Annotated in this window: 59 protein-coding genes (2 of these 59 cut by a window edge); 27 read left to right on the top strand and 32 right to left on the bottom strand. The window is 56.3% G+C overall.

Features of this window, described 5'->3' with window-relative positions:
- The 5 genes from FHR99_RS15120 to FHR99_RS15100 form a co-directional block, all read left to right on the top strand.
- Window positions 1–101, top strand: the 3' end of a protein-coding gene (locus FHR99_RS15120) for a hypothetical protein (RefSeq protein WP_246386965.1). It extends 1,570 nt beyond the left edge of the window; only the last 101 of its 1,671 coding nucleotides appear in the window; its start codon lies beyond the left edge, outside the window; its stop codon occupies window positions 99–101.
- A 156-nt stretch (window positions 102–257) separates the two neighbouring features.
- Window positions 258–1,193 carry a hydroxymethylbilane synthase gene (gene hemC / locus FHR99_RS15115; RefSeq protein ID WP_246386963.1) on the top strand — a complete coding sequence of 312 codons (936 nt, stop codon included), beginning with the start codon at window positions 258–260 and terminating at the stop codon, window positions 1,191–1,193.
- Complete coding sequence (locus FHR99_RS15110; RefSeq protein ID WP_183411540.1) at window positions 1,174–1,974, top strand: uroporphyrinogen-III synthase; 801 nt, start codon at window positions 1,174–1,176, stop codon at window positions 1,972–1,974. The genes hemC and FHR99_RS15110 overlap by 20 nt, the downstream gene beginning before the upstream one ends.
- 26 nt (window positions 1,975–2,000) lie before the next feature.
- A complete protein-coding gene (locus tag FHR99_RS15105; protein ID WP_183411539.1) occupies window positions 2,001–3,236 on the top strand; it encodes a uroporphyrinogen-III C-methyltransferase in 1,236 nt (411 codons plus the stop codon).
- Window positions 3,233–4,456, top strand: coding sequence for a heme biosynthesis HemY N-terminal domain-containing protein (locus tag FHR99_RS15100; RefSeq protein WP_183411538.1), 1,224 nt, complete (start codon window positions 3,233–3,235; stop codon window positions 4,454–4,456). Before FHR99_RS15105 ends, FHR99_RS15100 begins: the two co-directional genes overlap by 4 nt.
- A gap of 221 nt (window positions 4,457–4,677) precedes the next feature.
- On the opposite strand, the gene FHR99_RS15095 is transcribed toward FHR99_RS15100, so the two are convergent.
- From FHR99_RS15095 to coaBC, 13 genes are all read right to left on the bottom strand, one after another.
- Window positions 4,678–6,375 (bottom strand): TIGR03545 family protein, encoded by a 1,698-nt coding sequence (locus FHR99_RS15095; protein ID WP_183411537.1) that lies wholly within the window; start codon window positions 6,373–6,375, stop codon window positions 4,678–4,680.
- 27 nt (window positions 6,376–6,402) lie between these two features.
- Window positions 6,403–6,906 carry a TIGR03546 family protein gene (locus tag FHR99_RS15090; RefSeq protein WP_183411536.1) on the bottom strand — a complete coding sequence of 168 codons (504 nt, stop codon included), beginning with the start codon at window positions 6,904–6,906 and terminating at the stop codon, window positions 6,403–6,405.
- A 40-nt stretch (window positions 6,907–6,946) separates the two neighbouring features.
- On the bottom strand, window positions 6,947–7,519 hold the full coding sequence (locus FHR99_RS15085; RefSeq protein ID WP_183411535.1) for a 2Fe-2S iron-sulfur cluster-binding protein: 573 nt from the start codon (window positions 7,517–7,519) through the stop codon (window positions 6,947–6,949).
- A complete protein-coding gene (gene rdgB / locus FHR99_RS15080) occupies window positions 7,489–8,091 on the bottom strand; it encodes an RdgB/HAM1 family non-canonical purine NTP pyrophosphatase (RefSeq protein ID WP_183411534.1) in 603 nt (200 codons plus the stop codon). The genes FHR99_RS15085 and rdgB overlap by 31 nt, the downstream gene beginning before the upstream one ends.
- A complete protein-coding gene (locus FHR99_RS15075; RefSeq protein WP_221200508.1) occupies window positions 8,091–8,525 on the bottom strand; it encodes a DUF4426 domain-containing protein in 435 nt (144 codons plus the stop codon). The genes rdgB and FHR99_RS15075 overlap by 1 nt, the downstream gene beginning before the upstream one ends.
- Before the next feature lie 14 nt (window positions 8,526–8,539).
- On the bottom strand, window positions 8,540–9,130 hold the full coding sequence (metW, locus tag FHR99_RS15070) for a methionine biosynthesis protein MetW (protein WP_183411533.1): 591 nt from the start codon (window positions 9,128–9,130) through the stop codon (window positions 8,540–8,542).
- The gene (metX, locus tag FHR99_RS15065) at window positions 9,120–10,304 is read right to left on the bottom strand and encodes a homoserine O-succinyltransferase MetX (RefSeq protein ID WP_343067629.1); all 1,185 of its coding nucleotides are present in this window, start codon (window positions 10,302–10,304) and stop codon (window positions 9,120–9,122) included. Before metX ends, metW begins: the two co-directional genes overlap by 11 nt.
- Window positions 10,301–10,888, bottom strand: a complete 588-nt coding sequence (locus FHR99_RS15060; protein WP_183411532.1) for a YggT family protein — start codon at window positions 10,886–10,888, stop codon at window positions 10,301–10,303. Before FHR99_RS15060 ends, metX begins: the two co-directional genes overlap by 4 nt.
- An 11-nt stretch (window positions 10,889–10,899) precedes the next feature.
- On the bottom strand, window positions 10,900–11,721 hold the full coding sequence (proC, locus tag FHR99_RS15055; protein ID WP_183411531.1) for a pyrroline-5-carboxylate reductase: 822 nt from the start codon (window positions 11,719–11,721) through the stop codon (window positions 10,900–10,902).
- Between the two features lie 76 nt (window positions 11,722–11,797).
- Window positions 11,798–12,418 carry a nucleoid occlusion factor SlmA gene (slmA, locus tag FHR99_RS15050; protein WP_183411530.1) on the bottom strand — a complete coding sequence of 207 codons (621 nt, stop codon included), beginning with the start codon at window positions 12,416–12,418 and terminating at the stop codon, window positions 11,798–11,800.
- Between the two features lie 12 nt (window positions 12,419–12,430).
- On the bottom strand, window positions 12,431–13,330 hold the full coding sequence (gene argB / locus FHR99_RS15045; protein ID WP_183411529.1) for an acetylglutamate kinase: 900 nt from the start codon (window positions 13,328–13,330) through the stop codon (window positions 12,431–12,433).
- Between the two features lie 53 nt (window positions 13,331–13,383).
- Window positions 13,384–15,852, bottom strand: a complete 2,469-nt coding sequence (locus tag FHR99_RS15040) for a phosphomannomutase/phosphoglucomutase (RefSeq protein WP_183411528.1) — start codon at window positions 15,850–15,852, stop codon at window positions 13,384–13,386.
- Window positions 15,853–15,910: 58 nt separating this feature from the next.
- Window positions 15,911–17,119, bottom strand: a complete 1,209-nt coding sequence (coaBC, locus tag FHR99_RS15035) for a bifunctional phosphopantothenoylcysteine decarboxylase/phosphopantothenate--cysteine ligase CoaBC (RefSeq protein WP_183411527.1) — start codon at window positions 17,117–17,119, stop codon at window positions 15,911–15,913.
- A gap of 102 nt (window positions 17,120–17,221) precedes the next feature.
- On the opposite strand from coaBC, the gene radC reads away from it, so the two are divergent.
- The 3 genes from radC (at window position 17,222) to rpmG (ending at window position 18,529) form a co-directional block, all read left to right on the top strand.
- Entirely contained in the window at window positions 17,222–17,896 is a 675-nt protein-coding gene (radC, locus tag FHR99_RS15030; protein WP_183411526.1) for a RadC family protein, read from the top strand.
- Between the two features lie 221 nt (window positions 17,897–18,117).
- A complete protein-coding gene (gene rpmB, locus FHR99_RS15025) occupies window positions 18,118–18,354 on the top strand; it encodes a 50S ribosomal protein L28 (RefSeq protein ID WP_183411525.1) in 237 nt (78 codons plus the stop codon).
- A gap of 4 nt (window positions 18,355–18,358) precedes the next feature.
- Window positions 18,359–18,529: a 50S ribosomal protein L33 gene (rpmG, locus tag FHR99_RS15020; protein WP_183411524.1), complete on the top strand. Its 171-nt coding sequence runs from the start codon at window positions 18,359–18,361 to the stop codon at window positions 18,527–18,529.
- Window positions 18,530–18,585: 56 nt separating this feature from the next.
- On the opposite strand, the gene FHR99_RS15015 is transcribed toward rpmG, so the two are convergent.
- Window positions 18,586–19,038, bottom strand: coding sequence for an SRPBCC domain-containing protein (locus tag FHR99_RS15015; RefSeq protein WP_183411523.1), 453 nt, complete (start codon window positions 19,036–19,038; stop codon window positions 18,586–18,588).
- Between the two features lie 88 nt (window positions 19,039–19,126).
- Between FHR99_RS15015 and FHR99_RS15010 the strand changes: the two genes are divergently transcribed.
- The 3 genes from FHR99_RS15010 to FHR99_RS15000 are packed head-to-tail and all read left to right on the top strand — an operon-like array spanning window position 19,127 to window position 21,666.
- Window positions 19,127–20,026 (top strand): alpha/beta fold hydrolase, encoded by a 900-nt coding sequence (locus FHR99_RS15010; RefSeq protein WP_183411522.1) that lies wholly within the window; start codon window positions 19,127–19,129, stop codon window positions 20,024–20,026.
- Window positions 20,027–20,077: 51 nt separating this feature from the next.
- Window positions 20,078–21,229: an iron-containing alcohol dehydrogenase gene (locus FHR99_RS15005; RefSeq protein WP_183411521.1), complete on the top strand. Its 1,152-nt coding sequence runs from the start codon at window positions 20,078–20,080 to the stop codon at window positions 21,227–21,229.
- A gap of 8 nt (window positions 21,230–21,237) precedes the next feature.
- Window positions 21,238–21,666, top strand: coding sequence for an acyl-CoA thioesterase (locus tag FHR99_RS15000; protein WP_183411520.1), 429 nt, complete (start codon window positions 21,238–21,240; stop codon window positions 21,664–21,666).
- Here FHR99_RS15000 and FHR99_RS14995 read toward each other — a convergent pair.
- From FHR99_RS14995 to truC, 3 genes are all read right to left on the bottom strand, one after another.
- On the bottom strand, window positions 21,663–22,535 hold the full coding sequence (locus FHR99_RS14995; RefSeq protein ID WP_183411519.1) for an alpha/beta hydrolase fold domain-containing protein: 873 nt from the start codon (window positions 22,533–22,535) through the stop codon (window positions 21,663–21,665). The genes FHR99_RS15000 and FHR99_RS14995 overlap by 4 nt on opposite strands.
- A 43-nt stretch (window positions 22,536–22,578) precedes the next feature.
- On the bottom strand, window positions 22,579–23,418 hold the full coding sequence (locus FHR99_RS14990; RefSeq protein ID WP_183411518.1) for an acyl-CoA thioesterase domain-containing protein: 840 nt from the start codon (window positions 23,416–23,418) through the stop codon (window positions 22,579–22,581).
- Window positions 23,419–23,515: 97 nt separating this feature from the next.
- A complete protein-coding gene (gene truC / locus FHR99_RS14985; RefSeq protein WP_183411517.1) occupies window positions 23,516–24,232 on the bottom strand; it encodes a tRNA pseudouridine(65) synthase TruC in 717 nt (238 codons plus the stop codon).
- 121 nt (window positions 24,233–24,353) lie between these two features.
- On the opposite strand from truC, the gene FHR99_RS14980 reads away from it, so the two are divergent.
- Both FHR99_RS14980 and FHR99_RS14975 read left to right on the top strand, forming a co-directional pair.
- On the top strand, window positions 24,354–25,016 hold the full coding sequence (locus tag FHR99_RS14980; protein WP_183411516.1) for a glutathione S-transferase family protein: 663 nt from the start codon (window positions 24,354–24,356) through the stop codon (window positions 25,014–25,016).
- A 99-nt stretch (window positions 25,017–25,115) separates the two neighbouring features.
- Window positions 25,116–26,882 (top strand): bifunctional diguanylate cyclase/phosphodiesterase, encoded by a 1,767-nt coding sequence (locus tag FHR99_RS14975; protein WP_183411515.1) that lies wholly within the window; start codon window positions 25,116–25,118, stop codon window positions 26,880–26,882.
- A gap of 37 nt (window positions 26,883–26,919) precedes the next feature.
- Here FHR99_RS14975 and FHR99_RS14970 read toward each other — a convergent pair whose 3' ends face one another.
- The 3 genes from FHR99_RS14970 to FHR99_RS14960 form a co-directional block, all read right to left on the bottom strand.
- Entirely contained in the window at window positions 26,920–28,677 is a 1,758-nt protein-coding gene (locus FHR99_RS14970) for an EAL domain-containing protein (protein ID WP_183411514.1), read from the bottom strand.
- Between the two features lie 306 nt (window positions 28,678–28,983).
- Entirely contained in the window at window positions 28,984–30,915 is a 1,932-nt protein-coding gene (locus FHR99_RS14965) for a flavin-containing monooxygenase (RefSeq protein WP_183411513.1), read from the bottom strand.
- A gap of 75 nt (window positions 30,916–30,990) precedes the next feature.
- Complete coding sequence (locus FHR99_RS14960; protein ID WP_183411512.1) at window positions 30,991–31,179, bottom strand: hypothetical protein; 189 nt, start codon at window positions 31,177–31,179, stop codon at window positions 30,991–30,993.
- Window positions 31,180–31,319: 140 nt separating this feature from the next.
- On the opposite strand from FHR99_RS14960, the gene FHR99_RS14955 reads away from it, so the two are divergent.
- Both FHR99_RS14955 and FHR99_RS14950 read left to right on the top strand, forming a co-directional pair.
- Window positions 31,320–32,576, top strand: coding sequence for a dicarboxylate/amino acid:cation symporter (locus tag FHR99_RS14955; protein ID WP_183411511.1), 1,257 nt, complete (start codon window positions 31,320–31,322; stop codon window positions 32,574–32,576).
- A complete protein-coding gene (locus FHR99_RS14950; RefSeq protein WP_183411510.1) occupies window positions 32,573–33,145 on the top strand; it encodes an NUDIX domain-containing protein in 573 nt (190 codons plus the stop codon). The genes FHR99_RS14955 and FHR99_RS14950 overlap by 4 nt, the downstream gene beginning before the upstream one ends.
- Window position 33,146: 1 nt before the next feature.
- On the opposite strand, the gene FHR99_RS14945 is transcribed toward FHR99_RS14950, so the two are convergent.
- Window positions 33,147–33,707, bottom strand: a complete 561-nt coding sequence (locus FHR99_RS14945; RefSeq protein WP_183411509.1) for an NnrU family protein — start codon at window positions 33,705–33,707, stop codon at window positions 33,147–33,149.
- Window positions 33,708–33,846: 139 nt separating this feature from the next.
- Between FHR99_RS14945 and FHR99_RS14940 the strand changes: the two genes are divergently transcribed.
- On the top strand, window positions 33,847–34,929 hold the full coding sequence (locus FHR99_RS14940) for a phosphotransferase (RefSeq protein WP_183411508.1): 1,083 nt from the start codon (window positions 33,847–33,849) through the stop codon (window positions 34,927–34,929).
- 18 nt (window positions 34,930–34,947) lie between these two features.
- Here FHR99_RS14940 and FHR99_RS14935 read toward each other — a convergent pair whose 3' ends face one another.
- Window positions 34,948–35,757, bottom strand: coding sequence for a DUF547 domain-containing protein (locus tag FHR99_RS14935; RefSeq protein ID WP_183411507.1), 810 nt, complete (start codon window positions 35,755–35,757; stop codon window positions 34,948–34,950).
- A 47-nt stretch (window positions 35,758–35,804) separates the two neighbouring features.
- Window positions 35,805–38,093, bottom strand: coding sequence for a TonB-dependent receptor (locus FHR99_RS14930; protein ID WP_183411506.1), 2,289 nt, complete (start codon window positions 38,091–38,093; stop codon window positions 35,805–35,807).
- A 248-nt stretch (window positions 38,094–38,341) separates the two neighbouring features.
- Between FHR99_RS14930 and FHR99_RS14925 the strand changes: the two genes are divergently transcribed.
- On the top strand, window positions 38,342–38,632 hold the full coding sequence (locus FHR99_RS14925; RefSeq protein WP_183411505.1) for a hypothetical protein: 291 nt from the start codon (window positions 38,342–38,344) through the stop codon (window positions 38,630–38,632).
- A gap of 12 nt (window positions 38,633–38,644) precedes the next feature.
- Here FHR99_RS14925 and FHR99_RS14920 read toward each other — a convergent pair whose 3' ends face one another.
- The 6 genes from FHR99_RS14920 to FHR99_RS14895 form a co-directional block, all read right to left on the bottom strand.
- Window positions 38,645–39,544, bottom strand: coding sequence for a hydrogen peroxide-inducible genes activator (locus FHR99_RS14920; protein ID WP_183411504.1), 900 nt, complete (start codon window positions 39,542–39,544; stop codon window positions 38,645–38,647).
- A 66-nt stretch (window positions 39,545–39,610) separates the two neighbouring features.
- Window positions 39,611–40,024 carry a YeeE/YedE family protein gene (locus FHR99_RS14915; protein ID WP_183411503.1) on the bottom strand — a complete coding sequence of 138 codons (414 nt, stop codon included), beginning with the start codon at window positions 40,022–40,024 and terminating at the stop codon, window positions 39,611–39,613.
- Between the two features lie 3 nt (window positions 40,025–40,027).
- Window positions 40,028–40,456 carry a YeeE/YedE family protein gene (locus FHR99_RS14910; protein WP_183411502.1) on the bottom strand — a complete coding sequence of 143 codons (429 nt, stop codon included), beginning with the start codon at window positions 40,454–40,456 and terminating at the stop codon, window positions 40,028–40,030.
- Window positions 40,457–41,164, bottom strand: coding sequence for an MBL fold metallo-hydrolase (locus FHR99_RS14905; protein ID WP_183411501.1), 708 nt, complete (start codon window positions 41,162–41,164; stop codon window positions 40,457–40,459).
- Complete coding sequence (locus tag FHR99_RS14900; protein WP_183411500.1) at window positions 41,161–41,991, bottom strand: sulfite exporter TauE/SafE family protein; 831 nt, start codon at window positions 41,989–41,991, stop codon at window positions 41,161–41,163. The genes FHR99_RS14905 and FHR99_RS14900 overlap by 4 nt, the downstream gene beginning before the upstream one ends.
- Window positions 41,992–41,993: 2 nt before the next feature.
- Window positions 41,994–42,254, bottom strand: a complete 261-nt coding sequence (locus tag FHR99_RS14895; protein ID WP_183411499.1) for a metal-sensitive transcriptional regulator — start codon at window positions 42,252–42,254, stop codon at window positions 41,994–41,996.
- Between the two features lie 111 nt (window positions 42,255–42,365).
- Between FHR99_RS14895 and FHR99_RS14890 the strand changes: the two genes are divergently transcribed.
- From FHR99_RS14890 to FHR99_RS14870, 5 genes are all read left to right on the top strand, one after another.
- Window positions 42,366–42,743 (top strand): hotdog fold thioesterase, encoded by a 378-nt coding sequence (locus tag FHR99_RS14890; RefSeq protein WP_183411498.1) that lies wholly within the window; start codon window positions 42,366–42,368, stop codon window positions 42,741–42,743.
- Window positions 42,744–42,800: 57 nt separating this feature from the next.
- A complete protein-coding gene (locus tag FHR99_RS14885; RefSeq protein WP_183411497.1) occupies window positions 42,801–44,006 on the top strand; it encodes a CaiB/BaiF CoA transferase family protein in 1,206 nt (401 codons plus the stop codon).
- A 234-nt stretch (window positions 44,007–44,240) separates the two neighbouring features.
- A complete protein-coding gene (locus tag FHR99_RS14880) occupies window positions 44,241–46,823 on the top strand; it encodes a TonB-dependent receptor (RefSeq protein ID WP_183411496.1) in 2,583 nt (860 codons plus the stop codon).
- A 306-nt stretch (window positions 46,824–47,129) separates the two neighbouring features.
- Complete coding sequence (locus FHR99_RS14875) at window positions 47,130–48,005, top strand: D-hexose-6-phosphate mutarotase (RefSeq protein ID WP_183411495.1); 876 nt, start codon at window positions 47,130–47,132, stop codon at window positions 48,003–48,005.
- Window positions 48,006–48,061: 56 nt separating this feature from the next.
- Window positions 48,062–48,697, top strand: a complete 636-nt coding sequence (locus tag FHR99_RS14870; protein WP_183411494.1) for a DUF2959 domain-containing protein — start codon at window positions 48,062–48,064, stop codon at window positions 48,695–48,697.
- Window positions 48,698–48,972: 275 nt separating this feature from the next.
- Here FHR99_RS14870 and FHR99_RS14865 read toward each other — a convergent pair whose 3' ends face one another.
- Window positions 48,973–49,467: a nitroreductase/quinone reductase family protein gene (locus FHR99_RS14865; RefSeq protein WP_343067627.1), complete on the bottom strand. Its 495-nt coding sequence runs from the start codon at window positions 49,465–49,467 to the stop codon at window positions 48,973–48,975.
- Between the two features lie 101 nt (window positions 49,468–49,568).
- Here FHR99_RS14865 and FHR99_RS14860 point away from each other — a divergent pair, with 101 nt between their 5' ends.
- The gene (locus FHR99_RS14860) at window positions 49,569–50,783 is read left to right on the top strand and encodes an MFS transporter (protein ID WP_183411493.1); all 1,215 of its coding nucleotides are present in this window, start codon (window positions 49,569–49,571) and stop codon (window positions 50,781–50,783) included.
- A 9-nt stretch (window positions 50,784–50,792) separates the two neighbouring features.
- Here FHR99_RS14860 and FHR99_RS14855 read toward each other — a convergent pair whose 3' ends face one another.
- On the bottom strand, window positions 50,793–51,254 hold the full coding sequence (locus FHR99_RS14855; RefSeq protein ID WP_183411492.1) for a YcxB family protein: 462 nt from the start codon (window positions 51,252–51,254) through the stop codon (window positions 50,793–50,795).
- Window positions 51,255–51,420: 166 nt separating this feature from the next.
- Here FHR99_RS14855 and FHR99_RS14850 point away from each other — a divergent pair, with 166 nt between their 5' ends.
- From FHR99_RS14850 to FHR99_RS14835, 4 genes are all read left to right on the top strand, one after another.
- Entirely contained in the window at window positions 51,421–52,986 is a 1,566-nt protein-coding gene (locus tag FHR99_RS14850) for a SulP family inorganic anion transporter (RefSeq protein WP_183411491.1), read from the top strand.
- A gap of 189 nt (window positions 52,987–53,175) precedes the next feature.
- Window positions 53,176–53,769, top strand: coding sequence for a hypothetical protein (locus FHR99_RS14845; protein ID WP_183411490.1), 594 nt, complete (start codon window positions 53,176–53,178; stop codon window positions 53,767–53,769).
- A 630-nt stretch (window positions 53,770–54,399) separates the two neighbouring features.
- Window positions 54,400–55,248, top strand: coding sequence for a hypothetical protein (locus FHR99_RS14840; protein WP_183411489.1), 849 nt, complete (start codon window positions 54,400–54,402; stop codon window positions 55,246–55,248).
- A 42-nt stretch (window positions 55,249–55,290) separates the two neighbouring features.
- The gene (locus FHR99_RS14835) at window positions 55,291–55,914 is read left to right on the top strand and encodes an MSMEG_1061 family FMN-dependent PPOX-type flavoprotein (RefSeq protein WP_183411488.1); all 624 of its coding nucleotides are present in this window, start codon (window positions 55,291–55,293) and stop codon (window positions 55,912–55,914) included.
- 21 nt (window positions 55,915–55,935) lie between these two features.
- Here FHR99_RS14835 and FHR99_RS14830 read toward each other — a convergent pair whose 3' ends face one another.
- Window positions 55,936–56,658, bottom strand: partial view of an LLM class flavin-dependent oxidoreductase gene (locus FHR99_RS14830; RefSeq protein WP_183411487.1) — the 3' portion only. The gene runs 252 nt beyond the window's last position; the window shows 723 of its 975 coding nt (coding positions 253–975); its start codon lies beyond the right edge, outside the window; it ends in the stop codon at window positions 55,936–55,938.

Genomic DNA, 56,658 nt, shown 5'->3' with positions numbered 1-56,658 from the left:
AAGGCGAATTCTGGGATGAGGCCGCCAACTACCACGGCGCCATGCGTCCGGGCAGCAAGCAGGCTTGGACCCATGGCTGGACCGCCTTCCCCGACGCCTGAGCGCCTTACCTCAGGTCTGCCTGCTGGCGGCAGACCTGATTCCCCTCAATCCTGACCTTGTGAGCCATTCTGGCGCCGCAATCACTTGCGATGGCGCAGGGTACCCGTATCATAGTGGCCCCGCAGTCACACTCACGAATCAACACGAGGCCCGCCTTGACCCGCACTGTTCGCATCGCCACCCGAGAAAGTCTGCTCGCCCTCTGGCAGGCCGAATTCATCAAGGCTGAGCTGGAGAAACACCACGCCGGTATACAGGTGGAACTGGTCGGCATGACCACCCGCGGCGACCAGCTGCTGGATTCGCCCCTCTCCAAAATCGGTGGCAAGGCCCTGTTTGTGAAAGAACTGGAACAGGCCATGCTCGACGGCCGCGCCGATATGGCCGTGCACTCGATGAAAGATGTGCCCATGCATTTCCCCGAGGGATTGGAGCTGGCGGTCATCTGCGAGCGCGAAGACCCGCGCGATGCCTTTGTCAGCAACCGCTTCGCCAATGTCGACGAACTGCCTCAGGGCGCGGTGGTGGGCACCTCCAGCCTGCGCCGGGAATGCCAGATCCGCGCCCAGCGCCCGGACCTCATCGTGCGCAGCCTGCGCGGCAATGTACAAACCCGTCTGCGCAAGCTCGACGAGGGCGAATTTGATGCCATTGTTCTGGCTGCCGCCGGTTTGCTGCGATTGGAGTTGAACGAACGAATCGCCAGTTTTCTGGAACCGGAACAATCCCTGCCCGCCGTCGGTCAGGGCGCGGTCGGCGTGGAAGTGCGCAGCGACGACAGCGAACTGAAACAACTGTTGGCGCCCTTAAGCCATCAGGACACCGAACTGCGGGTGCGTGCCGAGCGCGCCATGAATAATCGTCTCGAAGGCGGCTGTCAGGTACCCATTGCCGGTTACGCCCTGCTCGAAGGCGAACAACTGTGGTTGCGCGGACTGGTCGGTTCACCCGATGGCAGCACGGTGCTCGAAGCCGAAGCCCGCGGCAGCGCGGCTGATCCCGAAGCGCTCGGTCGCGCCGTGGCGGAAGCCCTGCTCAATCAAGGTGCCGGCGATATTCTGGCGGCGGTCTATGGCACCGGGTCACGCTGACCACAGCTTGAAAGACTGGCGGGTTCTGGTTACTCGGCCTGCCAGCCGCGCCGACTCCCTGTTGGACGCACTGCAACGTCGCGGCGCCCGGACCCTGCACGTTCCTCTTCTGACAATCGACGCCCTCACCGGTGCGGATCTAGAACCGGCTCGCCAGCGCGTATTGGAGCTGGATCGCTATGACGCGCTGATTTTTATCAGTGTGAATGCGGTAGAACACGGCGCCGAATTAATCGAATCCCTGTGGCCCCAGTGGCCGGCGCGACAACGCTGCTTTGCCATCGGTGCCGCCACCGCGGGCGCCCTGCACGCACGCGGTTTGCGGGTTGAAGGCGGTGATGACCTGTCGGCCGGTGCGATGAATAGTGAAGCCCTGTTGGCGCATCCGGCGTTGCAGACGCTAGAACACCAAAAGATTGCCATCGTGCGCGGCGCAGGCGGCCGCGAAACGCTGGCCGACACACTGACCGCACGCGGCGCGCAAGTAGACTATATTGAGTGCTACCGGCGCAGCCCGCCAACTGTAGAGCCTAAGCATTTTTTGCAGCAACTGCAGGAAGCTGACATCAATGCGACCATCATCAACAGCGGCGAAAGTTTGGAAAACCTGACGACACTCCTTCCTGAGCAACACCCGCTGTTCAATAAACCGGTAATAGTACCGAGTGAGCGAGTCGCTGCTATAGCAGCAAAACTGGGCTATGCTAAAGCCATTCCCGCGCGCAATGCCGGAACAGACGCTACCGTGGCCGCACTGGAAGCTGTTCCCGCGCCATCATAAACCCGTTGTAAATAAGGGGAGACTGCATGTCGGACACCGACAAGCCCGAGCAGCCATCTAGCGGCGCTGATAATGACGCGCCCGAGACAGCACCGCCTGTCCTGACCGAAAAACAGAGCGCACCCGAAACGACGCCAAAGGCCAAGCCTGAAAATCGTCGCGGCGGCGGCTTCACGCTGTTCATTGCCCTGCTCGCCTTCCTGCTGAGCGGCGCCAGTGCCGGCTGGCTAGGCTATCAGTTCTGGCTGGAACAACAGGCATCTCAAGAGGTGCGTGAAGCCGCGCCCTGGCGCGACGATCTCGAAGCGGCTGGCGCAAGCTGGCAGTCCGAGGCGCGCAAGGCCCAGCGCCAGTCACTGAGTGAACTGCGCGAACAACTCAATGAGCAGGACAGCGAACTCCGCGAAATGCTCAAGCGTCAGCAGCTGTCCGCGGAAAATGCCCGCCAACTGCAAAATCAGCGCGTGACCAGTCTGCGCACCGCACTGGATGAACAGCAATCTCGCCTCAGCGAACTGGCCCGTCTTAACCGCGACGATTGGGTGCTCGCCGAAGCCGACTATCTATTGCGACTCGCGCGTCAGCAGGTGCGCTTTGGCGGCGATCTAAACAGCGCCGAAAGTCTGGCCCGGGAAGCCCAGAAGCACCTGCAAATGGTCGCCGACCCGAAAGTACAGGACGTACTCGAAATTCTCGGCCGCGAGCTGACTGCCCTCAGTGAAGCGGCGGCGTTTTCGGTGGAAGATCATTACGACCGACTGTTAGCGGTAAGCGAGCAAGCCCGGCAGCTGCAGCCACTGGCCGACCATAAAGTTGAGATAGAGGAAGTGGCGGCCGCTGAAGAAACACCTCCGCCGCTGGCCTGGGAAACCCTGTGGGATCACATCAAGTTTGTCTCCGGCCGCGCCCTCGACAAACTGGATTCCTATATCAAGGTCAGCGACCGGGATGCCCGCTACCAGAGCGCCGTTATTGCCGGCGGTCAGCGCGAACTGTTCCAGCACAATCTGGAACTAATGCTGGAGCAGGCTCGCTGGGCACTGGTCAGCGGCAATCAGGCACTGTACGAAAAAGCACTTCAGCGCAGCAGCGACTGGGTGCGCCGCTATTACCGCGATGAAGACGCCGAACAGGCCCTGCTGGCAGCGCTAGACGAGCTGGCGAAACAACGCGTGCGACCGGAAGCGCCGCCGCTGCAATCCAGTATCAACGCCATCACCCTGTACATGGATGAACGTCAACACGCGGGGGCTGCCAAGTGATTCGCTACTTCCTGATCAGTCTTGGCGTGCTGGCCGGCGCGGCATCGCTCGGGGTACTGATTCAACGCGACCCGGGCTATATGCTGGTTGCCATTGGCAGCGTGGCCATCGAAACCTCTTTCTGGGTGGCGTTGGCCCTGTTTCTGGTGCTGCTCGCTGTCGGTCATTTTCTGCTGCGCCTCAGTCAGGGCAGCCTGAAAAGCACCAGCCGCTTCAGCCGCTACCTGGCCCAACGCCGTGAAAAACGCAGCCATCGCGAGAGCACCGACGGTCTGATTGCCTTGGTTGAAGGCAATTACCAAAAGGCTCGCCAGCTGCTCACCCGCCATATCGACGATCTCGACGAGCCCCTGCTTAATTACCTCGGTGCCGCCTATGCCAGCAATGCCCTCGGCGAAGTGCGGGAGGCCAACGCCCTGTTGGCCAAGGCCGAGCGCGAAACCCAGGGCGCCCGGGTCGCGATTGAATTGGTTCAGGCCCGGCTGCTGCTGCAGAACGGCCGACTGGAAGAGAGCCATGCCAGTCTGACCCGCGCCCAGCGCAATGTGGCCAAGCACCCGGCGGTGCTGCGTCTGCTGAAGTCCGTCTACGAGGGTTTGGAAGATTGGGAATCCCTGCTGGCCTTGCTGCCGGATCTGAAAAAGAATCGTCTGGTACAGCCGGAAGAACTGACCGCCCTGCAACGCAAGGCCGCCCTCGGCCAATTGCTCAAGCTGGGTGAATCCAGTAAGGCCGATGGCGAACAGTTGCGTCAGTGCTGGCAGAAACTGCCGAAGGAATTGCGCAGCGACGCCACCGTGGTCGAGCAGTACGTAAACTTGCTGGTTGAGCAAAATGAAACCGGACTGGCCGAAGAAACCTTGCGCAAGCATCTGCGCAAAGACTGGCGCCGGGAGCTGGTCGCACTGTACGGCCAAATTGCTGCGCCGGAGCCTGACAAGCAATTACTGACCGCAGAATCCTGGCTGCCCGATCGCACCAATGATGCCACCCTGCTGCTGGCACTGGGCCGCCTGAGCCTGCGCAATGAGTTGTGGGGCAAGGCGCGGGAATACCTCGAAAGCAGTCACCGCTTTGATCCCGGCCCTGACGTCTGTGCGGAACTGGGACGCCTGCTGGCCTATCTCGGTGAGCATGAACGCAGCAGCGCGTTTTTTCAGGAAGGTCTGCAGAAAAGCAGTCGCGCTATTCCCATGAAGTTTCCGACCAAGGTGGGTTAATACGAGAGGCCATTATGAGATCGCCACGTCACTGCGTTCCTCGCGATGACGGAGAACACCGTACGAGACGGTGGCGTAGCTTGCTTTTGATTGCGAAAAAGACGTCATTGCGAGCACCGCGAAGCAATCTCCACCAGCGTGTGCCTGATTCAAGAGATTGCTTCGCAGTGCTTAGCATGCCCCACGAAGTGCTTCGGGTACGTAATAACGGCGTAGATGAATTAACGAAGATCCTTCAACAAAGCCTTTAGCGCATTGCGCTTCTCTTCCAGCTGACCCTTGTAGTCATCGAGAAAACCACCCTTGCCTTCCAGCTTGGCGGTACTGCCCGACAGGGACTCACTGAGCTTCGACTGCAGTTCTGCCTTGTGCTCAGCTACCTTCGCTTTCAGCTCGGCGCCGAGCACGTCTCCAATTAACTTATCCAGACTCGACTTCAGTTTCAGGCTCGGATCTTCCGGGTTGCCTGAAATCGCCATCTTCAGGTCAAACTGCTTGGCCGCGGTCAGTGCCTTGCGCAGCAGTTCAGCGGATGATGACTCGGCGGTTTCCGCCACCAGAAATTCCGCCTGTTTCACCAGAGAGTCGACGGTGGCATCAAGACCATTTTTACCCAGCGCAAAGCGGGTGCTGATATCGGCCACACCCTGCTGCAGGCTGATGGGCAATTTTGAATTGTCTGACAATTGAAGCGCCTGCAGGTCCAATTTGCGTAGATCAAAATCCAGCGAGTCGAGAGGGTCTGCACCGCGATGGTCGAACAAACCATTGAGGTTCAGGCTCGCCCCCTTATCACTGCCGCCACTCGCTTTTAGGGCCAGCGGTTTGCCCCAGATTTTCTGGGCGTTGCTGATATCGCTCAGCACCCCGTCAAAGCGAATGGTGTCGCCTGCCACCGGTACACTGCCATTGATGCTCGCGCGTTTGATCAGGAAATCCGGCAGTGGCTGGTCTTCAGCAAAACGAATGTACTCGCCGGTGCCACGCTGACGCTTGGCCTCTTCTTCGCTTTGCAGCGGGTCATTCTCGCTGAGCTGACTGGCAGCGGTTTGATAGAGTGACAGGCCCTGCTGCACCATCTGATAAGCCTCGTCGCCCACAATGTGGCGGATCATGCCTTCAAAACCCTGATCCAGACCGACGCTGGCCAACAGTCGATCCGCCTCGCGCTTGGGCAGGGTTTTGGCGCGCTCGGTCAGCGCAGCAATGCGCTCGCGATCGGTTTTGATCTGCTCGTCCAGCTCGCGCAAGGCGTCGAGATCGTCGTCGATTTCATCGCGCAATTCTTTGGTACCCTTGATGCGAACAAGGGCATTCTGATCTTCCAGTTCCTCCCAGCGACGACGGTATTCTGCGAGCTTCTCCTGACTCGGTAGCTGGGCAATGCGCTGTTCCCAGCCGCGCTGAATGTCATCCACCTCCGCTTTCATGGCATCGACTTCCGCCTGCAGACGGGATTTTTCCTCGGCGACCATTTGATCGACATCGGGCAGATTCAGTTTCGAGGTCAGATCGAGATCGGCACCTTCTTCACCCTCTTTTTTGCTGAAGCTGAACAGACGACCGTCGATGGCACCGCTGCTGTCGCGCTCGGTGTAAAGATTCAATCCATCAATCGTCGCTTCGTCGGAAATAAACTGCCTGCGCAGCAGCATCAGCAGGTCAACCTGGCTGTGAATGCGCTCTGCTTCAAACAGGTTCTGCATGGGTTTATCGGGGTTGGTCACCTGCAAGCGGTTCAGGGTGAGCGTACCATCGCTGAGTGACAGCTCGGCGCTGTCCAGTTCAACCTTCGCGCCTACCGCCTGGGTACCGGCAAATTCAATGCTGCTTTCAATCACCCAGTCGATGCAGAGTATCCAGAGGGCGGCCACAACCGCGAACACACCCAGACCCCACCAGCGAATCCATTCCTTCATCGTGATTCTCCGTTTACCTTGCGTGTGTTAGTTGAGGGCGCTGTAGAGTTCAAATAAACGCGTGCTTTTTACAAACAACATCAATCGCGTTTCGGCGAGACGCGCGCGAATTTTTTCGCGGTAGCGCGTGATGGTCCAGATCACCGCCCAGTAAATCGGCAGCGCCAGAATCAGGCTGAGACAGAAACTACCCATCACCAGCGTGTTGTTGTAGGCCATAAAACGCCAGAAAGACGACTGGTACATAGCGGTCCACACGCCGTTCATGGATTCTGACTGCAGAACGGTTGCGCCGAGCTGGGCACTGAGCGGATCGAGTGCGTAGGCCAGCCCGGAAAACAGCACAAAACCGAGAATGAAAAAACTCAGGTTGACGCGGATCACCAGCACCAACAGCAAGATCAGCAAATTGTGCGGTGAGGCCAGCGGCGTCAGCCCCATGATCAGGGCAAACACAATGGCCAGCGCAACCTGCGCAGGGTTGTCGTCGGAATTAAGTACTTTGAGTAGTTTTGCGATCGCACTCAGCACGGTATGCCTCCTCTGCTACCGTTAAAAGCCGCGAGGGCCGTCAGTGAGTAATACTGAGCTCGTAGTGTATCAAGGATTGTTGCAGTTCTCGCGCGGTGCTGGCGGTGAGATTTCGCAATAGCGTGTGAGCGCCTTCACGCAATTGGTAACGTCCATTTGTGGCGCTTTCCACGTTGATCACGGTGATCATCGAATGTGGCGTGGTGTCCTGACAGGCGAGTCGCAGTACACGGCCCTCGCGCCGAATCAGGGCTGCATTTTGAATACCCGCTTCGCTGCATACCAGCCACTGATCTCCCTCTGCGGTGATACGGCCGGCTGGCAGGCGCAACACCAGCTCCCCGGTGCGCGCTTCAATCAGCTGACAGCGATAGCGCCGCCAGTGCGCAACAAATGGCAGGGTAAGTGCGACATCCGCTTCAGCGTAAGTGGTACAGAGCGGAATCTGATCGCCGCTATCGCTGCGGGCGAAGCAGCGCCCGCAGTTGCCGTTGCTGCACGCTACCGGAACGCGACAGCCGGCATCCTGTAATTGGCGCAACAAGGTATGGTCAGTGCGGCCGGGAAAGGAGCGACCGTCACTCAGGTGGATACGGAAGGAGCGGTGCGCCATTGGCTAAGAAATTCGCGCAGGGCCAAACCGCGATGGCTATTGCGGTTTTTCACCTCCGGGGTGAGTTCCGCCGAGCAGCAGTCGAGCTCCGGCACAAAAAACAGGGGGTCGTAACCAAAGCCGTTTTCACCGCGCGGTGCATCGAGAATTTCACCGCGCCACAATCCCTGACAGATCAGAGGCAGCGGATCGTCTGCATGGCGCACATAGGCCAGCACGCACACAAAGGTCGCGCCGCGCTCGGTTTTACCGGCTAATGCGTCGAGCAACTTGGCGTTATTTTTTTCATCGTTGGCGCCTTCGCCACTGTAGCGGGCGGAGTAAATACCAGGCTGACCACCGAGCGCGTCCACACACAAACCTGAATCATCCGCCAACGCCGGCAAGCCGGTTTCGCGACTGGCGTGGCGCGCTTTGATCAGGGCGTTTTCGACAAAGCTGAGGCCAGTCTCGTCGGCGTCGTCGATATTAAAATCAGTCTGCAACAGCAGCTCAAAGCCGGTATCGGCCAGGACCTGCTGCATTTCTTTTAACTTGCCGCGGTTACCGCTGGCGAGAACAACGCGAGACATTATTTCCCCGTGTACAGTTTTTTGTTGAACTGCAGTTTGTAGCTGCGCGCGCTGCTGTCCGGCTTGATCGACAGGGTAAAATCCAGCATCTCTTTATTATCCGCCGTAAACTGGGCGATGTAGTAAATAGCATCGCGCTCGTCGATCTCTTGGAAATCGAGCGACTTGCGGTGAATCAGATTAAACACCGTACCTGACACTTCTGATTTGCGCGCCACATCGCTGCCGTCAGCCTGCAGTTCACGCACACTGATATTCAGGATAAAACGATCATCGCCACGGGTAATGCCATAGGCTTTGGCAACGTCGGGCTTGAGAAAGGTGGTGTTGACGATGCTGTAGTGCACATCGTAGTTACCGAAACGCTGTTTTTGTTCCGCCTGTGCGGTACCCAGAAGGCACAGCGACAGCAGGATCGACAAAGCGACTCTCATAATTTCTCCCGGCATTATTTGCTGATGTGGTAGACCGCCGTGACCCCGAACAGGTTAGGCAGTTTTGACGCGATCAGACTCTCGCAGTCGGCCGCATTCACGACCGTGCGGTGCAGAATGCGAATGCCTTTTTCCTGACAGAGCTGCTCAAAATCGCGCACGGTACAGAAGTGAATATTCGGCGTGTCGTACCAGTTGTGAGGCAAAAACTTGGAGACCGGCATACGCCCGCGATAACCCAGATACAGACGGCCACGCCAGTAACCAAAGTTCGGGAAGGTCACGATGCACTCGCGACCTACACGCAACATTTCATCAATCACCAGATGCGGCGAGCGCAGGGTCTGCAAGGCCTGCGCCATGACCACCACATCAAAACTGTTGTCGCGGAATTTTTTCAGGCCGTAATCCAGATCGTGATCAATCACGCTGAGGCCTTTTTCAATGCACTCGCGAATATGGGCGTCGTTTATTTCCAGCCCTAGGCCATCGACATTGTGATGATCGCGCAAGTAGGCGAGCAAACTGCCGTCACCACAGCCGAGGTCGAGCACGCGGCTGTTGTCGTCAATCCATTCGGCGGCGAGGTTCAGATCAAAGCGCACGATTCACCTCCTCTTTCACCCGCAACATGTAAGCGCTGAAGGTTTTCAGGTAGCGCTCTATCGGCAGCAGGAAGGCGTCGTGACCGAAGTTGGCTTCGATCTCGGCGTAACAAACCGGTTTGCGGGCGGCAACCAAGGCATCGACGATTTCTCGCGAGCGCGACGGCGCAAAGCGCCAGTCACTGGTAAAGGACATAACGAGGAAACCACACTTGGCGTGCTGGAAGGCCTCAACCGGATCGTCGTTGTATTCACGGGCCAGATCAAAATAATCCAGCGCCTTGGTCATCAGCAAATAGGTGTTGGCATCAAAGCTGCGCGAAAACACATCGCCCTGATAACGCAGATAACTTTCCACCTGAAATTCGACCTTGTCGTCCTGGCCGATCTGAAAATTGCCGGACTTGATTTCACGGCCGAACTTTTCACCCATGCCATCTTCCGACAAATAGGTCACGTGCCCGACCATACGCGCCAGCGCCAATCCAGACTTGGGAATGGTCTCGTGTTCGAGATAGCGACCGCCATGAAACTCCGGATCAGAGGTGATCGCCTGCCGCGCGATTTCGTTAAACGCAATATTCTGCGCGGTGAGACGCATGGCCGAAGCAATGACGATGCAGTGACGCACTTCGTCCGGGTGTTCCAGCGCCCAGCGCATGGCTTGCATACCGCCTAAACTGCCGCCAATCACCGCCGCCCACTGCTCAATACCGAACAGGGCCATCATCCGGCGCTGGGAGGCGACCCAATCCCGACAGCGCAAGGCTGGGAAATCCGGCCCCCAGGGTTTGCCTGTGGCGGGGTTGATGCTGGCCGGGCCGGTACTGCCGTGACAGCCGCCGAGGTTGTTAATGCTCAGCACAAAAAAGTGATTGGTATCGATGGGCTTGCCGGGGCCGATGCAGACTTCCCACCAACCCGGCTTTTTATCGTCTGCCGAGTGATAACCAGCCGCGTGATGATGACCGGACAGGGCGTGGCAAATCAGAATCGCGTTGCTTTTGGCCGCGTTCAGCTCGCCGTAGGTTTCGTAGACGATGTCGTATTCATCGAGCGAGCGACCACAGGCCAGCGTCAGAGAATCGCTGAAATGCTGGGTGCGCGGCTCGACGATGCCGACCGAATCCGGCGGCAATTCATCGCTGCGGTGGGGCGCGTAATCGTCTGTCACAGACCGAACACCAGCGCTGGGCTTAGGCCTGCGGATTGGGCCATGGCCTTGATCAGAATCTGCAGCACACTGATCGACAGAAATACGAGGATGGGCGACAGATCAATGCCACCCATCGGTGGAATCAGTTTGCGGAAGGGCTGCATTACCGGCTCGGTCAGCTGATACAAGAGCACCGCCGCCGGATGGTAGCTGCCGGGTGCGACCCAGCTCAGAATGATATTGATGATGATGGCGAAGAAATAAATATTCACCGTCAGCGCAATACAGCCGATCACCGACCAGCCCAACAGGGTCAGCACATCCGGCACACGCGCACCGAACAGCAGCAGGATGGCCAGCATGGCGATCATTTGTACCGCGAGCGCCAGCACAATAGAGGCCGAGTCGATCTTGCCCAGCGGCGGAACCACCTTGCGCAGGGGCAGCAACAGCGGATTGGTTGCCTTCACCATAAATTGGGAGATGGGGTTGTAGAAATCCGCCCGTGCCAGTTGCAGCAGCAGCCGCAGAATGACCACGCCCAGATACAGGCTGAACAGGGTTTGTACTAGCAGAAAACCGATTTCAGTCATGGGGCCCATGGTCGTGCTCCTCAGTCACCCAGTTCGCGGGACAGTTCAATGGATCGATCGCGGCAGGCGATCATGGCCTTGGCAAAAATGTCACGTAGCCCGCCCGCTTCCAGTGCAGCAATGGCTTTTTCGGTGGTGCCTTTGGGCGAAGTTACCCGGCGGCGCAGCTCATCCGGCTCCACGTCGCTGTTGATCGCCATGGTTGCCGCACCGAGCGCCGTTTGCAGCGTCAGGGCCTTGGCATCTTCCGCGCTCAGGCCCAGCTGTTCGCCGGCGGCCTGCATGGCTTCCATCACCAGGAAGAAATAGGCCGGGCCGCTGCCAGAGACTGCCGTAACCGCATCCAGTGCCGCTTCGTTATCAAACCAGCTTACGCTGCCAACGGCTTCCAGAATGGTCTGGGCCTGAGCGCACTGCTCGTCGCTGACCTGTGCATTGGCGTAGAGACCGGAGGCACCGGTACGCACCAGCGCCGGGGTGTTGGGCATGCAACGCACCAGCGCCAAATTGCCGCCCAGCCAGTTGCTCAGGGTTTCGGCCTCGATGCCGGCGGCGATGGAAATCACCAGCGGTTTTTTGGCTTGTACGGCGCTCGCCAGAGATTCCGCCACGCTTTTCATAATCTGGGGTTTGACCGCCATGACCACCACGTCGGCGTTGGCAACGGCCTCGGCGTTATCACTGGTGGTATTGACCGGCGCGACTGCGCGCAGGCGCTCAAGGCTTTCGGGGAAGGGATCGCTGGCCCACACGCGGCCGGCGTCAATGCCGCTGGCAACCAGACCACCAATAATACTGGAGGCCATATTGCCGCCGCCGATAAAGGCGATAGTAAAGCTCATTGCACCCTCACTCAGGCTGGAAAACAGCGGCGCAGTATAGCAGCCCGCGGATGACGGGGCATCCGGTGGGCTGTGATCAGGCGAACGATTCGGCGCCGGCCGAGGCGGGAACAGATTTGAAGAGTTGCTGGGCTAGCAACTGCCACTGCTCTTCCCAATACTCGGTTGGGCGGCGCTTGAATTCACTGCGCACATATTGGCAGATGCGACCTTCGGCGCTGGCCAGCAACAGGTTGGCGGCGGCGCTGACAGTAATGACCGGTCGCAGCCCTTCGCGCACTTCGGCGTCGCGCAGGATCTGCTTGAGCTGGGTTTCCAGCCGGTCGTAAAACTGCTGCACCCGGGCGCGTAGGCGGGCGGTTTCACCGGCCAGCGCATCGCCATTGAGAATGCGGGTGATACCGGGATTGCGCTCGGTAAACACCAGCAGCAGGCTCAACACCTTGTAGCAGCGTGACAGGGCCTGGCTGTCTTCTGTGGTGATGACCTGCACTCGCGAGAAAATCGATTCTTCAACAAATTCGATCAGGCCTTCAAACATTTTCGCCTTGCTGGGAAAGTGCCGGTACAGGGCCGCTTCCGACACACCAACTGCCTCAGCCAGTTTGGCCGTGGTAATCCGGTCACCCGGGTTGGCCTCCAGCATACGCGCCAGTGCTTCGAGAATTTCCTGCTTGCGTGAGGAACGCTTGGTCATGTCTTTTCAGTCTTATTCTTGGTTGGTGATCAAGGTGCCGACACCCCGATCTGTGAATATTTCCAACAATACCGCATGTGGCACCCTGCCGTCGATGATATGTGCGCTCACCACACCCGCCTTCACCGCGTCGAGGGCACAGCCGATTTTCGGCAACATACCGCCGTAAATGGTGCCATCGGCAATCAAATCATCGACTTGCTGGGTGCTGAGCCCGGTAAGCACCTTGCCTTCCTTGTCCATCAGGCCCGACACGTTGGTCAGCAGCATCAGCTTTTCGGCCTGCAGTTTTTCAGCCATTTTGCCGGCTACCAGATCGGCGTTGATGTTGTAGCTTTCGCCGTTTTTGTCGACACCAATCGGCGCGATAACAGGAATAAAGTCACTGTCCAACAACATATCGATGACACCGGCGTCGATGGACTCCACTTCGCCCACATGACCAATATCGATAATCTCGGGTACGGTCATTTCCGGCGTCTTTCTCGTCGCTTTCAGCTTTTTCGCGCGAATCAGCTGGCCGTCCTTACCGGTCAGGCCGATGGCCTTGCCGCCGTTGCGGTTGAGCAGCGACACAATTTCCTTGTTGACGCTGGCGCCGAGCACCATCTCTACCACATCCATTGTGGCGCTGTCGGTCACCCGCATACCGTCCACAAAACTGGATTCGATATTGAGCTTTTTCAGGAGCTCGCCAATCTGCGGGCCGCCGCCGTGAACCACAATCGGATTCATGCCAACCAGCTTCATCAACACGATATCGCGGGCAAACTGTTCTTTCAGTTCCTCCCCGTCCATCGCATTGCCACCAAATTTGACGACGATGGTCTTGCCGGTGAATTTCTGGATGTAGGGCAGTGCCTCGGTAAGAACGCGGGCGATATCAGAGGCGTTTACAACGCTGGGAGCCATAGCGGAATTCCATTCAATATCAGGTTTAAAAAATCGTGTGTGGTTTGGGCGGCCTAGAAATCGAGCGCCAGTGTCGGGTCAACCGCCCGCAGCGCATCGCGGAAGCGCGCCTGAATATTGGCGAGCTGTCCGGCGTTGTCGGCTTCGAAACGCAGGCTCAGGGCCGGTCCGGTATTCGACGCTCGCACCAGTCCCCAACCGTGGGGGTACTCCACTCGCAGCCCGTCGAGCGTGCTTACCTCCGCACCCTCAAAAAAGTTGGTCGACTTCAGCTGCTCGATAATTACAAACTTCTGCACTTCGTCACTGGGCACACTCAGTTCGGGAGTGACCACGCTCTGGGGCAATCGCTCGACGTGCTCGTGCAAACGCATGGCGCTGAGGCTGAGGAATTCAAGCATTCGGGCTGCCACATACATGCCATCGTCAAAACCGTACCAGCGCTCACGGAAAAAGATATGCCCGGTAAACTCACCGCCGAGTAAGGCGCCCGATTCCTGAATCTGGTTTTTGACATAGGAATGGCCAGAGCGGCACATGATGGGTAGCCCGCCAGCCTCGTTGATCATCCTTGGCAAGTGGCTGGAGCACTTAACGTCATACACCACCGGCGCTCCCGGATTGCGGGCAATCACATCCTGAGCCAGCAACATCAATGCCTGATCCGGGTAGACGGTATCCCCCTCACCGGTCACAAACACCACCCGGTCGCCGTCGCCGTCGAGGGCAATACCCAGATCGGCGCGCTTGGCTTTCACTGCGGCCTGCAAAGCACTGAGGTTGCCGGGGCGAGTCGGGTCCGGCTCGTGATTGGGAAAGTCGCCGTCCAGCTCACAGAACAGGGGCTCCACCATGCAGCCGAGCGCCTGAAAAACACGGGGCGCGACCGGGCCGGTCACGCCGTTGGCGGCATCCACCACCACTTTCAGACGCCGGGCCACCACCACGTCGCTCTTGATACGGTCAATGTATTCATCGACGATCGAACGGTTACTGTATTCACCCGGCACAGCCGCTTCAATATAGCTCTGGGCGCGAATGCGCTCGCGCAGGCCGAAAATAGCTTCTTCAGTCAGGCTGGACCCGCGAATCACCATTTTAATACCGTTGTATTCGCGGCCATTGTGGCTGCCCGTGACCATCAAGCCATTGCCAATTCCCAGCTCACGGGTCGCAAACTGCATGACCGGCGTAGGCACGGCGCCGAGATCCACCACCGCCACGCCACTCCAGCGCAGCCCCTCGACCAGCGCATCGCGAATACGCGGGCTGCTGTTGCGGCCGTCGCGCGCCACCAGAGTGACCCGCTGCTTTTGTTCGATCAGTTCGCTGCCTAGCGCCTTGCCAATTTCACGGCAGACGTCGGAGGTTAGTTCGAGATCGGCAATGCCGCGAATGTCATAGGCGCGGAAAATGGTGTCTTCAACCTCCACCGCAGTCGTCACGCCGCCGATAAAGGCATCCGAGTCATCCAAATCATCCGACAGATCGAGGCTGTCCAGCACCTCGTCAAAAGAGCCGCTATTGAGCTCCAACACAGGCTCGTCTTCTTGTTCCCGGTGATCGAAGGCCGCACGAATCAGCTTGTCCTGATGGGCATCGGCCTGAGCGGCCGCTCGCGCCCGCGCTTCGGCTTCACGCTGCGCTGATCGACGCTGCAGCTGCAGCTGCAGCAAGCCGATAATGAACTGACTAAACGTCGCCAGCAGAGCAATCACTGCCACCGTGTAGAGCGGCAGGTTGCGGCGGGTGAGGGTTTGGTAGCGAGACTCGTCCATAGTCACACGCACCAACCAGGCATCGCGCAACAGCATTTCCGCCTGAGCGCCACTTGCGCTGGCCTGGCCCCGGCTGGCAAGCGACTTCCAGCCGCCGTGCTGGCGATACAACAGCTCGGTTTTGATCACCTCTGGATTGGCACTGCGGCTCAGCCCGGCCTGGAGCGCCGATACCGAGAAGGTCGCGAGCAATACGCGGCCGGGATCGATCGCTTGGGCAAAGTGCAACTGCCAGCCGTTATCACCGCCAAAAGCATCGAGAATCAACTGCTGCTGTTCAACCGCCCGACGCAACAAGTCACGCTCAAGGTGGCGCAGGGCTTCCAACGCCTTATTGTTGCGATCCGCAATACCCAAGCTGGTAAAAGGAATCACCCGAATCTGCTCAGCGTTGGGCAAGTAGGTAGAAGGCGCTTCCGCACCGCCATCGGCAAGCCGTTCAGCCGCCCCTTCAACCAGCTTACTGAGATCATTTAGGTAGGCATCGGCCTGGCGGGCGCTGGTTTCAACATGGCTTTCCAGCGAGCCCATAACCTGCTCATGGTGATAGCGCGTGTTCAACAAGCTCAGCAGAAGCAAAACGATCAAGGTGACCGCAGGTAGCAGGAACGACAGCGAACGCAGGAATCCGGGTACGTCGCCGCGGCGCACTGCCAGCAGGGCGCGCCAGCCTTCGGGCTGGGTTTCGCGTCGCCCGACGGTGCCTCCTGCGTCAAGATCACTGATTCTGAAACGATTGCTCATGCTACGCCCTTTTCGGGCTGTCGCTTATGCTGCGCCACGTGTTGATACCACTCGTGCATTACGCCGGGTCCGTTGAATTTAGCAGTTGCGCCAGCTGTTCGATCAGGGCGTCGGCCAACTGCTGCTTGCCCATGCGCGGCAGAGCCTGTTCGCCGCGCGCTGTCAGCAAGATTACCTCATTCTGATCGCTGTTAAAGCCGATCCCCGCTACGGAGACATCGTTGGCAATAATTGCGTCCAGCTTTTTGCGCTCCAGTTTACCTTTAGCATAGCCGAGCACGTCCTGGGTTTCGGCGGCAAAACCTACCGTAAACGGTCGCGACTCGCTGGCAGAAACGGCGCTGATGATGTCCGGGTTACGCACCAGCGTCAGAGTCATTTCATCGTTCTGTTTCTTTATTTTTTGTTCGACCACCGTGGCCGGACGGTAATCAGCCACCGCCGCGCAACCAATAAATAGATCGCTTTCGGCGGTTCGCGCCAGCACAGCATCGTACATGTCCTGCGCGCTGACCACATCGATCCGCTCAACGCCCGCAGGTGTCGGCAAATTAACCGGGCCGGCCACCAAAGTGACACTGGCGCCCGCATCCGCAGCGGCGCGCGCCAGGGAAAAGCCCATCTTGCCGGAACTGTGATTGCTAATATAACGCACCGGATCAATGGCCTCGCGGGTAGGTCCGGCGGTAATCAACACCCGCATGCCATCGAGCAGGCGGCTTTCAAACTGCGCCTCACTCAAATCGGCCAGCTCACCCGGCTCCAGCATACGACCGAGCCCCACATCGCCACAGGCCTGCTCACCGGCACCGGGGCCATAGATGTGCACGCCACGCTCGCGCAGGGTATTCATATTTTCAGCGGTGGCTGGGTCCGCCCACATGGCTTGATTCATGGCCGGGGCCACAGCCTTTTTCGCCTGACAGGCCAGCCACAGGGTGGAGAGCAGATCATCTGCCTGGCCGTGGGCCAGCTTGGCGATAAAGTCGGCCGAGGCCGGCGCCACCAGCAAGAGATCGGCCCAGCGCGCCAGTTCGATATGCCCCATGGCCGCTTCAGCCTCGGGGTCGAGCAGGGAACTGTGCACCGGATTACCGGACAGGGCTTGCAGGGTCAGCGGCGTAATAAACTCGCGCGCCGCGTCGGTCATAACCACGTGCACCTCTGCGCCGCGTTCTTTTAAACGGCGCACCAGTTCGGCAGCTTTATAGGCGGCAATGCCCCCGGTAATCCCGAGCACAATGTGGCGGTTGTTGAGACGTGACATATTGCGGCGCGCGCCCTGTTGAATTGATAATGGCTAAACAGCCGCCATTATTGCAGTTTTTAAACGCTTACTCACTACCGGCGGCTCACCAGGGAGGGTGATATGGCAATAACGGACTGGCCTGCCGCGGAGCGCCCGCGCGAGCGACTACTTACTCACGGGGCGCAAAGCCTGTCGGATGCGGAGTTGTTGGCCATCTTTCTGCGCACCGGCCTGCCGGGCAAATCCGCTGTCGACCTCGCCCGCGAACTCCTCCAGCAATTTGGCAGCCTCAGCGCCCTGCTGTCGGCCAATCGCCAGCACTTCTGCCAATCACCTGGGCTGGGCGATGCCAAGTTCGCGCAATTACAGGCGGTGCTGGAAATGGCCCGACGCCACTTTCGGGAGGCCCTGCAACGCGACACGGTGCTGACCTGCGCCGAGGCCACCCGCCATTTCCTGCAAGCCCAGCTCAGAAATGAAGGTCGTGAAGTGTTTTCTGCCCTCTATCTCGACAATCAACACCACCTGCTGATTTACGAACCCCTTTTCTACGGCACCATCAATGGCGCGACGGTGTATCCGCGGGAGGTGGTGAAACGCGCGCTGGAGCTCAATGCCGCCGCCGTGATCGTAGCCCACAACCACCCCTCTGGCGTCGCCGAGCCCAGCCGCGCCGATATCGCCATCACCGCCCGGCTCAAACAGGCGCTGGAGGTGGTGGATATTCGCTTGCTGGATCACTGCATTGTGGCCGGCGCCGAGGTGGTGTCACTGGCGGAACGGGGCGAGGTATAGCGCAAGGCTCAGGCTGAAGGAAAAACCGACAATTTCTTGCGGCAGCGCCCGCCTTCTGGTATAAAGTCGCGCTCCGTTTCGACCGCTGCATTTCTCCGGTCGGAAAATCGGACCAGAATTCAGGCAATTCGCCCCGGCGATAGCCGAAAAATCGAGTTGAATCAGACCTTTGTAAAGAACAGCCCTTTGTGAAAAGGGACTGCAAGACGAGCGAGAGTATCATGTCCAGAGTGTGTCAGGTTACTGGTAAGCGTCCCGTAACCGGAAACAATGTATCCCACGCCAAAAACCGCACCAAGCGTCGTTTTTTGCCGAACCTGCACAGACATCGCTTCTGGGTGGAAGGTGAGAAGCGTTTCGTAACCCTGCGTGTTTCCAGCAAGGGTATGCGTATTATCGACAAGAAAGGTATCGATGCGGTTCTGACCGACATCCGTGCCCGCGGCGAGAAGGTATAACATCATGGCTAAGAAAGGTGTAACCGAGAAAATTCGTCTGGTGTCTTCTGCTGGCACTGGCCACTTCTATACCACGTACAAGAACAAGCGTAACTCGCCCGACAAGTTCGAGTTCATGAAGTACGATCCGGTTGTTCGCAAGCACGTGCCCTACAAGGAAGCCAAGATCAAGTAATTGATCTGCGTTTCTCGAGAAGCCCGGCTATGACCGGGCTTTTTTGTGCCTGAGATTTACGCCGCAGCCGCCGCGCGGCGTTCCGCCTCGTCCTTGATGCCCTGACTCATACGCCGAAAACCATCGCGCAGAAAGCGCGCCAGCAACAAACCCACCACCGGCGAAAACCAGCCGCTCAATTCAAACTTCGACTCATAGCGTGTGCGCCCATCAGCCAATGGCGCAATAGTGTGCGAGCGATAGCTTTTCATCGCGCCTAGCGGGGCCGGCTTGATGCCGTAGCTCAACAGCTTCCCGGGCTCATGTTCAAAAATAAATTCTTTTTGTGGCTGAGCCATAAAAGGCAGCACCCGGACCCGCATAAAAATCGGGTCACCGACCTTCAAGGTCGATTGGCACTGTTCAACAAAGGTATTCCACTGCGGGTAGGCATCGAGATCGGCAAGCACCGCCCACACCTGCTCGGGGCTGGCATTGATCTCATGACTATACTGAATATTAATTGGCATTATTTACCGCTCCTTTCGCGGCAGTCCTGTGCAATGGGCTGCAATTTTGCCATAGTTGGCGACCTGACGTGTTAGATAAACAATGACAATGCAAAGCAACGGAATTTCACCCGACAGCATCGATGCGTGGCTTGATGGCGGCGCTTACCTTTCCCTGCTGGGACACAACATTTTTTACCGGGATAGCGGCGCCGAAGACAAACCGGCGGTATTGCTGATACATGGCTACCCCACCTCCGGCTGGGACTGGCAGAAAATCTGGGGGCAGCTGGAGAAACACTACCGCCTGATTGCACCGGACATGCTCGGTTTCGGTTTCAGCGACAAGCCGCGCAACCACAACTACAGCATTCACGAGCAGGCGGACATCCTGGAGGCATTGGTTACCGAACTGGGGCTAACCCGCTTTCATGTGCTCGCCCATGACTACGGCGACACCGTAGCGCAGGAACTGCTCTACCGACAGAACGTGGGTAAAGGCAAGGGCCACTGGTTGTCTGCCTGCCTGCTCAACGGCGGCCTGTTTCCTGAAACCCATCGCGCACGACTGGTGCAAAAACTACTAGAGGGGCCACTCGGCGCCTATATTGCCCGGCTGTTTGGCAAGAATCAGTTTGAGCGCAGCTTCAGTGCCGTGTTCGGCAGCGCCAGTCGCCCGTCGCAAGCGGAACTGGACAGCTTCTGGCAATTGATCTGTCGCCAGCACGGCAACCAGATCATGCACAAGCTGATTCACTACATGGCAGATCGTCGTCAGCAACGGGATCGTTGGCTGTTGGCCCTGCGCGACAGCTGCGTACCGATTATGCTGATCAATGGCAGCGCCGACCCTGTGTCGGGCGCGCATATGGTGGCACGTTATCGCGAACTGGTGCGCCCCAACGATCCAATGCTGGAATTGCCCGATATCGGCCACTACCCTCAAGTAGAGGCACCGACCGCGGTAGCCAACGCTTACCACAAATTTTTGCAGGCAATTTCAAAATAGAGCGCGGGCCACAGACCTAACGGACACGGAATGTCGCAGAGGAGACGCACCATGGATTTTCAGTTTGAAACCTGTCGCCGCATGGTGTTTGCGCCGGGTGCCAGCGAACAGCTGCCCGCCTTCTGTCGGGAGCTTGAGCTTACCCACCTCTTGTTAGTCACCGACCCCGGACTATTGTCTACCGGCATTGTGGATACCCTCGGCAAACTGCTCGAACGCAGCGGCCTGTCGGTCAGCCGTTACAGCGACGTGGAAGCCGACCCGCCAGAGCAGGTTGTACTCGCCGCGGCAGACTACGCACGGCAGCAGGGCGTGGACGGCATTATCGGGCTCGGCGGCGGCAGCTCCATGGATGTGGCCAAACTGATTGCCGTACTGGCGCGCTCATCGCAACCGCTGAACGAGATGTACGGCATCGGCAATGTGCGAGGCGACCGCCTGCCGCTGATACAAATACCCACCACCGCCGGCACCGGCTCAGAGGTGACACCGATTGCGATTGTCACTACCGGTGAAACTACCAAGATGGGCGTGGTGTCTCCCCAGCTGTTGCCCGATATCGCCCTGCTCGACCCAGCCCTGACCACAGGCTTACCACCGGCCGTCACCGCCGCGACTGGCATCGATGCAATGGTGCACGCCATCGAGGCCTACACCTCAAAAATCAAAAAGAACCCCTACTCCGATATGCTGGCGCGTCAGGCGCTAACGCTAATGGCCGCCAATCTGCACACGGCCATCGAACAGGGCAACAACCTAGAAGCGCGAGCCAATATGTTGCTCGGCGCCTGCCTCGCCGGCCAGGCCTTTGCCAACGCCCCGGTCGCGGCGGTGCACGCCCTCGCCTACCCGCTCGGCGGTCACTACCACATTCCCCACGGCCTGAGTAATTCTCTGGTGCTACCCAGCGTGCTGGAATTTAACGCCAGTGCCGCGGCGAATCTCTATGCAGAACTGTTGCCCTGTGTGCGACCGGGCGACACCGTACTCTCACCCACCGCCGCCTGCGATCAGTTTATTCAGGCTATGCGACAGCTCGTCGCTCAGGCCCCTCTGCCACAAACTCTGAAGCAGGCCGGCGTACCGGAAAGCGATCTGGCCCTGTTGGCGAGCGACGCCATGCTGCAACAACGCTTGTTGGTGAATAATCCCAGAGAGGTCAGCGAGGCGGATGCGCTGGCGATTTATCGAGCGGCTTTCTGAGAAGAGCAATGGATAGAAAACAGCGCGACACCTACAAACGCTTTTACCCCATTACAACTCGCTGGATGGACAACGATATTTACGGTCACGTCAATAACGTGACCTACTATTCCTGGTTTGACAGTGCGGCCAATCGGTTTCTGATTGAGGAGTGCGGGCTCGACATCCACAACGGCGAGATGATTGGTTTTGTGGTGTCGTCGGGGTGTGAGTATCTGTCGCCGGTTGCTTACCCCGACGAGATTGAAGTGGGATTGGCAATTGAAAAGCTCGGCAACAGCTCGGTGCGCTACAACCTGGCGATTTTTAAAGTTGGGGAGGAAACTGCCAGCGCGCACGGACATTTTGTACATGTATTCGTGCAACGCGACACTCAACAAGCAACCAGAATCCCCGATGCCATGCGCGAAGCGATGACGACCTTGCTGATAGGCTAGTCTTTGTTTCGCCGCAAAAATCGCATGGCTTCTTCAATCGCCGAACCACTGGTGGCAAAGGCTGTCAGGTGACCGCGCCACTTCAGCAGATACAGCTCGGTATAAACGCCCGCCTCATCCAACTCGGCACGGAAATCTGTCGCGTGATCGTCACTGACTAACAGATCACTGCTGCCGTGGTAGAGGAAAAAGGGCGGCGCGTCTTTGTGAACATGTACGACGGGCGAGGCAGCCGCAAAGGTTTCAGGTACCTGATCAATCGTCCCGCCCAGAAATTGGAGTACCAAGGTACCGCCGGTAAACTTGCGCAGATCCGACGGCGTACCACCTGCCACTACCGCAACCGGCTTTGTCTCCCGACCGCCGTAGGGCTGATCGAGCTCACTACCCGTACCGGCGACCACGCCTAACAGGCTCACAAGGTGGGCGCCCGCCGAATAGCCGAGCGCTGATACCTGTTCAGGATCAATGCCATAGCGGTCAGCGTTGCGCTTTATCCAATGCATTGCCTGCTGCAGATCGTGTAGCTGCGCGGGGAATTGATAGTGAGGCGCAAAGCGGTAGGCGATGTTCACCGCCACAAAGCCGTGTGAGGCTAGCCGCTTGCTGATGCTTTCCATATCGTCGGGCGAACGACGCTCCCAACCACCGCCATGCACCACCAGCACCGCCGGAAAGGGCTCTGTGCCACTGGGTTGGTAAATATCCGCTTTCAGAGCCTGCGGCCAGTTATCGGGCGTGTAGGTCAGACCGCGGTGAATCTGGTACTCGGTTTTTGGCAGCGACACCGACTCGGCGTCAGTCGCTACGCCGGTGTGGGAGGCGCAAGCGGCTAGCACCGCCAATACGGGAAGAATGAGTAGTCGCACCGGAAGCTCCAAAGTCAAAACACTCTGTACGTAAAAACCGAGACTACCGATTTTTCAGCCTGAGCAGACCTTCCTGGGTGGCGGCTGCGACTAACTCGCCTTTGCGATTGTAGATGCGACCCCGACACCAGGCACGACCGTTGGCAGCGACGTCACTGTGGGTTTCGTACAACAGCCAGTCGTCCACCCGGAATGGCTTGTAAAACCAAAGCGCGTGATCGAGAGATATGGTCGCCATATCCGGATTCAGAAAGGACACCCCATGAGGGTTGAGGGCGGTAATCAGAATCGGGTTGTCTGAGGCGTAGGCCAGCAACTGCTGGTGCGTGGCCAGATCTTCACCGACATTGTCTGTGGCGCGAAACCAGTTGTAGGACACCGCCTCGCTCGGCTGCAGGTTGTCCAGATCCGGTGGATTGACCTTTCTGAATTCAATGGGCCACAGTCCCGTTCGGTTCGGAAAATATTTTTTGAGCCGCTGATCGTCGCTGATCAGTGCTTCTGGCGGGGGTACATCGGGCATGGTGCGGGCATGCTCAAAGCCATCTTCTTCAACTTGATAGGACAGCATGGCACTGAAAATCGCTCTACCGTATTGCTGAGCGACAACACGGCGGGTCATAAAACTGCGACCGTCGCGAATAGCTTCCACTTCGTATACCACTTGCCGATCGGGATCGCCCATGCGCAAAAAATAGGCGTGCATGGAATGCAGGGTGAATTCCTGCGGAACCGTTCTTCCGGCGGCACTTAAGGCCTGGGCCAGCACCTGACCACCGTATATTCGACCACCGCTGTTATGGGCGGCGCGGCCGGTATAAAGATTAATATCAATTTCTTCAAGCTGGTTGCAGGCCAATAAATCGGCGAGGGCTTTTTGCACGGTAAAACTCCTTTAAGCAGCTGGGTTTTTACCATCGCAGCCCGCGCAATGCCATACACGAAAATGCGCAAAGGCTCTGCATGCGCTGTACACGGTTTCACACCTCCCAGCCGAAGCGCTCACAGATGCCCACAAAGTCATGGCCCGGGTGCGCTTGCAGCCGGATGTCTTCCTGTGTCACCGGGTGCTTAAACCGCATTTCCACACAGGCCAACAGCAAGCGATGACAATCAAACTCCGTTTTGAAAAAGCGATTGTGCACGCCCTTACCATGCTTCGCGTCACCAATAATCGGGTGGGCGATGTGTTTCATATGACGGCGAATCTGGTGCTTGCGGCCGGTCTTGGGAAAGGCATCCACCAGTGAGTAGCGGGTTTGCGGGTAGCGCTCAACACAAACCGGAAGTTCAACGATGGCAAGCCGACGGTATTCGGTAACGGCGGGCTGGGCGGGCTTATTCTGCTGCGCCCGGCGGTCCGTCATTTTATCCAGCTCTTCGCTCAGCGCGTGATCGATCAAACCCTGCTCTGGAGCGTAGCCGCGCACGATGGCGAGGTAGCGCTTGTGAATCTGTTGCGCCGAAAACTGCTCGCCCAGCCGGCGGGCAACCTCAGAATTCAGCGCAAACAGCAATACGCCTGATGTCGGCTTGTCGAGTCGATGCACGGGGTACACACGCTGTCCGATCTGATCTCGCACCAGTTGCAGCGCAAAGCGGGTTTCGTGACGATCAATGGCACTGCGGTGTACCAGCAGACCGCTGGGCTTGTTGACGGCAATCAGGTGATCATCGCGGAAAAGAATATCTAACATGGCCTTATTGCTTCCGAACGTCGGCCTTCATTGTACCCTGCGCAGGCCTTGTGCATGACTGCACTCGACTGTTCGGGAAAAGAGAGCTAGCGTTCCATTATCACAATAACGGAGCTCTACGATGAAAATTACCCTATTCGGCATCCCCCTTTCGCCTTACGTCCGCAAAGTCCGGGCGACCCTTGCCTACAAGAACATTCCCTACGAAGAAGTCTTTGTCATTCCCAGCAGCCCTGATCAACCCGAAGAGTTCAAGGCCAATAGCCCACTGGGCAAAATCCCTCTGCTGAAAATCGACGACCGCTACCTGAGCGATTCCTCCGTGATCTGCGCTTGGCTGGAACGGGAGTTCCCGGAAAAACCGCTCCTACCCCAAGACAACTTTGACGCAGCACAGGCACTGTGGTTTGAAGAGTACGCCGGCTCAGTGATGACGACGGCGATGGCCGCGCATCTCTTTGCTGAAGTCGTTCTCGCAAAAGCCGTATTCAATCGCGAGCCCATTCAATCGGATATCGACAAGGCCCTGAATGTCGAGCTGCCTGCGATCTTTGACTACCTTGAGCCACGGATTCAGGGGCACACCCTGCTGGCCTCAGGCTTTTCCATGGCAGATATTGCAGTGGGTGCCATCAGCACCGCAATGCTCCATTCCGGCCACTCGGTCGACCCGAAAACCTGGCCAAATACTGCCAGATACCTCTCAGGCTTACTCGAAGGCGAATTATTTTCCGGGCTGATAGCCGAGGAAAAACAATTGCTTGCGAGCTTTGGAATCGGCTGACCGGGAATTTTCCCGTTTTGTCACGGGGCTGTCACAAACTGGGCGTTTAATGAACAACTGGGGGGCATATCCGCAGTTTTCTAGAGCGCCTGAACTATTATGTTAGACCACGACAGCCAGAAAGACATTCTCGACATCCTGCGCAATCGACGGCTCAGCAGTGTCTTTCAACCTATTGTTGATATGCGTAGCCGGGATTTTCTCGCTGTGGAGGCCCTTACCCGCGGCCCCCAGGGCAGCCCCTTGCACAGCCCGGCGGTTCTTTTTCCCACCGCGGAAAGCGTCGGACTGATTCGCGAACTGGAGTTGTCGGCGTTGGAAGGTGCTGCAATGGCCTTTCGCAAGCTCAACCTGAAAGCCAAATTATTCGTCAATATCAGTCCGATGAGTCTGGTATCTGCGAATGCCGTTACCATCGCGCGCAATATACTCGCTCGCACCGGCCTCAGCGCCACCAATGTGGTGCTGGAGCTGTCCGAGCAATACCAGACAGAAGACTACTCAGCGCTGACGAAATCTCTGGCGGCATTCAAACAGGAAGGTTTCGGCATCGCCGTAGACGATCTTGGCGCAGGCTACGCCGGTTTGAAAACCTGGTCACAGCTGCACCCCGACTTTGTAAAAATTGATCGTCACTTTATCAGCGGCATCGATGAAGATCCGATCAAGCGCGAGTTTGTACGCTCCATTATGACGATGGCGCAGGAAATAAAATCCCGCGTCATTGCCGAAGGAGTAGAAACCTTTGAGGAAGCGCAGGTACTGCGTGAATTGGGCGTGCGATACACACAGGGTTATCTGTTCGGTCGACCCAATGCCCATCCTCGAATCAGTGACAACGTAAATCGTGTGGCTGATCGCCCCGCCATGCGCGACCGCGCGCTGGCCAATCGGAAAGTTATCGGTGCACTGGCCCAAGACTTCCCATCAATCGATGTCCATACGCGGCTGGAAGATGTGGTCAGACTATTCAAGACTCACAGCAGTATCAGCAGTCTGCCCGTACTTCTCCACCATACACCCACCGGCATTATCAGTCGTCAGCAGGTACTGGAAATTTTCTCCGAGCGCTTCGGGCCAGAGCTACACGGCCGCAAACCCGTGGCGCAGTTTATGAACGACCAGCCGATTGTGGTGGAATTCGATACGCCGCTGGAAGATGTGAGCTACCTTTTGACCGAGGACGTACAACAGGACCTGATTCAAGATCTGATCATCGCCCAGCAGGGTCGCTACCGCGGCATTGCCAAAACCTCTGCGCTGCTACGTGCCATTACCGACCAGCAAATCAGTAGTGCCCGCCACGCGAATCCATTAACCCAGCTGCCGGGCAACGTGCCGATTAACGAACGCGCTCAGTCACTGATCAATGAACAAAACGAATTCTGGGTGGCCTATTGCGATCTCAATGACTTCAAGGCATTTAACGATGTCTACGGCTATGCCTTGGGCGACAAGGCCATATTGCTGCTCGCCAATCTGCTGAGCGAAGCCATTGATAGCGATATAGACTTTGTTGGTCATATCGGCGGCGATGATTTTATTTTGTTGATGCGCAGCGAAAATACGCCTGATTTGTGCGCGACGATCTGCGACACCTTTAGCAATCAGATACGACAGCTTTACGATCCGGTCGCGCTGGGCAAAAAGGGAATCTGGTCACAGGACAGACAAGGGCAACGCAGCTTCTTTCCGCTGATGAGTTTGTCGATTGGTTTAGTAAAACCTGAACTGACCGCCGGTTTGCGTGCTGACGACATCAGCACGCTAGCCAGCATGGCCAAGAAGGAGGCCAAGCGAATGCCCAATGGCGGGGTGTTTATTTCCGATACACGACACCCCGGCTACTGGCGTGCCGCTGGCTGAATCAATACATAGGCAGAGCACTTCTACCAATCAGCCCCTATGGAGTGAATGGTAGCTCAGCCGGATCACCGATCAACGGGCCTTCATAATAATCACAGCCCATCGCTGACAAGGTAATAAACTGCCGCTCTGTAGTAATATTTTTTGCCATGATAAAGCAATCCGCATGTCGGCAAATTCCGACGACCGACTGAGAAAAAGCACTTGCATCGCCCGGCATAGAGTCAATTCTTTCCACCAGCTCGCTGCCAAGACACACTCCCTTAAATGGCAAATCAAACAGCAGCTGCAACGCCCCGACGTCTTCACCGTATCCATCGTAAATGAACTCTACGCCGAATCGGCTGTGCAACTCTTCCATCTGTGATTTTGCCAAATTTCGGCTGGCCGGGGGAATGGCGCTGTTAACGGCGATTCGCAAACTACCCACGGGTAATGGGTAGCGTCGAAAACGATTCACCATTTCCTTGAGCCAATCGCCTCGCGAAAGCTCATGACCCTGCAAGCTAACAATATATCGCTCTGCATGTTCACTGCCTTCGACAGACGCATCCAATATAAACTCGAAAATCCGATCTAGCATGTAGACGCTATATTTTCTGGAAAGCCCGGCGTATTGAGCAATCGAATAAACCAAGTCGCGGTCAACCAAATCACCCTCTTCATCTTTCCATAGTGGCGATACAAGCATTGTTTTATCAGTAGTCCTGCGCACATCGACTACAGGGCTAAAAGCAAGGCCAATCGCATTGTTGTCTATTGCCGCCTCGAGGTTTTTGAGTATAAAGGAGCTCTTTATCAAACTTGCGACGTCGATGGTTTCGCTTTGAAACACTCCGTGGTTCAGATTGTCGGTGTTATGCCAAACATAACTGAGCTGACTAATCAGCGAACTGAAGGACGTTGCTGACGGAATACTATAGATCAAGGTTCCATAAAGTCGAAACGTAGGAAAGGCTTCGTAGTCTGCTATATCCTCGAGTACAGTAGCGCAACCTGCGGGGACCTTGCGACTGTCAAACAGCAGACCATAGACATCTTCATTTAGCCGACCATGTGCTAGACAGGCATCTTTGAAAGCTTGGGCAACATGCTTGTGACAGTCGCTACGCAGCCGGCTGGAGCGCGCAAGCTTTTGCCCACCTGATACACCGCCAAGAACGCGATACATAAAAATACCGAGCGATAAATCAGGCATCTTCATTGCGTTTCGAATATAGCCAGTCAGTGCTGATTGGTCAGACAGCTTATAAGCCATTCGCGAGATCGAACCCCTGCAATCAGTAGTATCACAGTCCGCCTCGATCAGGCTTTCAAGCATTTCGGCGCACCGAATCAGGATGTTCTGTTCGTCCAATGTGCACTGCCGTGGCTCCGGACTCATGACGCAAATTGTTCCCAGTGGCAAACGATCTTTTGTATAGATCACCGCGCCCGCATAGAAGCGAATGTAGGGCGGTCCAACAACCAGTGGGTTAGCAGAAAAATGGGGATCGCTATGAGTGTCAGGTACAACCAATACCCCGTTCGATTCTATCGCCTTACTACAAAAGGCAATCTCTCGCTCTGTCTCGCAGATACCAAGTCCAACCCTGGACTTAAACCACTGGCGCTCGTCATCAATCAGGCTGATTAACGCAATGGGAACTTTGAAAAGGTCCGCGGCCAATCGAGTAAGCGCATCGAAACGGGGATCAGGCGGAGAATCAAGCAGACCGGTTTGTGCAAGGGCATTCAGGCGCTGCGATTCGTTAATCGCAGGCAATATTGAATGGCGGCGAAGCGTCGAAGTCATAATCGGGAGTCCCTGTAATAGCAGTTACTCACCAACCACTTCTGACACTGATTCCTTTCAGCAATCCGTGTGGGTAAGGGGTTTACCCTAGGGCTGCAACTGCGTCCATGTACAACACCAGTCGCAAATCAAGATTCAAGACTAGTAATCCGGCTCCTGCGAAATGAATTCCATAAAGAAAACGCAATACCCTCACCTTTTCCTATCAGGCAAAGCGCGCAACTTTTCGCGAAGAGACAGATAAGCTACGAACGCAACTATATCGAGGCGATATACCTAAAAAAATAAGTGCTTGCACCTATGGCGCTAAGTGAGCTGATAATCGTCAGCATTCACTTCCCGCGTCCACTCCCAAAAATCCCGAAGACGCCAGGGCGAAAGCACAGTGACCTTGCCCGCGTCGTTTTGATACCAGCTATTTTTTACGGTGGGGTGGGACCACACCATATCGGATAATTCATTCTGCAAGCGGCTCTGATAATCCGCATGCACATCTGGTTTCAAATCTATTACTTTTTGACCGCTGCCCAGCAACATTTTGATGGCAGACAGCGTATACCGCACTTCACATTCAGAGTTGAATATCAAACTACCGCCAAAGGCGAGGTTGGTACCGGGCCCGTATAAGCAAAACAGATTTGGAAAATTCGGCACGGTGATGCCGAGGTAGGCTTCCGGCTCTTCTCCCCATTGCTCGCGCAATTTGATGCCGTCGCGACCGATGATGTCCATTGGCCAGAGAAACTTGTTGGCGTGGAACCCTGTAGCATAAACAATGATATCCGCCTCAAACAGCTCGCCGTTGTTATCGACAACGCCGCGCTCCGCAACTTCCCGAATGCCGTCAGTGTGTAACGTTACCTGAGGCTTTTTCAGCGCCGTCAGCCAACTGCCGTTGTCTTGCAAGGTACGTTTTGCGAGAGGCACATAGTCCGGAATGACTTTTTGCAGCAAAGCTTCGTCATCACCGACCTGCTGTTTCATCCAGTCGGTAAAAACCTCGCGCGTCATCTCGTTGACTTCATTGATGGAGCGATCCTGATGTGGCCAGTTAGGATCAATTTTCAGGCTCGGCAGCAAGCCATCACAGGCTGGCCAGAAGATTAGAAACCGATACCAGCGCGAATAGAACGGCAGCTTCTTCATACACCACTGGGCACCGCTCTCAACTTTGCGGTGATAATCCACGTTTGGAAACATCCACGGCGCAGAGCGCTGGTATACCTTCATTTCCGCCACGTCATCAGCAATCGTAGGCACTAGCTGAAAGGCGCTGGCACCGGTGCCAATCACCGCGACTTTTTTGCCACGATAATCCACATCATCGCGCCATTGGGCGGAATGCATGGCCGTGCCCTTAAAACTATCGCGACCGGGAATGTCTGGCAGCTTTGGTCGGTTCAGTTGGCCGACGGCACTGATCAAGGCATTGGTGGCTTTGGTTTTCTCCAAGCCATCACAACGCGTGGTCACCTGCCATTGATTCGCCGCTTCGTCGAACTGCGCTTTAACGACTTCAGTATTGAATTCGAAATGCTCGCGAATGCCAAAGCGATCCAGACAATCCTCAAAATACTTTTGCAGTTCCGGCTGCTGGGCGAAGTACTCGGTCCAGTCGTGATTGGGTGCGAAGGAATAACAGTAGAAGTGATTACCTACATCCACCCGGCAGCCGGGGTAGCGATTTTCATACCAGGTGCCGCCAACGCCCGCGTTTTTCTCGACGACCGTGAAGGAAATCCCCGCCTCCTTCAAACGAATCGCCGCCAACACGCCTGACATACCACCGCCGATCACCGTGACATGAAAATCTGCACGCTGGTCTGCGGGAATACTGTCCCATTCCAGCTCGCGGGCATCGCCGTCCAGTTCCATTTCTTCGAGCATCATGGGCACATAGTCGGCCGGTACTTCTTCCGCGACGAGAAAGCTCATCATCCGGCGAATAGTTTCGTGGTCGTCGATACGCACCGGCTTGCCGCCGGAATCCCGATAGCGGCGAATTACCTCCAGGGCCTGTTTTCTCACCTCAGCTTTGTCCTCTTCGGACATAAAACCCTGCACCTCGTTGAGGTAGAGGCCCACCGGGCGGATGCTGCCATCAAGCAGTGAGCTGTCGCCACTCATGTGAATCATCGACAGCATCAAGGTGGGAATAGAGGCGTCTTCGAGGGCCTTGGCGATGAAGGCGTCGTCTTCGGTGATGGGTTCCAGCGCGGGAGCCAGTGCCTGAGTCATGGCGGAATCCTTATTGTGATTTATCGCCGCAGCATACTCAGGCCGCTGACCGGGGGGTATTACAGCTCGGTTAACTCAGGGCTGACCGGATTCCTTATCGCGGGGCCAGTCGGCAAAGGCCAGAAAAAACAGAAAGCCGATATTGATCAGCGGCAACATCACCAATAGCGATAACCAGCCGGAGTAACCCGCCTTTTCGCAGATTTTCCAAAACGGCACGACAATCAGCAGCAGCGCCAGCAAAAAACCGAGATTGATTTCCATTGTTCTACTCCTTGTGAACACTCAATCACCCTTTTGGGGTGGTATTTATATAGGTTCAGGTACAGGTTCGCGCGGTGCCAGTAGCACCTGAGGCGCGAGCGAGGTAAAGTGAAGTGTCAGCTCATACTATTGAAAAATCTATGAAAAAAGTCGCGCTTCACTGGCAGATCGCCATCGCCATCGTACTGGCTGTCATAATCGGCTCCCTGACCGGCAAGGAGGCGGGCCTTGGCAATGTCACCTTTTATGCGGTCTACGCCTTCCTCGGCACCCTCTTCCTCAACGCACTGAAGATGATCATCGTACCGCTGGTCACTGCGTCGATCATCAGCGGTATCGCCAATATCCGCGACAGTGAGGGCTTGGGCAAGCTCGGTGGCAAAACCATCCTGTTTTACATGACGAGCAGTCTGCTGGCGATTCTGGTCGGGCTGGTCATGGTCAATCTGATGCAACCGGGCACCGGCTCGAATCTGGCGGCGGGCCTGACTGGCGACAGCTCGGTGGAAGAGGTGCTGACCAAGGTGGAAGGCAAGAGCACGGCCGACGTGGTGGATGTCTTTATCCGCATGGTACCGCCCAATATCGTGGCCGCCGCCGCAGAAGGCCAGATGCTGGGGCTGATTTTCTTCAGCCTCCTGTTTGGTTACTTCCTGTCCCAAAGCCAGAGCAAGCAAACCGATGTGGTGCGGGATTTCTTCAGCGGCCTGATGGATATCATGACGCTGATCACCCTGTGGGTGATGAAATTTGCGCCGATTGGGGTATTTGGGCTGGTGGCCAAGACCATCGCCGATACCGGTTTCGCCAGCTTTAAACCGGTGCTGGTGTTCTTCTTTACGGTGGTGATTTCATTGGCCATTCACGCCTTTGTCACCATGCCCTTACTGCTGAAATATCTCGCGCGCATTCAGCCGGTCAAACACTATCAGGCGATGTCACCGGCCATGCTGACCGCCTTCTCCACCGCCTCCAGTTCTGCCACCCTGCCGCTCACCATGGAATGCATGGAAGAAGCCGGTGTGAGTCAGCGAGTGCGGGGCTTTGTACTGCCGCTCGGCGCGACGGTGAATATGGATGGCACCGCGCTCTATGAATGTGTCGCCGCAATCTTTATTGCTCAGGCCTTTGGTCTCGAGCTGACCTTTGTGCAGCAGTTTACGATCGTGATGGTAGCCCTGCTGACCTCGATTGGGGTGGCGGGTATTCCGGCGGCCAGTCTGGTGGCCATCTCGATCATTCTCGGCGTTATCGGCCTGCCGCTGGAAGGCATAGGGCTCTTGATGATTACCGACCGGGTGCTGGATATGATGCGCACCGCCGTGAACGTGTTCAGTGACAGTTGCGCGACGGTGATCATCGCGCGCAGCGAAGGCGAGCAGACCAAGCTGGTATGAAGTTCTGCCCGGAGTGCGGCATCGCCCTGACTGAAACGAGTTTTCAGGGGCGCGGTGAAGCCGTACTCTGCGGCAACGGCCACCTGAGCTATGCGCCCGGCCCCAAAATTCTGGTGGCTGCCTTTGTAAACTGTGGCGACAAGCTCCTGTGGATGAAGCGCGGCAATCAACCGCGCGCCGGGCACTGGGCGATTCCCGCCGGTTTTATGGAAAGCGGTGAAACCCTCCGCGAGGCCGTGGCGCGCGAATTGTGGGAGGAAACCTGCATCCGCTTACCCGCCGAGGCCTTCACGCCCTACATGATTGGCTCCATCAGCTTTATCAGCGAAGTCTATATCGGCCTGCGCGCAACGGTGGATTCAGAAGATTGCGCCTGTGGCGAAGAAGCGATGGACGTAGGCTTCTTCCTTGAAGACGACATTGACTGGGATGAGGTCGCCTATCCCAGCGCCAACGCCGCCGTGAAAACCGCCTACCGTGAAGCGCGCGATAAACACTTCGGTGTTTACCACGGCAACTTCACCGGCCAGAGTGACCAATTTGATCTGGTGTGGCAGCCAGAGCCCTGAATCAGATTACCGCCACGCCCGCCAGCCACGGGTGCACGTAGAGCAACACCGCAAAGACGGCCAGACCAATCACGACCGACACCACGGTTTTCGCCGCACCAGACGGTGCCGGCTTTTGCCACGGTCCGGCGTGATGATTGATCAAGGCCATCTCCGCCAGCGCCCACACTGCCAGACTGCCAAACAACACCAGCGAGCGCAGATCGCTGTTCACCAGCAAATGTGCCAGGGCCCAGATCACCACACTGAGCAACTGCGGATGGCGCAGCACCTGTTTGATATCAGTGGGGGCATTGGCGGCAATAAACAGGCAGACGGCTGCCGCCATCAAGACCAGATTCACCGGCCGCGCCCAATCGAGTAGCCACAGCGGCTCACCTGGCCCAATCTCCTTCCAGCCCCGCACAATCAGCACAATGGCGACTACCATCACCACCGAAAACACTCCCTGATAGGGCCATTTACCGATGGCGCTTATCAATTGCTGCCGCATACCGGGCAGCAAACGAATGGAGAAGTGGGTGGCAACCCACAGCAGAATACCGCCAATCAACAGACTCATCGCACGCGTCCTTATTGTTTTGACTCAGATTAACGGAGCACAACGAAAAGCTAAACATTCATTCACTATACGATCGTAAAGCTTGCTGGTAATCTCGCTGGAAATCTCATAACAACAGCATCGCGACACGGAGGCCCCTGTGGACAACGAACGCCCCACACCACTGGTAGAAGACATCGACGGCACCCGCGAAAAACTGGAACAGTGGTTTGCCCGCAAGCTTGAGAGTGATGGCCCGGTGCGCATTCCCGAGCTGAAAATTCCTGAAGCCACCGGCATGTCCAATGTCACGCTAATGTTCGACATTGAGTATGAAAAAGACGGTAAAACCTTCGTTGAAGGCTGTGTCGGTCGCCTGCAACCGGAAATCGAACGCCCCGTGTTTCCCGAATACGACCTCTCGATTCAATATCGGGCCATGGATCTGGTCGGCAGCCAGACGGATGTTCCGGCACCGGGTCTGCTCGGCCTGGAAACCGATACCTCCCTGCTCGGCACCGGCTTCTACATCATGAAGAAATCCGAAGGTCGCGTGCCGCCGGATATGCCTCCCTACAGCATGGATGGCTGGATGCTGAACGATATCGGCCCTGCCGAACGGCAGAGCCTGTGGAACGCGGGTATCGACACCATGGCCAACCTGCATCGCCAGTGTCGCGATTACAAAGCCCTCGGTTTTGAATTTCTTGAACGCCCCGAACTGGGCGCCAACCCCCTGCAGCAACAACTCGCCTACTGGGAAAACTATGGCAAGTGGGCGATGGAAGGTCGCGCCCATGCCATTTGCGACCCCGTGATGCAGTGGCTGAAAGACAATCAACCCGAGAACGAAGAATTCGGTTTGTGCTGGGGCGATGCGCGCATCGGCAATATGCTGTTTGCCAACGATTGCAAAAGCGTTACCGCGGTTCTCGACTGGGAAATGATTACCCTCGGCAACCCGCTGCAGGATCTGGCCTGGTGGAACTATCTGGATTACTTCTTTGCCGATGGCCTCGGCATTCCACGCCTCGAAGGTCTGCCGAGTTATGAAGACACGGTAGCGCGCTGGGAAAAAACGTCAGGCTTTAGCGGTGAACACTACAAGTACTACTTTATCTACGCTGGCCTGCGCTATGGCTATATTCTGAGTCGCATTATGGTGGCGCAGAATCAGGAAGATCAGATCATTGAAAACTTTGCGACAACCGTATTGCAGAAAGTCGTCGACGACCTGCTATAAACTTGCCGGGCCGAAACCTTATTCGTAGGTATAGGCCCGGTAGTTTTCGATCTGCATAGTCCAGTCGTATTCCAGAAATTTTATTCGAGGATTTTTATCGTTCGGAATCACACCAAACTTTTTCAGAATCGCGCGCTGATCATCGTCGGAACCAAAATCTGCTTTAAACCAGCTCATCAATCGCGGCACATAAACGCGGTTGTCATCGGGCCGGTAATCAACATGGAACTGCAGATAATCGCGACTGCTGTCATTTAACTGTCGATCAACCCACTCAGTTTGATAGGCCACCACCGGCGGGCAACTTTTCGCGCCACAGTTCAATGCAAAGTGAATGCGATAATCGACTTCGTTAACCGCATAGCGCTGGATAAAGGGTTTGCGCAAACTCAGATTGCGAATAAAGCCAAAGGAAATCACCACCGCGCCGCGACGTAAAACCCCGTGCTCAATGTCTTCCATACTCACGCTATAGCCAGCGATATCAATCTGCTCTTTTTTGAAGAAATCACTGCGATCTTCCTGATACAACGATGGATCAGTTTTCAGAAAATACTGGGTGTAACCGTTGTAGATATTGATCCAGAAGGTTAGCTGCTTTTGCTGGGTATTTAGCGCTTTTTCCAACTCATCGGGATCAAGGTCTCTAAAAATTTCCAGATGCTTTTCTACGGGTAAATCGTGAATGACCCGATCCACGAAATTTGCGGACAGCACATCCACCGGTTGTTCCTGCAATGTGCTTTGATCCAACTCAATGGTGCGCGGCAAGGCCATCGCCGTACTCCACAAACACAGGGCGAAAAATCCTGCGATCCACTTTTTCACGTTGCCATCCTCCGGTTTTTCGCAGCCATCAATCTAACCCCTACACCTTAAAAACGATAGCCGATTTCTGCGGCATAACTGCGGGGCGGGAATACGCCCACAAAATGCGCGCCAACAATGGCAATATCACCCGCTTCACGTCGCACCACCTCGTCGCTCAGGTTGCGCCCGACAACGCGAAAGTTCCAGCGCCCGGACGGGCTCGACACTCCCGCAAAGGCGCTGTAGCGGAGAAAGTCCGGCTGGCTGTCGATCGGATCAAGATCCACATTCAAAAACTGCTCACTTGCACCTTCGGCGACCACTCCAAGCGCAAAGGGCAATCCGAAGGTCGGCATCAAACCCTGAAACCCGAGCTGCACACTGCCTGAATATTTCGGCGCACGCTGCAACACCTCGCCACTGAGATCCTGGCTGCTTTCTTCAGAATCTGCCCGCGCCGGGGCATTGCTGTACTCCTCGTACTCCGCATCGAGATAACCGAGCGCAAAGCCGATGGAAAGCCCCCAGCTTGCCTGCCACCGGCCCGAGGCTTCGATTCCACGAATGTTTGCGCGCGCGGCGTTGCCCACAAAAAACTCGGTGCCATCCAGTGCCGCCACTTGCAGGTTTTTGAAGTCACTTTTAAAGACACCAAGCTCGCCGCTGAAGCCCTTCACCGGACTGAGGCGCAAACCCAGTTCATAGGTCACGGAGTTTTCTTCATCAAATTCGGCGCGCTCCGGTACCGCCGCCAGATTGTTAAAACCGCCTGATTTGAAACCCCGCGCCGCCGTAACATAACTATTGAGCTGAGGCGTCAATTCAACTAACAGCGACAGGCGCGGCGAGAAATCGTATTCGGTTCGCTCCGCACTGAGTTGATATTCCTCTTCGCCGAGCGCGGCACCCAGCAGCGGGCCACTTGCACCGCTGAACTCGATGCCCAAATCGCCGCGCTTGGTTTCTTCGGTGTAACGACCATCAACACGAAGCGTCCAGATATCACGAAAATCCCAACGCACCGAGCCAAAGCCCGACCAGGTTTCCTGCTCCTGAATCAAGCGGTGACGACTGGTGCCGCTTGCCGTCTGCTGCGTATTGAAAACGCCCGGCGAGGCCACAAGGCCACTCAGATTTATTGCCGCTGAACCGACACCGGGGCCGATCGCGTTATCCGCCAAGGGCGCAACGAACAATCCCAAGCCGGATTCGAAGGCATTAATGTCGGCCAGCAAATCCAGTTCCGACTGGAAGTAATACAAACCGGCACTGAGATCGCCCCAGGAAAATAACTTGTCGAAGCGCAGTTCAGCGCTCTGCTGGCGGTAGTCTTCGTTCGAAGGAAACGTAAGAAAGGGAGCCGGGCTGATATCCACATCAAAATCCGCCACGGTTGACTGTCTCGAACGACTGCCGAGAAACCGCAAACTGCCAAACGCCAAGTTCCATTCCGCGTTTAAAATCAAATCGCGGCCTTCAATGTCGGCGCCAGAATCGCGGTGGTCGGTATGCGTACGATTGTCGGTGATATCGGCCGAGGTCTGCGGATCAAACTGGCGATACAGCGAGAGCGTTTCATCGCTGGCCTGACTCAATTCGAAGCTATCGCCGCGCTGTTCAATGTCGGCCTTCTGAAAGGTCAGGCCGTAGGATTGATTGTCGCTTGGCGTCCAGGCCAGTTTGATGCGACCACTGCGGCCCGGTCTGGCAAGATCGTCACGCTGCTGGGTGGTGTTAAACAGAAAGCCGCCTTCATCCACATTCGCAATCGCGACGCGCGCGGCAAGATTCTCGACCAGCTCACCCGACAAGGCTGCCCGCCGCCGCTGCCGGCCATCGCTGCCGCGCTGATACTCGGCATAGCCCTCGGGCTCCCAGCTAACCGGCGCGGTTTGCACATTCACCGCGCCGGCAACCGTATTCTTGCCGAGTACCGCACCCTGGGGGCCGCGCAAAATCTCCACCTGCTGCACATCGAGAAAGTCGAACAAGGCGACTTGCGGTCGACCGAGGAATACCCCATCGACAAAAAAGCCTACGGATTGCTCAGCGCTGCGCACGCTGCCGGTACCGAGCCCGCGAACAAATAAGAAGGTATTGGTGGGTGTAATCGCGAGCTGGGCATTGGGCAGGCGGTCAGACAGCGCCTCCAAGTCGGTAATATCGGTTTCCCGCAGCTCAAGATCGGCAGTGATAGTGACGGAAATGGGGGTATCTTCCAGCGTGTCCCCGCTGCGCGTTGCCGAAACCACGACTTCCTCCAGTCCCGGCGGGGCTGTCGCCGGCTCGGCAGCCTCTACAGCAAAAACGAGCAGCGGAGCGAGGACGCGGGCAAAGGGAGTAAATCTGGTCAAAAAGCTGGCCTTAGTGAATTAATGAGGCTTCTACGGGTCATAACGTAGCTTAGATGCGACAGCAAAGCCCCTGTTACAGCTCTGGCCCGGAATTCACGTCTGTCAGGGGGTGGTCACAACAGAAGCCCAATCGTGATCAGACTGTGACCCAATATTGGTAAATGTACGTACTTTGAAGACGACTCTATTGCGATCCGATATAGTCGGACGCTGCCCCAGAGGCTGAGACCCATCGACAGGAAGCTCCCGTGAGCACACGTATACGGTATTACCTACAACTCGGCTTGGCATGGTTGCTGGTAGTACTCGGCACGCTCATCCTGTTTTCGCCCTTTCCGCTGGGGCTCTTTACGCTGGCGGTGGGGCTATCGCTGCTGATTTATACCAGCGAGTCCTTCCAGCATAAGGTTCACGATTATCGGCAATCGCACCACCGCTTTAATCAACAGATCGTGCGGCTAGAGGACCAGCTGGAGCGCTATTTGCGCGTTATGAGCGACACCCTGCGCAAAACCCGTCCACAAACCCTTGATGAATAAGGCGCTTGATGACTAGCGTCGCTGTGCGCCGATAAATTCACCCAGCAACAAAAACTCCTCCCGCCGCGGACTGTGTTTGCGCCAGGCCAGACCGATAGAGCGCTGCACGGTTTCCTTGTCGAAAGCGCGGGTCTTTACTTGGGTACTTGCCAGAATCTTGCCGTCGATCGCCATTTTCGGCAGCAAGGTCACCCCGATGTGGTTGGCCACCATCTGCACAATGGTATTCAGGCTGGTGGCCTGATAGGGCGCAGTGACATCCCGCTCGCTCAAGCGACACGCTTCCAGGGCATGGTCACGCAGGCAGTGGCCATCTTCTAACAGGAGCACATCACGCCCCTGAAGGTCACGGCTCAGTAGCGGTGTTTTTTCCGCGAGGGGGTGGTCGTCGTAGTAGGCGAGCACAAATTCGTCGTTAAAGAGGTGCTCGATTTCCAAGCCATCCGTGGGATACGGCAGCGCCAGCAGCACCACATCCAGTTCGCCCGCGCGCAGCCTCTCAATCAGGTTCGCCGACAGGTCTTCGCGAATAAAGAGCTGGCATTCCGGATACTTCTTGCGAAAACGGGGTAGAAACTGCGGCAGCAAAAAGGGGGCGATGGTCGGGATAACCCCGAGATAAAGACTGCCAGTGAAGGGCTTACCCGCCGATTCTGCCAGCGACACCAGATCATCCACGTGGGTCAGAATGCGTTGCGATCGAGCGACAATAGACTGGCCGATATCGGTCAGTAGCACATTCTTGTTGTCGCGCTCCACCAGCGTAACCCCGAGGTTATCTTCCAGTTCCGCGATGCCAGCGCTCAGGGTCGGCTGCGACACGTGACAGGATTTCGCGGCCTGGCCAAAGTGGCGAAATTTCGCCACCGCGCAGAGATAGTTGAGTTGTTTCAGTGTTGGCCGGTGCGCCATATCAGAGTCCTGCTTGCTTTATAACGCTAACTCTAAAATCCGCACCCGCTCACGGCAAGTCCGCGATCAGGCCTTGTGTATGGCGCGGTGCAGCAACATACCGGCAATCATGGCTGCGACAAAGGCCAGCACATCGCTAAAGCCCGTAACGATATTCACCAGCGCCGGTGCCGGGCACAGACCACTCAAGCCCCAGCCCAAACCAAACAGCGAAGCACCCAGCAAGAGTTTTGCGTCGATATCTTTCGCCGTCGGCAAGCTAAAGCTGGCGGCAAAGACAGGCTTCTTGCTGCGCGTGACAAAATAAAAGCCGGGAGTTGTGACCATCAAGGCACCGCCCATTACCAAGGCTAGGCTTGGGTCCCAGTGACCGGCAATATCCAGAAAATTCAGCACCTTGTCCGGGATCAACATGCCAGACACGGCCAGACCCACGCCGAACAATACACCGGCAAGCAAGGCTGCAAACGCTTCTTTCATGGTTCAGCCTCCCAGCACGTGGCGTTGTACAAACACGGTGACAAAGGCGACCGCCATAAAGGTACAGGTCGCCACCATCGAGCGCCCGGACAAGCGCCCAATGCCGCATACCCCGTGACCGGAGGTACAGCCACTGCCCAGTCGCGTGCCATAGCCCACCAATAAACCGGCAACAATCAGCAGCGGCAGCGAGGCCCGTAGCTGAATTTCTGTGACGCCCACAATCTGATAGAGCGCGACACCGCCGCCAATCAGAAGCCCCGCGATAAAACACCAGCGCCAGCCAGATGCCGCACTAATGTCCGTGATCGCCGTCCCGACAATGCCGGAGATACCCGCGATCTTGCCGTTCAGCCACAGCAGTAACAGGGCGGCCAGCCCGATCAACATGCCGCCCAACAGCGAGGCGACAGGGGTAAAGGTGGTTTCCATTTATTGGCTCCTGAATGCAGTCTGCCCGCAGGCAAGATTAGCCGGCACCGCGATGTCCATCATCTTCGGATCGGGCAGGTCAAGGTTATTCATGATCTCGATGTACTCGTCGCGGCTTTTGCCGGCGAGACGTGGGTTACTGGCCTTTTCTTCCGCAATGGTCGAGCGGGTCCAGCCTTTGTAATCGTGGCCCGGATACACATAAGTATCATCCGGCAGTGCAAACAGTGTCTGAATGGAATCGAAACTCTTGCCTGCATCGCCACCCTGAAAATCGGTGCGGCCACTGCCGCGAATCAGCAGACAATCGCCGGTAAACACACAGGGCTCTGCGCCGCCTGACAGATAAAAACTGAACGATTCATTGGTATGGCCCGGCGTAAACAGCGCCTTGAGCTGAATCGCACCCAGCGTGATGTCGTCGCCGTCGCTCACTCTTTGTGACACGCAGTCGGCTTTTGTAAATTCGCCCATGATCGTGACACAACCGGTCTTGTCACGCAGTGAGCCAAGTGCGGTGATATGGTCTGCGTGTGTGTGAGTATCAATCGCATATTTCAGCGTTAAATTTAGCTCTCGCAGCAACTGCAGATACTGCTCAACTTTTTCTACCACCGGATCAATCAGCAGAGCTTCTCGCCGACTATCATCAGCCAATAGATACGTGTAGGTACTCGATTGATCATCAAACAATTGCCGAAAAATCATACCAAGCCTCCTTCAGCCATATTTCGCAGAATAATAAATATTGCCATCACAACGATGAGCGCAGCGAAAAGTCGCTGGAGCAAAGCGCCCGATAAATGCTTTGCCACCGCAAAGCCAATGCTCAAGCCGCCAATACCACCAACGATAAAGGGCAGCGCGGTACCCCAGTCAAACTGCACACCCTGAAACACTGCTGACGCCACACCACCCGAACTGATGGCTGCGATTGTGAGCAGGGACGTGGCCACCGCCGACTGAATGCTCAATTGGGTAATTGTCATCAGCGCCGGCACAATTAAAAAACCTCCCCCCACGCCAAACAGACCCGACAGGAAGCCCGTAACCGATCCCGCAACGGCCAAACCCGCGGCGCAGGGACCATTAATCCGAAAGCAGCCATCAGGGCTGAAGCGACACAAGGCCGTTGCGTTCTCACGCACGAATGACGCCCTTACCACGCGCGCATCGTCCGGCGCTTTGAGGGATCTTCGCCACATGTAACTGGCGATCAAAAGCGCCAGTGCTGCAAACAGCATCAGTATCATCGGTTGCGGCAGTCGCATCGCCTGCTGAATACCCAAGGGGGTTATCAGCATGCCAGACAGCGCGAAGACCAAAGCGGGCTTGAAGGAAATCCGCTTGGACGGCAAGGCAGCCAACACCCCAACCGCCGAAGTAATGCCCACCACGAGCAGCGACATGGGCACCGCCTGATCCATGGAGTAGCCCAGCCCATAAACCAGCAGCGGAATGGCAAACAGCGAGCCTCCGCCGCCTGTAAGACCCAGCGCCAAACCCACGATCACGCCAAACAGTAAGGCCAACATGGTCAACCGTATTTGGCGAGTAGTTGGGTGTATTTCTCGATCCGGCCAATGTCTACCAGCTGGCCATCGAGCTCGCGCTCCAGTGCGCAGGTCACAGCGCTATAGAACACCTTGTCCAGCGCCTTGCGTACCGCCGCCAGCTGCTGCACGACCTTCTCACAGTCTTCTTCCTCTTCTACCAGCCTCTGCACACCGCGCAACTGCCCCTCGGCTCGCTTCAGGCGGTTTTGCATCTGTTGCTTCTTTTCGAACCAGTCGGTCATCGCGATATCCTTAATCCATGCTGCCCTTAAATATACCCCCGGGGGTATATTGGCTCAAGCGGCAATTCCATGCTAAAACGGTCAGACATTCGCATTCAGAGGCAATAACGCGTGGAAAACCCCTTCGGTGAATTAATTGGCCTGAGAATCGACCGTCAGGAATCCGGTATCAGCGAACTTTCCCTCACCGTGACACCAGAACTGCTCAATCCCCATCAAGTCGTCCACGGCGCCGTGCTTTACGCACTGGCCGACACCGGCATGGGCGCGGCACTCTACCCCTCGCTACCGGAGGGTCACCTTTGCGCAACTATTGAAATTAAAATGAATTACTTTGCCGCAGTTTTTAGTGGCGAGGTTGTCTGTCATACGCGCGTTATTAATCAAGGAAAACGCATAGCCAATCTCGAATCGGAACTGTTTCATGACGACCGGCTCGTCGCCCGCGCCAACGGCAACTACGCCATCTTTAAACCTTCATCCGCTTAGCGTAGTGGTCATCCTGCGACGCGCTGATTAAACTGCAGCGCTCACAGGAGATTCCCGATGACTGAACAAAGCAATCAGGGCCCGCTGGCGGGCATTCGCGTACTGGAGCTGGGCCAGCTGCTGGCCGGGCCGTTTACCGGCTCCATCCTTGGCTATTTCGGCGCCGAGGTGATCAAGGTCGAACCGCCGGAAGGCGACCAGATTCGCCGCTGGCGCATCGTCAAAGATGACACCGCCCTGTGGTGGTACAGCCTGGGCCGCAACAAACAGTCCATCGTTATCGACCTGAAAAGCGAAGAAGGCCGGGAAATCGTGCGGGAGCTGGCCAACGAATGCGATGTGCTGATCGAGAATTTTCGCCCCGGAGTGATGGAAAAATGGGGCCTCGGCCCGGAAGACTTGAAGGCTACCAACCCCGACCTGATCTACACCCGCATCTCCGGCTACGGCCAGACCGGCCCCTACTCCACCAAACCCGGCTTTGCCTCGGTGTGCGAGGGCATTAGCGGCTTTCGTTTTCTGAATGGCTTCCCGGACGAAGCCCCGGTGCGCCCCAACCTCAGTATCGGCGATAGCATTGCCTCCCTGCACGCGGTGATCGGCATTCTTATGTCGCTTACCGCCAAACTCCGCAATCGTGCCTCGGGCCAAGTGGTTGATGTGGCCCTGTATGAATCTATGTTCAACCTGCTGGAAGGGGTCGTGCCCGAATACAGCGGCGCCGGCGTGATCCGCCAACCCTCCGGCACCACCGTCACCGGCATCGTGCCCACCAACACCTACCGCTGCGAAGACGGCAAATTCGTGGTGATTGGCGGCAATGGCGATTCCATCTTCAAGCGCCTGATGATCGCCATTGGCCGCGAGGATATGGCCAACGACCCGGAGCTGGCGGACAACGCCGGTCGCGTCACCCACGAGCGCGCCATTGATAAGGTGCTGGCCAGCTGGTGTTCCAGCCTCGATTCCAAGCAGGTAATTGCCGCTTTGGAAGAGGCCCGTGTGCCGGTCGGCCCCATCTACAACGTGGAAGACATGTTCAATGACCCCCACTTTCAGGCGCGCGGTCTGTTCGAGGAAGTGCCTGTGGGCAATGACACCGTATATATTCCAGCCATTACACCCAAACTGTCGGATACTCCCGGTGCTACCCGCTGGCCCGGTCCGAAACTGGGTGAACACAGCGAGTCGGTGCTTAAAAAGGTATTGGGTAAGGATGACGCCGCCATAGCGCAATTGCGCCAAAACGGCGCTATTGGCTGAGCCCTGCCGCGAGATTGCTTCCCCGGGCTCGCAATGACGACAACTCATCCCCAGCCAACATAAGCCCCACCCAAACGAATGATGCGCCACCCCCCACCCCGCCCTCATTCTTGAGGGTGGCACCTGATTGTTCAAAAAAACGGCAATCCGGTTGCCAAGGCGATGATCTGCGCCCATAGTTAATAACACTGATATACAGCAGCACCTCTTATAACCAATAACAACGAGGGCAGTATGAAGAAACCGGTAGCTTTGCTGGCGGGTGCCTTTTGCGCCAGCCTGATATCACTTGATGCCGCAGCGCAGGATGAACCACCCAAAGCTGCCACACCCCAAAAAGCCAGCGCCAGCCTGGAGGAAGTGCTGGTTACGGCCCGCCGGCGGCGGGAATCCCTGCAGGAAACCCCCATCGCCGTTACCGCTCTCAGCGGCGCTGAGTTGCAGGAGCGCGGCATTGTAAACGTGGGTGAGCTGACCAAGAGCGTGCCCAGTGTTCAGATTACCGAGAGTGTGTCTAACCTGATCTATATTCGAGGGATCGGCCAGCGAGCCGCCTTTGCCCGAGTTGACCCGACGGTGGGCGTTTACCTCGACAATATCTTCCTGCCCCGCGCCGATGGCCATTTGATGGATACGGTCGACGTGGAAAACATTCAGGTTCTGCGCGGCCCTCAAGGCACATTGTTCGGCAAGAACACGACCGGTGGCGCCATGGTGCTCACGTTAGAGAAACCCAAAGCTGAAACCGAAGGCTACGTGTTTGGCTCCGTGGGAAACTACGAACGGGTTCAGGTACGCGGTGCCTACAACACGCCCCTGAGTGACAACGTGTTTGCACGTATTGCCTTCAACCATCTACAAGACGATGGCTTTTTTGAAGACGATTCCCAAGGCGAAACCAACACGTCCAAGGGCCGTACCTCACTGCTCGGCCAAGTACGCTGGGAAATCAGCAGCGACGCCCTCCTGGATACATTGCTCTACGCGGGCCGTATCGACGAGCGCCTGCCCGGCTCCTACTGCACCTTTATGAATGAAGATGCCGTGTTGGTAAAAGGCCTTTATCTAATGTGGCCGGGCGATACCGATCCGAGCAACCCGACCGCCTACCGTGAGAACTGTGAAAGCAACTCCCGCGAGCGCCTCGGCGACCTGAAAAGCAATATGGGTAAAAACAATATGATGGATCGGGAGCTGGATACCTATCTCGCTGCCGCCACGCTGGATTGGGAGCTCACCGACTCGCTCTCGCTGAAAATGGTAGCCGGTGCCCGTCACGAAACCAAAGGCCCTCTGATCAGTTCGGATCAGGACGGCGGCCCCGGGAACTTCAACGAATCCTTTACCCGCGATGACGGCGAGCGCGAATCTTACAGTTTCGAGCTGCAGGTCAACGGTACCTTGTTCGACGGCGCGGTCACGTATACCGGTGGTGCCTTCTTTATGGAAGAAACCAACACCGAAGTCTTTACGCTGATCAACTCGCTTAACGGCCTGGATGCCACCACCGCTCCGCAAGTACTCGGCGGTCAGCAACCCTCAGCACCACCGCCCAATGGCAGCCCCGGCCCGCTGATCGGCATTCTGGTGGACCCAACCCTCGACTCCGCTTTCGACCTTCGCAACTTTACCAAGGCCTACTTTTTTCAGGGCAGCTGGGATATGACCGAACAGCTGGAACTGACCTTGGGCATTCGCTACACCTCCGAGCGCCGCCAGTCGGATCTGGTGGTGACCGGTACCGACCGCAATGCCGTCGGCCAGCGCCTGCTAACCAGTGGCCGATTCGCGCCCGACATCGTTGGCGGCAGTGGTTTCTACGTGTTTAACGGCATCTGGGCAGAAGACCCGGTGAGCATCGCCATGAGCTACTTCCCCGATGTCGACGGCGATGGGATTAATGATTTCCCCTATGCGGCACAACCCTTCCGCGTGGATGAAAAAGACAACACCTTCACAAAGACCACGCCGATGGCCTCACTGTCTTATCAGTTTTCCGAAGACGTACTGCCGGAACACTGGGACACCTTCATGATTTACGGCACCTGGAGCAGCGGTTTTAAATCCGGCTTCTTCGAGCCTAAAGGCGTTGATGGTTTGCAGCAGGTAGAACCGGAAGAAGTGGAAAACCGCGAGCTGGGCATGAAGCTCGAAGCCTTCCGCCGCTCACTGCGTTTTAACATGGCCGCCTACCACATGGATTTTGATAACCAGCAGCTGATTCAGGTGGATGCGGATTCGAATAACAACCTAGTGGTGATTTATCAGAACGCCGGTCAGTCTGAAATCAAGGGCGTTGAAATGGAGCTGCAATGGATGCCCAGCCCCGGACTGATGATTAACATGTCGGCGAGTCACAACGACTACACCTTCACCGATTTTAAAGATAACGATCTGCTGCAGGCCGCCCTCGGACGTCAGGTGGAAATTGATCGCAGCGACGAGACTTTTCCGGTGTCACCGGAAACCACCGCCGCCTTCGGTATTCAATACGCCTTTAATCCGGATATCGGTGTGATCACCCCCCGCCTCGATTACAGCTACAAAAGTGAGGTGTACTACGGCCTCGACGATGGCGCCCACACCCTGTACCAACAGGACAAGGATCTGGCCGGGCAGTCTGCCTACAGCGTGATGGACTTTCGTTTGATGTGGCAAAACAACGAAGGCAATCGCACCGCCGCCTTCTGGGTGAAAAACGTTTTGGATGAACGTTACGACATCGGCATTGCCGCCGTCGGCGATTCCGTAGCGACCTTCTTCCAGACCTACGGCGACCCGCGCCGTTTCGGTATCGAATACCGCCAGACTTTCTAATTCCGATATAACGTCATTGCGAGGGGCAGAGCGACGAAGCAAACTCCATAGATCTCTGCCACAATAAGGAGATTGCTTCGTCATTACATTCCTCGCAATGACGGAACCACACACTGCCCCTCTCCCACCACTCGTCATTGCGAGGAGCGCAGCGACGAAGCAATCTCCACCGCCCCACTCCACAAGCGAGAGATTGCTCCCACATTTTATTACTCGCCATGACAGTGGACGTACACGCGAAGCCACCAACGTTGCCACTCGCAGCACTGCGCGGCATACTGCGGCCATATTGCCACTGTAGGTTTTATGAGCCAGCTCAACGATCTCAACAGCCGCTTCCCGGCCAATAGTCACTGGCACTTTTCGGAGCCGGCGCCCGGCATTGTGCTGCTGCATATTCACAGCGACACCAGTACCGCGACCATCAGCTTGTATGGCGGGCAAGTGCTGTCATTTCGACCTCGCAATCAGGATGACCTGCTGTGGGTTAGCGACGACGCCCACTTCGCCGAGGGCAAAGCTATTCGCGGCGGCATCCCGGTTTGCTGGCCCTGGTTCGGACCTCACCCCACTGATGCTGACGCGCCCGCCCACGGCACCGTGCGCAAAACACCGTGGCAGCTCGAAGAACTTGAGTGCAACCATCAGCACGCAAAGGTATTGCTGCGCTACTCCGATGAAAACCTCAATCTGCAGCTAGCCATCACGCTCGATACACGACTGCATTTGGCGCTCACCACCGAAAATCATGGCGCCACAAATGCCACCATCACCTCAGCCTTGCACAGTTACTTTGCAATCTCCGATATTTCGGATATTCATATCACAGGCCTCGAAGACAAACCCTTCCGCGATGCGGTAAACAGCAATCGAGCCTGTCTGCAGCGCGGTGTGATTCGCTTCAATGGCGAGCTGGATCGGGTATATCAAGACGTCGATAAGGCCATTTGCATTCACGACCCCGGCCTCAAGCGTATCATTCGCATACACAACACCGGCTCAAAAAGCGCTGTGGTCTGGACCCCCTGGATCGACAAATCCAAACGCCTCGGCGATATGGGCGTTAATGGCTACCGGCAGATGGTGTGCGTGGAAAGTGCCAATGCCGACAGCGACGCCATAACGTTGCCGCCCGGCGGGCAACACACCCTCAGCGCGCTGCTCAGCATCGAAGACCTCTGACAGACCCGCGCTGTTAGTCTAGTATTACACTCATTCGACATTCACAGGGAATCACCATGCTTCGCCTGCTCACACCACTTTTTGCACTCAGCCTGCTGACAGGCTGCGAAACTGCCTACATCAACACCATGGAACAATTCGGTGTACACAAACGCGACATACTCGCGGATCGCATTGTGGATGTGCAGGACGCACAGGCCGATGGTCAGGAACAATTTCGCAGCGCGCTGGAACAGTTCCGTTCGGTGATTAACGTCGACGGCGGCGAGCTGGAAAAACAGTACGACAAATTACAAAAAGCCTATGACGACAGCGAAGCCGCCGCCGAAAAAATTAGCAAGCGCATCGACAAAGTCGAGTCCGTCGCCGAAGCCTTGTTTGATGAATGGGATGACGAGCTCGACCAATACACCAACCAGCGCCTGCGTGCCGACAGTGAACGCAAACTGAAAAACACTCAGCGCGGTTACGAACAAGTGATGCGCGCCATGCGCGCCTCCGAAAAATCACTGGAGCCGGTACTGAACGCCCTGCGCGATAACACGCTATACCTTAAGCACAATCTCAATGCCTCAGCGATTGGCGCACTGCGCGGTGAGTACCGCAACGTGAATAGCAATGTAGAGCAGTTGTTGAAAGCAATGGAGAAATCTATTGCGGAATCCGATGCGTTTATTAAGACGCTGGAGTAACGTTACTTACTACGAAGTGCCACGTTCCGAACCCCTTGGAGGCGCCGAGAAGCGCAGAGCAACAGCGGGCCAGAGCGAGCACTGTTCGAGTCCCGTAGCGGCGATAGCCGCGAAGGTCGAGTTGCGCAGCGACCGCTGTTGATCGAGCATCGCAGGGAACCCGAAGGGCGCCAGAACGGGGTGCCCTTTTCTTGGTTACTTCTTTTGGGCAGGCAAAAGAAGTAACTCGCCCAGCAGGGCGAAACCTGCGATCCGAAGAATCATCGGATTATGATTTACCCTACCGGCTCACACAAAAACACCGGAATCGCCCGATCCGTCCTCGCCTGATACTCATCAAAATCCGGGTACAGGGAACACAGATGCGGCCAGGCGGCGGCTTTTTCTTCTTCACTGATTTGGCGGGCTCGCATTTTACGGGTTACACCGCCGTGCATGATGGTGATATCGGGGTTGGTTTTGATGTTGTTGTACCACACCGGGTTTCTGTCCATACCACCCTGCGAGGCCACCAGATAACAGTTGTCGCCTTCAGGCAGATGAATCAAGGCCACTTCGCGCCACTGACCACTTTTGGCGCCCTTCATACCTACTACACAAATCGGGTAGCCGCCGGGAAAATTCTTCCACAGTTTGCCTTTGGATTTTTTGAAGACCCAGACGTTAGCGGCGGTGACCCACTTCATCACCTTTTTAATGGTTTTGAAGTTCTCCTGCGGAATGGGCTTTACGTCGGCACGTTTGGTTTTTACATAGTCGTACTCAATCACGTTCGGATCCTCAATAGAAAGTCAGCGGCATCTTACCGAATGGTCACGCCGGATGATCTTAACAAGCTGTTACAGTTGTCGAAAAGCAGGGGGAGTCTCGCGTGGAATCTGCGGCGCCAAACACTGAACGATTCTACTACGGCTGGGTGATCGTGGCTCTGGCCATGATGATGCACGGCCTGACCACCGGCGGCACCAATGCCCTCTATGGCGTATTTGCCCTGCCGCTGAGTGAGGCCTTTGACCTGTCGCGCGCAGCGGTGCTCGGTGCTACGGCGAGTGTGGCAATGATTTCCTCTGGCCTCTTGTCTCCGTTTGCGGGCCTGTGGCTGTCGCGCTATTCACCGAAAAAAATCATTCTGCTGGGCTGCCTGATGCTGAGCGGCGGCTATTTCGCCATGACTCTGGTCACCACCTGGTGGCAGATGTCGATCGTCTATGCCGTTAGCTGGAGCATGGGCAATGTCCTGTTCGGCGCACTGGCGGCCAATACCTCCGTCTCGAACTGGTTCGAAGCTGAGCGCGGCAAGGCGCTGGGCATTGCTTCCATTGGAATGTCTTTCGGCTCGTTTTCCTTTCCACCCATTATCACCTGGATCATTGTTAACCACGGCTGGCGCTCCGCCTACGCGGTGCTGGGCTGTATCACCCTCGCCGCCGTGCCCTTTATTCTGCGCTGGTACCGCGACCGTCCGGATAACGCCGACGGCACACCGCAAGTGCGCCCCCCCGGCGGCAATCATTGGAAAGAGATTCTCGGCAGCCGCGATTTCTGGGTGATTGGCCTGTGCATCAGCATCTGCTTTGCGGGCTTTAACGGGGTAACGATCAATATCATTCCGATGGCGGTAGACCGGGGCTTTACGCCCACGTCGGCGGCCTGGCTGCTGTCGGTGGCAGCCGCGTTTGGGGTAGTTGGCAAGATTGTGATCGGCATGTCTGCCGATAAACTGGGCCCGCGCAAGGCGCTGATGATTCCGCTGGGCCTGCTGGTGATTGCCTGCCTTCTTTTGCGGGGCAATACCCCCTACTGGCAAATGATGGTGGCCGCAGCCTTTGTTGGGCTCTCTTCGGGCGGCGCGATTCCGGTGTGGGGCGCGCTGATCGGCAGCTATTTCGGTCAGCAGAAGTTTTCTCAGGTAATGGGCATGATGAACCCGCTGCTGGTGCCTTTGATCGTGGCCTGTGCGCCCTTTATCAGCTGGGTAAAGGAGAGCACCGGCAGCTACAACCCGGCGCTGATGGCGATTATCGGGTTTATAGCCGCGGCCTTTGCGCTGATTCCCTTGCTGCGCCCGCTTAAGGCGAATAATTAAATCGAACCGCTATGCCAACGCCCTGAACTGGGCCAGCTCAAAGTCGGATAGCAGCGCCGTCGGAATCATGTGGAAAATGGTGGTGGTCGGGTATACCAGCACCAAATCGTCCAGCACAATCACCCGCTTCAGCTCCCGAAACTCATAGCGGGATTCGCCATTATCCGAGCGCAGTACAAAGCCCACTGGCTGCATCTCAACCTGCTGCTCGCGCTGGAGCAGGGGGTTGTTGCGATATATACGCCGCAATTGCCAGCGTTGCAGGGGCGGCAATATCAGCCACAGAAAGGCCACCAGCAGCACCGCCACAATACCCGTAGCGATCAGGCTCTGGGGGCTGACGCCAACCGCCACCGGGAACCACGCCACCACCACGAACATGGCCAAAGCAAGCCAGCGCCGTCGGGGCGCATGGGCATGGCGGCAGGCGCGAACAAACTGGTCTTCAGTGATCTGGTAGCTATGGCTCACGGGCAGGCCCTTCCCTGGAAAATTGGCTACATTGTAACCAAGGCCTCCAGCGCGTAAAATACGCGCGCTTTTCCCATCGCCGCCATAATAACGACTCCAGCCGATTGGTTCGTTCCCCTGCACTGTTCGCGGGGCGGTATGTATTTGTTTTGATTATAGGTTTTGCATGTTTGAGATTTCACCCAGCCGCGTGGCCAGCACCAAAAATGATTTGCTGTCGGGGCTGACCGTTGCCCTTGCCCTCGTCCCTGAAGCGGTGGCCTTCTCCTTTGTGGCCGGCGTCGAGCCGCTGGTAGGCCTGTATGCGGCCTTTATGGTCGGCCTGATCACCGCCTGCATCGGCGGTCGCCCCGGCATGATCTCCGGCGCCACCGGCGCACTGGCCGTGGTGATGGTAAGCCTTGTGGCGGCCCACGGCGTGGAATACCTCTTTGCCACCGTAGTGCTGATGGGCATCCTGCAGATTCTGGCCGGGGTGTTCAAACTTGGTAAGTTTATTCGCATGGTGCCCCACCCGGTTATGCTGGGCTTTGTAAACGGTTTGGCGATTGTGATTTTTCTGGCCCAGCTCCAGCAATTTGGCGAGCCGGGACGTGAAGGCTGGCTGACCGGCACCTCCTTTGAAGGCTCGGTGATTGATATTGCCTGGCTCGGCGGCAACGATCTGGCCATGATGCTCGGCCTCGTGTTCCTGACCATGGCCATCATCCATTTTCTGCCCAAGCTCACCAAAGCCGTGCCGTCCTCACTGGCAGCTATTGTAGTGGTCAGCCTGCTGGTGATTGGCTTCAGTCTGGATACCCGCGTGGTGGGCGACGTGGCCTCCATTGCCGGTGGCCTGCCCAGCTTTCACATTCCCACCGTACCCCTGAACTGGGAAACCCTGACCATCATCTTCCCCTACGCCGTGATTCTGGCCGCCATCGGCCTGATCGAATCCCTGCTGACCCTGCGCCTTGTGGATGAAATCACCGAAACCCGTGGTCGTGGCAACAAGGAATGTATCGGTCAGGGCGTGGCCAATACTGTCACCGGTTTCTTTGGCGGTATGGGCGGTTGCGCCATGATCGGCCAGAGCATGATCAATGTGAACTCCGGCGGTCGCGGTCGCCTCAGCGGCATCAGTGCCGCCCTCTTCCTGCTCCTGTTTATTCTGGTGGCTTCACCGCTGATCGAGCAGATTCCATTGGCGGCTCTTACCGGTGTGATGTTTATCGTGGTTATTGGCACCTTTGAATGGAGTAGCTTCCGCATCCTGCGCAAAGTGCCCAAGCAAGACGCCATGGTGCTGGTGCTGGTCTCCGGCGTTACCGTTGCCACAGATCTGGCGGTGGCCGTTGTGGTCGGCGTTATCGTTTCCGCCCTCGTGTTCGCCTGGGAAAACGCCAAACATATTCGCGTAGAAAAGCGCGAAGATCACAAAGGTTCCACCGTCTACGGCGTAATTGGGCCGCTGTTTTTCGGTTCTGTTACCTCCTTTCTGGAGCAGTTCGATCCGAAAGAAGCCAAAGACGATGTGGTAATCGACTTCGCCCGCTCTCGCGTTGCCGACCACTCCGGTTTGGAAGCCATCGACACCCTCGCCGAGCGCTACCTCAACGCAGGCAAAACCCTGCATTTGGTACACCTGAGCACAGAGTGTAAGAAACTGCTGCGCAAAGCCGGTGATCTGGTAGAAGTAAACGTAATTGAAGACCCGCAGTACTTTGTCGCGGAAGATAGTCTGGCCTGATAAACCGCAGGCTCTTCGAGAAGCACCCTTTATGGGTGCTTTTTTTTGGCAAAAATATTAGAGTGGAAGCACACACCGGAGTAACAATTAGAAAATACGCCGACAGAATATAACCACATAAAACGGGCTCAAAGATCATTGATCTGGCCCAAAAAAGAAAATAATTCAAATCAGTTTTAGGGATGAAATATGGTTAGCTTATCTTTTCGTCGAGTTTTTCCGCACTTGGTTACACTATTACTAACATTGTCGCCCGGCCTGAGTTATTCCGAACCGTCACAAAATGATGTTGGCGTACTGGTACAGTTCAACTGGAACATCGGCCATGTTCACTCAGAACAGAGCCGCTGGCAGACAAACTTTGCGATGGGTTCGACCGGCAATATCGTGCGATCTATTAATGAAACCGCATCTATAAATCGCAGTTTAGACGACTCCTTCGAATTCAAGTACCTCGATCAAAAAATCTCTCTACTGCCCTTGCAATGGTCGATGGATTCGATAGGCAACTCGTTCTCCATGCTCTACGGAGTTCCAGTCGTTAGCAAGCTATCACCCGTTTTCAACGCCTCTAGCAATAACGAATCAGGCGACACTATCGTCTCCAATCCATGGGTTTGGGCGGGAGCACTAGTGCTGGGGGCCGCAGCTGCCTCTGGTGGTGATGGTGGCGGATCTTCTACTGGCGACACCGAAGAAGGCGCCAGGCGAGTCGAGATTGTCTGTGGTAACAACGACTTCGTGCTGGGCAATGAATGCGTGGCTAATCAACCTATAGAATGATCTGAATCGTAGGCCTACAACACTTTAGTTAGCAAAACTTTTTCTTCTACACATTCGGCGACCGTAAGACACAAGTAACGAACTCTATTACAGAAAATCAAATGATAATAACAAGCAAGAAGAGCAAACAAACTCATCAATATGTCAGCAAAAGATCCCGCTCCGCCTCATCAATCGTTTGTGGCGCGTGTGGACATCAAAGAAAAGCGACTGACACTAATCCAGTATGGCAATGCCCATGCTGCAGTGTGGCATATTCAAAAGTAGAAAAGCACTCCACCCGTTCTTCTTCAGCTTTAAAAAAAGCTTCTTCAAACCGAAAGTCTATTAAAGCTAAAATTAAAGAACGTAAGTCGAGCAGACGTGGACACGCAATCCTGAAAAATGCACATCTTCTCGGTTTATGGAGTGTAGCAAAAAGCCTTGGGGGAGGCTGCGGAGCATTCGTCATAGCCCACCCTCTGCTGTTCTTGGCAGGAGCAGCCATTCTCACAGGATCTGCCCTGTACTATGCATCTTCTCTCTAGCGCGCTCTGCAACTCGTGATCGGCTTCGATTTCTTTGCGCTCGATGTTCCGTAAACTCTTTCTATAAATCAAAATACAATCGACAATGGGGAAAATAAGAAGAATGATAAAAATTCATAAAGCTCACGCTCTCTTTGTAGTAGCCCTGCTTTCTTTCAGCGGTCTTTTTAGTGCGGCAGCATTTGCGCAGGATGCAGACTCGGATTTTGCCTCAGGCACTTTCCAGTTTTTCGATATCATTGTTCCGCAGCCGAAAGCCGTGATCCAAAAACTGCTGCCACCGGGCTACACATTGGCTGAGGCACCGAATGTTTTAACCAAAGGCGAAAATAATCATGTGCTGCTGTTGTCTCTTGGCCAGGTGATTGAGAGCACAATGTATGACAGCGCTCCTCTTCCCAGCTTTTACGACGTTAAGCTCTCCATCCCCTATGTAAAGGCGCCCGGAATTAAGGGCCTTGTTGTGTATGACATTGCCTACTTCTTTGAAAACCCGGCGATGTGCTTTGGTGTGTTTGCCGAGTGTCAGCCTTCTACGGTCAGTATGTCGTATGGGGATAGCGGCGCCTTCAGTGTTCGGCGAAACGTGCAGGATGTCTTCAGCGCACCGCTGGCGGAAGGTAGCTACCAGCTAGATTCTGAACACGCCTCAACGGCGCTGGTCAAAGCCGTTGATACTTACGTGAACACGCAACCGATGTTGGGCTCCTCACCGCTTTCCTGCAATACGATCCCGAGCTCGGCCTACCCTTCCTGCCTGGAACGGGAAGATCGCTTTAGTGACGCTAGCATGGGGCCGCGCACGCATCGCGTTAACCTGAAGTTGAAGCTTGCTGAGTTTGGCTGTCAGGCTGAGGGCTTGCCCGATGTGTTGGAAGTCGAGAACGTTATTGCGATTGAGGGCATTATGCCTTTCCGGGCCGGTACGCCCCAGACTTGCCCGGCTGAGTAAATCCGGGCAGGCTAGCTTATCGACAACTACAGCGAGCCACTTATGCAGCGTATTGAATCCGAGCAAGCATTGCGCACACTGCTTGGCGAGCCTCACGATCTGGTAAAGCAGAAAATCTCCGGGGAATTGTTTGAGGAGGCAGAGGCTTTTATTAGCAAATCCCCGCTGCTTTTGATCGCAACTTCCGGCAGTAGTGGCAATGTGACCGTATCGCCCAAGGGCGACGCTGAAGGGTTTGTCCGAATTGTCGATAAGAACACTTTGCTTATTCCCGAGCGCCCAGGCAACAAGTTGCTGCACGGGCTCAGCAATATTTTGGAGACAGGCAATATCGGTTTGCTATTTATCGTACCCGGCACGGAAGAGACTCTGCGCATTAATGGCAAGGCAACGCTGTACAAGGATGAGCGCCTTTGCAAGGACATGGCCGCAAACGGCAAGCCGGCACTATTGCTGATTCAGGTAGAAATTGCCGAATGCTTTTTCCATTGTGCAAAAGCATTCAAGCGAAGCAAAACCTGGCAACCCGAGGCGTGGCAAAAACCGCTAAACATCAAGTTTGGCAAACAGATTGCGCGCAACACCGGTCAGGGGAAGCTCAAGCAGGCGGCAATAGCGATGGCAGTGGATGCCGCCGTGAACGCGGATTACAAAAAGAATTTGTAAGCGGTCTGACTGCCAATCGCTCTACAAAGCCGGCAGCACCTTTTCACAATACAATTCCAATGACCTCCACCCCCGCTCCAGCGGCATGCCGCCTACCAGCGGGTGCAGCACAGCATTTTTGTCTTTGTCCGCCTGCATCCGCTCGATGCACTCTTCCGGCGTAACAATTTCGTAGCGGCCGCTGGCGCGAATTTCTTCGACGCTGGCACTGGGCATTTCCATGGGGCGGGCAAGGCCGGCGCGTTTCCAGCTGTTGTATTCCTGTACTTCATTCAAAAAGTGATGACCGATTTCGGCCCAGGCGGCGTCGGGGTTTTCGTCTACAAACCAGAGAGCAAAGTCTTCAGGCGGCGCCACCATAAAGCCCTGCTTACCGTGGGCTTTGAGCTGTTCGTAGTAGTAGGCCTCCAGCTCGGCGTCATACATGGGCGGTGAAAAGGGCAAGCCGAAGCGGGCAGCGCGGCGGGCGGCGACCTTGCTCATGCCACCGACCAGAAACATGGGGTGGGGCCGGGTGTAGGGCTTGGGCGTGACGGTGATCATTTCACCGCGATACTCGAAGGGTTCGTCGCCCCAGGCTTTGAGCAGGGTGTCGAGCACATGATCCATCCATTTGCCGCGTTCGGCAAAGGGTTTGTCGAGGGCGTGGAATTCGATTTCGCGGTAGCCGAGGCCGGCGATAAAGCTGAGTCGGCCACGGCTGATCAGGTCGATTACGGCAACGTCTTCGGCGAGGCGCACCGG

The organism is Litorivivens lipolytica (genome assembly GCF_014191715.1).
Lineage (GTDB): Bacteria > Pseudomonadota > Gammaproteobacteria > Pseudomonadales > Spongiibacteraceae > Litorivivens > Litorivivens lipolytica.
This window is presented reverse-complemented; position numbering and strand designations above follow the sequence as displayed.

Excerpts from the sequence above, each read along its gene's own strand:
- truC (WP_183411517.1), bottom strand. The coding sequence starts at position 24,232 with ATGTTAGATATTCTTTTCCGCGATGATCACCTGATTGCCGTCAACAAG.
- FHR99_RS15105 (WP_183411539.1), top strand. The coding sequence starts at position 2,001 with ATGTCGGACACCGACAAGCCCGAGCAGCCATCTAGCGGCGCTGATAAT.
- FHR99_RS15015 (WP_183411523.1), bottom strand. The coding sequence starts at position 19,038 with ATGCCAATTAATATTCAGTATAGTCATGAGATCAATGCCAGCCCCGAG.
- FHR99_RS14880 (WP_183411496.1), top strand. The coding sequence starts at position 44,241 with ATGAAGAAACCGGTAGCTTTGCTGGCGGGTGCCTTTTGCGCCAGCCTG.
- slmA (WP_183411530.1), bottom strand. The coding sequence starts at position 12,418 with ATGACCAAGCGTTCCTCACGCAAGCAGGAAATTCTCGAAGCACTGGCG.
- FHR99_RS14905 (WP_183411501.1), bottom strand. The coding sequence starts at position 41,164 with ATGATTTTTCGGCAATTGTTTGATGATCAATCGAGTACCTACACGTAT.
- FHR99_RS14950 (WP_183411510.1), top strand. The coding sequence starts at position 32,573 with ATGAAGTTCTGCCCGGAGTGCGGCATCGCCCTGACTGAAACGAGTTTT.
- radC (WP_183411526.1), top strand. The coding sequence starts at position 17,222 with ATGGCAATAACGGACTGGCCTGCCGCGGAGCGCCCGCGCGAGCGACTA.
- rpmG (WP_183411524.1), top strand. The coding sequence starts at position 18,359 with ATGGCTAAGAAAGGTGTAACCGAGAAAATTCGTCTGGTGTCTTCTGCT.
- FHR99_RS14875 (WP_183411495.1), top strand. The coding sequence starts at position 47,130 with ATGAGCCAGCTCAACGATCTCAACAGCCGCTTCCCGGCCAATAGTCAC.
- FHR99_RS14945 (WP_183411509.1), bottom strand. The coding sequence starts at position 33,707 with ATGAGTCTGTTGATTGGCGGTATTCTGCTGTGGGTTGCCACCCACTTC.
- FHR99_RS14885 (WP_183411497.1), top strand. The coding sequence starts at position 42,801 with ATGACTGAACAAAGCAATCAGGGCCCGCTGGCGGGCATTCGCGTACTG.
- FHR99_RS14960 (WP_183411512.1), bottom strand. The coding sequence starts at position 31,179 with ATGGAAATCAATCTCGGTTTTTTGCTGGCGCTGCTGCTGATTGTCGTG.
- FHR99_RS15095 (WP_183411537.1), bottom strand. The coding sequence starts at position 6,375 with ATGAAGGAATGGATTCGCTGGTGGGGTCTGGGTGTGTTCGCGGTTGTG.
- FHR99_RS14965 (WP_183411513.1), bottom strand. The coding sequence starts at position 30,915 with ATGACTCAGGCACTGGCTCCCGCGCTGGAACCCATCACCGAAGACGAC.
- FHR99_RS14850 (WP_183411491.1), top strand. The coding sequence starts at position 51,421 with ATGTTTGAGATTTCACCCAGCCGCGTGGCCAGCACCAAAAATGATTTG.
- FHR99_RS15085 (WP_183411535.1), bottom strand. The coding sequence starts at position 7,519 with ATGGCGCACCGCTCCTTCCGTATCCACCTGAGTGACGGTCGCTCCTTT.
- rdgB (WP_183411534.1), bottom strand. The coding sequence starts at position 8,091 with ATGTCTCGCGTTGTTCTCGCCAGCGGTAACCGCGGCAAGTTAAAAGAA.
- FHR99_RS14895 (WP_183411499.1), bottom strand. The coding sequence starts at position 42,254 with ATGACCGACTGGTTCGAAAAGAAGCAACAGATGCAAAACCGCCTGAAG.
- FHR99_RS14980 (WP_183411516.1), top strand. The coding sequence starts at position 24,354 with ATGAAAATTACCCTATTCGGCATCCCCCTTTCGCCTTACGTCCGCAAA.
- FHR99_RS14970 (WP_183411514.1), bottom strand. The coding sequence starts at position 28,677 with ATGACTTCGACGCTTCGCCGCCATTCAATATTGCCTGCGATTAACGAA.
- FHR99_RS14835 (WP_183411488.1), top strand. The coding sequence starts at position 55,291 with ATGCAGCGTATTGAATCCGAGCAAGCATTGCGCACACTGCTTGGCGAG.
- FHR99_RS15110 (WP_183411540.1), top strand. The coding sequence starts at position 1,174 with ATGGCACCGGGTCACGCTGACCACAGCTTGAAAGACTGGCGGGTTCTG.
- rpmB (WP_183411525.1), top strand. The coding sequence starts at position 18,118 with ATGTCCAGAGTGTGTCAGGTTACTGGTAAGCGTCCCGTAACCGGAAAC.
- FHR99_RS15075 (WP_221200508.1), bottom strand. The coding sequence starts at position 8,525 with ATGAGAGTCGCTTTGTCGATCCTGCTGTCGCTGTGCCTTCTGGGTACC.
- FHR99_RS14845 (WP_183411490.1), top strand. The coding sequence starts at position 53,176 with ATGGTTAGCTTATCTTTTCGTCGAGTTTTTCCGCACTTGGTTACACTA.
- FHR99_RS14870 (WP_183411494.1), top strand. The coding sequence starts at position 48,062 with ATGCTTCGCCTGCTCACACCACTTTTTGCACTCAGCCTGCTGACAGGC.
- FHR99_RS14910 (WP_183411502.1), bottom strand. The coding sequence starts at position 40,456 with ATGGAAACCACCTTTACCCCTGTCGCCTCGCTGTTGGGCGGCATGTTG.
- FHR99_RS14840 (WP_183411489.1), top strand. The coding sequence starts at position 54,400 with ATGATAAAAATTCATAAAGCTCACGCTCTCTTTGTAGTAGCCCTGCTT.
- FHR99_RS14955 (WP_183411511.1), top strand. The coding sequence starts at position 31,320 with ATGAAAAAAGTCGCGCTTCACTGGCAGATCGCCATCGCCATCGTACTG.
- FHR99_RS14975 (WP_183411515.1), top strand. The coding sequence starts at position 25,116 with ATGTTAGACCACGACAGCCAGAAAGACATTCTCGACATCCTGCGCAAT.
- proC (WP_183411531.1), bottom strand. The coding sequence starts at position 11,721 with ATGAGCTTTACTATCGCCTTTATCGGCGGCGGCAATATGGCCTCCAGT.
- FHR99_RS14920 (WP_183411504.1), bottom strand. The coding sequence starts at position 39,544 with ATGGCGCACCGGCCAACACTGAAACAACTCAACTATCTCTGCGCGGTG.
- FHR99_RS15060 (WP_183411532.1), bottom strand. The coding sequence starts at position 10,888 with ATGGGCCCCATGACTGAAATCGGTTTTCTGCTAGTACAAACCCTGTTC.
- FHR99_RS15010 (WP_183411522.1), top strand. The coding sequence starts at position 19,127 with ATGCAAAGCAACGGAATTTCACCCGACAGCATCGATGCGTGGCTTGAT.
- FHR99_RS15040 (WP_183411528.1), bottom strand. The coding sequence starts at position 15,852 with ATGAGCAATCGTTTCAGAATCAGTGATCTTGACGCAGGAGGCACCGTC.
- FHR99_RS14900 (WP_183411500.1), bottom strand. The coding sequence starts at position 41,991 with ATGTTGGCCTTACTGTTTGGCGTGATCGTGGGTTTGGCGCTGGGTCTT.
- FHR99_RS15005 (WP_183411521.1), top strand. The coding sequence starts at position 20,078 with ATGGATTTTCAGTTTGAAACCTGTCGCCGCATGGTGTTTGCGCCGGGT.
- coaBC (WP_183411527.1), bottom strand. The coding sequence starts at position 17,119 with ATGTCACGTCTCAACAACCGCCACATTGTGCTCGGGATTACCGGGGGC.
- argB (WP_183411529.1), bottom strand. The coding sequence starts at position 13,330 with ATGGCTCCCAGCGTTGTAAACGCCTCTGATATCGCCCGCGTTCTTACC.
- FHR99_RS14915 (WP_183411503.1), bottom strand. The coding sequence starts at position 40,024 with ATGAAAGAAGCGTTTGCAGCCTTGCTTGCCGGTGTATTGTTCGGCGTG.
- FHR99_RS15000 (WP_183411520.1), top strand. The coding sequence starts at position 21,238 with ATGGATAGAAAACAGCGCGACACCTACAAACGCTTTTACCCCATTACA.